The organism is Pseudomonas sp. Sample_23 (assembly GCF_004307595.1).
Lineage (GTDB): Bacteria > Pseudomonadota > Gammaproteobacteria > Pseudomonadales > Pseudomonadaceae > Aquipseudomonas > Aquipseudomonas atacamensis.
Genome location: NZ_RCNX01000062.1, coordinates 1 through 55,166, shown reverse-complemented (window position 1 = coordinate 55,166; position 55,166 = coordinate 1). Strand labels below are relative to the sequence as shown.

The 55,166-nt window shown below is 58.4% G+C and carries 59 protein-coding genes and 1 tRNA gene (1 of these 60 running past the window's edge); 31 read left to right on the top strand and 29 right to left on the bottom strand.

What is annotated here, in order from left to right; translation table 11 throughout:
• The 8 genes from D8U82_RS16565 to puuE all read right to left on the bottom strand — a co-directional run.
• Positions 1 to 747: the 5' portion of an outer membrane protein OmpK gene (locus tag D8U82_RS16565; protein WP_024012208.1), read on the bottom strand. 39 nt of this gene lie to the left of the window's left edge; 747 of the gene's 786 nt are visible here — the first part of the coding sequence; its start codon is at positions 745 to 747; its stop codon lies beyond the left edge, outside the window.
• 371 nt (positions 748 to 1,118) lie between these two features.
• Positions 1,119 to 1,904: an outer membrane protein OmpK gene (locus tag D8U82_RS16560; RefSeq protein ID WP_130902539.1), complete on the bottom strand. Its 786-nt coding sequence runs from the start codon at positions 1,902 to 1,904 to the stop codon at positions 1,119 to 1,121.
• Positions 1,905 to 2,066: 162 nt separating this feature from the next.
• Entirely contained in the window at positions 2,067 to 3,419 is a 1,353-nt protein-coding gene (locus D8U82_RS16555; RefSeq protein WP_095180786.1) for a nucleobase:cation symporter-2 family protein, read from the bottom strand.
• Positions 3,420 to 3,587: 168 nt separating this feature from the next.
• Entirely contained in the window at positions 3,588 to 4,901 is a 1,314-nt protein-coding gene (locus tag D8U82_RS16550) for a urate hydroxylase PuuD (protein WP_130902538.1), read from the bottom strand.
• Positions 4,902 to 4,952: 51 nt separating this feature from the next.
• Complete coding sequence (locus D8U82_RS16545; protein ID WP_093103207.1) at positions 4,953 to 5,456, bottom strand: ureidoglycolate lyase; 504 nt, start codon at positions 5,454 to 5,456, stop codon at positions 4,953 to 4,955.
• A 141-nt stretch (positions 5,457 to 5,597) separates the two neighbouring features.
• Positions 5,598 to 6,593, bottom strand: a complete 996-nt coding sequence (gene alc / locus D8U82_RS16535; protein ID WP_071171520.1) for an allantoicase — start codon at positions 6,591 to 6,593, stop codon at positions 5,598 to 5,600.
• Positions 6,594 to 6,680: 87 nt separating this feature from the next.
• Entirely contained in the window at positions 6,681 to 7,196 is a 516-nt protein-coding gene (uraD, locus tag D8U82_RS16530; protein WP_016773760.1) for a 2-oxo-4-hydroxy-4-carboxy-5-ureidoimidazoline decarboxylase, read from the bottom strand.
• Entirely contained in the window at positions 7,193 to 8,119 is a 927-nt protein-coding gene (puuE, locus tag D8U82_RS16525) for an allantoinase PuuE (RefSeq protein ID WP_024012213.1), read from the bottom strand. Before puuE ends, uraD begins: the two co-directional genes overlap by 4 nt.
• 420 nt (positions 8,120 to 8,539) lie before the next feature.
• On the opposite strand from puuE, the gene uraH reads away from it, so the two are divergent.
• A complete protein-coding gene (gene uraH, locus D8U82_RS16515) occupies positions 8,540 to 8,893 on the top strand; it encodes a hydroxyisourate hydrolase (RefSeq protein WP_024012214.1) in 354 nt (117 codons plus the stop codon).
• 127 nt (positions 8,894 to 9,020) lie between these two features.
• On the opposite strand, the gene D8U82_RS16510 is transcribed toward uraH, so the two are convergent.
• The 5 genes from D8U82_RS16510 to D8U82_RS16490 form a co-directional block, all read right to left on the bottom strand.
• Positions 9,021 to 10,874, bottom strand: coding sequence for a hypothetical protein (locus tag D8U82_RS16510; protein ID WP_130902536.1), 1,854 nt, complete (start codon positions 10,872 to 10,874; stop codon positions 9,021 to 9,023).
• A 95-nt stretch (positions 10,875 to 10,969) separates the two neighbouring features.
• On the bottom strand, positions 10,970 to 14,494 hold the full coding sequence (locus tag D8U82_RS16505) for a calcium-binding protein (RefSeq protein ID WP_130902535.1): 3,525 nt from the start codon (positions 14,492 to 14,494) through the stop codon (positions 10,970 to 10,972).
• A gap of 196 nt (positions 14,495 to 14,690) precedes the next feature.
• Positions 14,691 to 15,320 carry a LysE family translocator gene (locus D8U82_RS16500; protein ID WP_016773765.1) on the bottom strand — a complete coding sequence of 210 codons (630 nt, stop codon included), beginning with the start codon at positions 15,318 to 15,320 and terminating at the stop codon, positions 14,691 to 14,693.
• Positions 15,321 to 15,405: 85 nt separating this feature from the next.
• Positions 15,406 to 16,755, bottom strand: coding sequence for an NCS2 family permease (locus tag D8U82_RS16495; protein ID WP_024012217.1), 1,350 nt, complete (start codon positions 16,753 to 16,755; stop codon positions 15,406 to 15,408).
• Between the two features lie 289 nt (positions 16,756 to 17,044).
• Positions 17,045 to 17,491: a MarR family transcriptional regulator gene (locus tag D8U82_RS16490; protein ID WP_051600634.1), complete on the bottom strand. Its 447-nt coding sequence runs from the start codon at positions 17,489 to 17,491 to the stop codon at positions 17,045 to 17,047.
• An 81-nt stretch (positions 17,492 to 17,572) separates the two neighbouring features.
• Here D8U82_RS16490 and D8U82_RS16485 point away from each other — a divergent pair, with 81 nt between their 5' ends.
• Positions 17,573 to 18,739: a PLP-dependent aminotransferase family protein gene (locus D8U82_RS16485; RefSeq protein WP_130887555.1), complete on the top strand. Its 1,167-nt coding sequence runs from the start codon at positions 17,573 to 17,575 to the stop codon at positions 18,737 to 18,739.
• Positions 18,740 to 18,876: 137 nt separating this feature from the next.
• Here D8U82_RS16485 and D8U82_RS16480 read toward each other — a convergent pair whose 3' ends face one another.
• The 5 genes from D8U82_RS16480 to D8U82_RS16460 form a co-directional block, all read right to left on the bottom strand.
• Entirely contained in the window at positions 18,877 to 19,248 is a 372-nt protein-coding gene (locus D8U82_RS16480; RefSeq protein WP_016773768.1) for a glutathione S-transferase N-terminal domain-containing protein, read from the bottom strand.
• Positions 19,249 to 19,351: 103 nt separating this feature from the next.
• The gene (gene folE / locus D8U82_RS16475) at positions 19,352 to 19,897 is read right to left on the bottom strand and encodes a GTP cyclohydrolase I FolE (RefSeq protein ID WP_016773769.1); all 546 of its coding nucleotides are present in this window, start codon (positions 19,895 to 19,897) and stop codon (positions 19,352 to 19,354) included.
• Positions 19,898 to 19,974: 77 nt separating this feature from the next.
• A complete protein-coding gene (locus tag D8U82_RS16470; RefSeq protein ID WP_016773770.1) occupies positions 19,975 to 20,532 on the bottom strand; it encodes a Smr/MutS family protein in 558 nt (185 codons plus the stop codon).
• Positions 20,533 to 20,606: 74 nt separating this feature from the next.
• Positions 20,607 to 20,927 (bottom strand): hypothetical protein, encoded by a 321-nt coding sequence (locus D8U82_RS16465; protein ID WP_016773771.1) that lies wholly within the window; start codon positions 20,925 to 20,927, stop codon positions 20,607 to 20,609.
• A gap of 131 nt (positions 20,928 to 21,058) precedes the next feature.
• Positions 21,059 to 21,649 (bottom strand): cysteine hydrolase family protein, encoded by a 591-nt coding sequence (locus tag D8U82_RS16460; protein WP_016773772.1) that lies wholly within the window; start codon positions 21,647 to 21,649, stop codon positions 21,059 to 21,061.
• Positions 21,650 to 21,888: 239 nt separating this feature from the next.
• On the opposite strand from D8U82_RS16460, the gene prmB reads away from it, so the two are divergent.
• On the top strand, positions 21,889 to 22,797 hold the full coding sequence (gene prmB / locus D8U82_RS16455) for a 50S ribosomal protein L3 N(5)-glutamine methyltransferase (RefSeq protein WP_130887536.1): 909 nt from the start codon (positions 21,889 to 21,891) through the stop codon (positions 22,795 to 22,797).
• A gap of 58 nt (positions 22,798 to 22,855) precedes the next feature.
• Here prmB and D8U82_RS16450 read toward each other — a convergent pair whose 3' ends face one another.
• The gene (locus tag D8U82_RS16450; protein ID WP_130887535.1) at positions 22,856 to 23,647 is read right to left on the bottom strand and encodes a hypothetical protein; all 792 of its coding nucleotides are present in this window, start codon (positions 23,645 to 23,647) and stop codon (positions 22,856 to 22,858) included.
• A 99-nt stretch (positions 23,648 to 23,746) separates the two neighbouring features.
• Complete coding sequence (locus D8U82_RS16445; RefSeq protein ID WP_125927483.1) at positions 23,747 to 24,700, bottom strand: alpha/beta fold hydrolase; 954 nt, start codon at positions 24,698 to 24,700, stop codon at positions 23,747 to 23,749.
• A gap of 130 nt (positions 24,701 to 24,830) precedes the next feature.
• On the opposite strand from D8U82_RS16445, the gene aroC reads away from it, so the two are divergent.
• The 5 genes from aroC to mtnC all read left to right on the top strand — a co-directional run bounded on the left by aroC (position 24,831) and on the right by mtnC (position 29,051).
• Entirely contained in the window at positions 24,831 to 25,922 is a 1,092-nt protein-coding gene (aroC, locus tag D8U82_RS16440) for a chorismate synthase (RefSeq protein ID WP_024012223.1), read from the top strand.
• Positions 25,923 to 25,956: 34 nt separating this feature from the next.
• Positions 25,957 to 27,102 (top strand): MFS transporter, encoded by a 1,146-nt coding sequence (locus D8U82_RS16435; protein ID WP_073472596.1) that lies wholly within the window; start codon positions 25,957 to 25,959, stop codon positions 27,100 to 27,102.
• Positions 27,099 to 27,725 carry a methylthioribulose 1-phosphate dehydratase gene (locus tag D8U82_RS16430; protein WP_016773777.1) on the top strand — a complete coding sequence of 209 codons (627 nt, stop codon included), beginning with the start codon at positions 27,099 to 27,101 and terminating at the stop codon, positions 27,723 to 27,725. The genes D8U82_RS16435 and D8U82_RS16430 overlap by 4 nt, the downstream gene beginning before the upstream one ends.
• Before the next feature lie 92 nt (positions 27,726 to 27,817).
• Entirely contained in the window at positions 27,818 to 28,363 is a 546-nt protein-coding gene (locus tag D8U82_RS16425; protein WP_038861971.1) for an acireductone dioxygenase, read from the top strand.
• A gap of 4 nt (positions 28,364 to 28,367) precedes the next feature.
• Positions 28,368 to 29,051, top strand: a complete 684-nt coding sequence (gene mtnC / locus D8U82_RS16420; protein ID WP_130902534.1) for an acireductone synthase — start codon at positions 28,368 to 28,370, stop codon at positions 29,049 to 29,051.
• Between the two features lie 79 nt (positions 29,052 to 29,130).
• On the opposite strand, the gene D8U82_RS16415 is transcribed toward mtnC, so the two are convergent.
• The gene (locus D8U82_RS16415) at positions 29,131 to 29,409 is read right to left on the bottom strand and encodes a DUF3509 domain-containing protein (RefSeq protein ID WP_016773780.1); all 279 of its coding nucleotides are present in this window, start codon (positions 29,407 to 29,409) and stop codon (positions 29,131 to 29,133) included.
• Between the two features lie 385 nt (positions 29,410 to 29,794).
• On the opposite strand from D8U82_RS16415, the gene D8U82_RS16410 reads away from it, so the two are divergent.
• The 10 genes from D8U82_RS16410 (at position 29,795) to D8U82_RS16365 (ending at position 38,967) form a co-directional block, all read left to right on the top strand.
• Positions 29,795 to 31,633, top strand: a complete 1,839-nt coding sequence (locus tag D8U82_RS16410; RefSeq protein ID WP_130902533.1) for a long-chain-acyl-CoA synthetase — start codon at positions 29,795 to 29,797, stop codon at positions 31,631 to 31,633.
• Positions 31,634 to 31,728: 95 nt separating this feature from the next.
• Entirely contained in the window at positions 31,729 to 32,247 is a 519-nt protein-coding gene (locus D8U82_RS16405; protein ID WP_016773782.1) for an ankyrin repeat domain-containing protein, read from the top strand.
• An 80-nt stretch (positions 32,248 to 32,327) separates the two neighbouring features.
• Positions 32,328 to 32,858: a hypothetical protein gene (locus D8U82_RS16400; RefSeq protein ID WP_016773783.1), complete on the top strand. Its 531-nt coding sequence runs from the start codon at positions 32,328 to 32,330 to the stop codon at positions 32,856 to 32,858.
• A 71-nt stretch (positions 32,859 to 32,929) separates the two neighbouring features.
• Positions 32,930 to 33,121 (top strand): PLDc N-terminal domain-containing protein, encoded by a 192-nt coding sequence (locus D8U82_RS16395; RefSeq protein ID WP_016773784.1) that lies wholly within the window; start codon positions 32,930 to 32,932, stop codon positions 33,119 to 33,121.
• Positions 33,122 to 33,362: 241 nt separating this feature from the next.
• Positions 33,363 to 34,238 (top strand): polyamine aminopropyltransferase, encoded by an 876-nt coding sequence (gene speE / locus D8U82_RS16390; RefSeq protein WP_016773785.1) that lies wholly within the window; start codon positions 33,363 to 33,365, stop codon positions 34,236 to 34,238.
• A gap of 288 nt (positions 34,239 to 34,526) precedes the next feature.
• The gene (locus tag D8U82_RS16385; RefSeq protein WP_016773786.1) at positions 34,527 to 34,760 is read left to right on the top strand and encodes a hypothetical protein; all 234 of its coding nucleotides are present in this window, start codon (positions 34,527 to 34,529) and stop codon (positions 34,758 to 34,760) included.
• A gap of 209 nt (positions 34,761 to 34,969) precedes the next feature.
• Positions 34,970 to 35,317 (top strand): ribonuclease E inhibitor RraB, encoded by a 348-nt coding sequence (locus D8U82_RS16380; RefSeq protein WP_003223226.1) that lies wholly within the window; start codon positions 34,970 to 34,972, stop codon positions 35,315 to 35,317.
• A gap of 477 nt (positions 35,318 to 35,794) precedes the next feature.
• Positions 35,795 to 37,204, top strand: coding sequence for a circularly permuted type 2 ATP-grasp protein (locus tag D8U82_RS16375; protein ID WP_016773787.1), 1,410 nt, complete (start codon positions 35,795 to 35,797; stop codon positions 37,202 to 37,204).
• A gap of 12 nt (positions 37,205 to 37,216) precedes the next feature.
• A complete protein-coding gene (locus tag D8U82_RS16370; RefSeq protein WP_016773788.1) occupies positions 37,217 to 38,167 on the top strand; it encodes an alpha-E domain-containing protein in 951 nt (316 codons plus the stop codon).
• On the top strand, positions 38,164 to 38,967 hold the full coding sequence (locus D8U82_RS16365; protein WP_016773789.1) for a transglutaminase family protein: 804 nt from the start codon (positions 38,164 to 38,166) through the stop codon (positions 38,965 to 38,967). Before D8U82_RS16370 ends, D8U82_RS16365 begins: the two co-directional genes overlap by 4 nt.
• Positions 38,968 to 39,087: 120 nt before the next feature.
• Here the strand turns inward: D8U82_RS16365 and D8U82_RS16360 are convergent, their stop codons facing one another.
• Positions 39,088 to 39,909, bottom strand: a complete 822-nt coding sequence (locus tag D8U82_RS16360; protein WP_123443438.1) for a cytochrome c — start codon at positions 39,907 to 39,909, stop codon at positions 39,088 to 39,090.
• A 577-nt stretch (positions 39,910 to 40,486) separates the two neighbouring features.
• On the opposite strand from D8U82_RS16360, the gene D8U82_RS16355 reads away from it, so the two are divergent.
• The 3 genes from D8U82_RS16355 (at position 40,487) to D8U82_RS16345 (ending at position 44,682) form a co-directional block, all read left to right on the top strand.
• Entirely contained in the window at positions 40,487 to 41,692 is a 1,206-nt protein-coding gene (locus D8U82_RS16355; RefSeq protein WP_130902532.1) for an acetyl-CoA C-acetyltransferase, read from the top strand.
• A gap of 24 nt (positions 41,693 to 41,716) precedes the next feature.
• Positions 41,717 to 43,861: a 3-hydroxyacyl-CoA dehydrogenase NAD-binding domain-containing protein gene (locus D8U82_RS16350; RefSeq protein WP_130902531.1), complete on the top strand. Its 2,145-nt coding sequence runs from the start codon at positions 41,717 to 41,719 to the stop codon at positions 43,859 to 43,861.
• Positions 43,862 to 43,953: 92 nt separating this feature from the next.
• The gene (locus tag D8U82_RS16345; protein ID WP_123443416.1) at positions 43,954 to 44,682 is read left to right on the top strand and encodes an amidotransferase; all 729 of its coding nucleotides are present in this window, start codon (positions 43,954 to 43,956) and stop codon (positions 44,680 to 44,682) included.
• 69 nt (positions 44,683 to 44,751) lie between these two features.
• Here the strand turns inward: D8U82_RS16345 and D8U82_RS16340 are convergent, their stop codons facing one another.
• From D8U82_RS16340 to D8U82_RS16330, 3 genes are all read right to left on the bottom strand, one after another.
• The gene (locus tag D8U82_RS16340) at positions 44,752 to 45,723 is read right to left on the bottom strand and encodes a magnesium and cobalt transport protein CorA (protein ID WP_130902530.1); all 972 of its coding nucleotides are present in this window, start codon (positions 45,721 to 45,723) and stop codon (positions 44,752 to 44,754) included.
• A 132-nt stretch (positions 45,724 to 45,855) separates the two neighbouring features.
• Positions 45,856 to 46,578 (bottom strand): 1-acylglycerol-3-phosphate O-acyltransferase, encoded by a 723-nt coding sequence (locus tag D8U82_RS16335; protein ID WP_122747083.1) that lies wholly within the window; start codon positions 46,576 to 46,578, stop codon positions 45,856 to 45,858.
• Positions 46,579 to 46,799: 221 nt separating this feature from the next.
• Positions 46,800 to 47,489 (bottom strand): crotonase/enoyl-CoA hydratase family protein, encoded by a 690-nt coding sequence (locus tag D8U82_RS16330; protein ID WP_076566844.1) that lies wholly within the window; start codon positions 47,487 to 47,489, stop codon positions 46,800 to 46,802.
• 297 nt (positions 47,490 to 47,786) lie between these two features.
• Here D8U82_RS16330 and D8U82_RS16325 point away from each other — a divergent pair.
• The 6 genes from D8U82_RS16325 to D8U82_RS16300 all read left to right on the top strand — a co-directional run bounded on the left by D8U82_RS16325 (position 47,787) and on the right by D8U82_RS16300 (position 51,107).
• Positions 47,787 to 47,876, top strand: a tRNA-Ser gene (locus tag D8U82_RS16325).
• 422 nt (positions 47,877 to 48,298) lie between these two features.
• Complete coding sequence (locus tag D8U82_RS16320) at positions 48,299 to 48,553, top strand: type II toxin-antitoxin system HicA family toxin (protein ID WP_071171559.1); 255 nt, start codon at positions 48,299 to 48,301, stop codon at positions 48,551 to 48,553.
• Positions 48,550 to 48,882: a type II toxin-antitoxin system HicB family antitoxin gene (locus D8U82_RS16315; RefSeq protein WP_071171560.1), complete on the top strand. Its 333-nt coding sequence runs from the start codon at positions 48,550 to 48,552 to the stop codon at positions 48,880 to 48,882. The genes D8U82_RS16320 and D8U82_RS16315 overlap by 4 nt, the downstream gene beginning before the upstream one ends.
• Before the next feature lie 137 nt (positions 48,883 to 49,019).
• Entirely contained in the window at positions 49,020 to 49,451 is a 432-nt protein-coding gene (gene umuD, locus D8U82_RS16310; protein WP_130902529.1) for a translesion error-prone DNA polymerase V autoproteolytic subunit, read from the top strand.
• Complete coding sequence (locus D8U82_RS16305) at positions 49,438 to 50,718, top strand: Y-family DNA polymerase (RefSeq protein WP_130902528.1); 1,281 nt, start codon at positions 49,438 to 49,440, stop codon at positions 50,716 to 50,718. Before umuD ends, D8U82_RS16305 begins: the two co-directional genes overlap by 14 nt.
• Before the next feature lie 68 nt (positions 50,719 to 50,786).
• Positions 50,787 to 51,107, top strand: a complete 321-nt coding sequence (locus D8U82_RS16300) for a YbjQ family protein (protein WP_016773801.1) — start codon at positions 50,787 to 50,789, stop codon at positions 51,105 to 51,107.
• A gap of 57 nt (positions 51,108 to 51,164) precedes the next feature.
• Here the strand turns inward: D8U82_RS16300 and D8U82_RS16295 are convergent, their stop codons facing one another.
• The gene (locus D8U82_RS16295; protein ID WP_056784095.1) at positions 51,165 to 51,443 is read right to left on the bottom strand and encodes a hypothetical protein; all 279 of its coding nucleotides are present in this window, start codon (positions 51,441 to 51,443) and stop codon (positions 51,165 to 51,167) included.
• Between the two features lie 221 nt (positions 51,444 to 51,664).
• Here D8U82_RS16295 and D8U82_RS16290 point away from each other — a divergent pair, with 221 nt between their 5' ends.
• The 4 genes from D8U82_RS16290 to D8U82_RS28140 all read left to right on the top strand — a co-directional run bounded on the left by D8U82_RS16290 (position 51,665) and on the right by D8U82_RS28140 (position 53,366).
• The gene (locus tag D8U82_RS16290) at positions 51,665 to 51,853 is read left to right on the top strand and encodes a hypothetical protein (RefSeq protein WP_024012286.1); all 189 of its coding nucleotides are present in this window, start codon (positions 51,665 to 51,667) and stop codon (positions 51,851 to 51,853) included.
• A gap of 300 nt (positions 51,854 to 52,153) precedes the next feature.
• Positions 52,154 to 52,525 carry a hypothetical protein gene (locus D8U82_RS16285; RefSeq protein ID WP_016773803.1) on the top strand — a complete coding sequence of 124 codons (372 nt, stop codon included), beginning with the start codon at positions 52,154 to 52,156 and terminating at the stop codon, positions 52,523 to 52,525.
• Positions 52,526 to 52,660: 135 nt separating this feature from the next.
• The gene (locus tag D8U82_RS16280; protein ID WP_024012287.1) at positions 52,661 to 53,080 is read left to right on the top strand and encodes a YMGG-like glycine zipper-containing protein; all 420 of its coding nucleotides are present in this window, start codon (positions 52,661 to 52,663) and stop codon (positions 53,078 to 53,080) included.
• Positions 53,081 to 53,198: 118 nt separating this feature from the next.
• Complete coding sequence (locus D8U82_RS28140) at positions 53,199 to 53,366, top strand: hypothetical protein (RefSeq protein WP_016773805.1); 168 nt, start codon at positions 53,199 to 53,201, stop codon at positions 53,364 to 53,366.
• Positions 53,367 to 53,418: 52 nt separating this feature from the next.
• Here D8U82_RS28140 and D8U82_RS16275 read toward each other — a convergent pair whose 3' ends face one another.
• From D8U82_RS16275 to D8U82_RS28290, 3 genes are all read right to left on the bottom strand, one after another.
• Positions 53,419 to 53,811: a hypothetical protein gene (locus tag D8U82_RS16275; protein WP_130887520.1), complete on the bottom strand. Its 393-nt coding sequence runs from the start codon at positions 53,809 to 53,811 to the stop codon at positions 53,419 to 53,421.
• Positions 53,812 to 54,283: 472 nt separating this feature from the next.
• Positions 54,284 to 54,679 (bottom strand): Imm50 family immunity protein, encoded by a 396-nt coding sequence (locus tag D8U82_RS16270; protein WP_130887519.1) that lies wholly within the window; start codon positions 54,677 to 54,679, stop codon positions 54,284 to 54,286.
• Positions 54,676 to 54,924, bottom strand: coding sequence for an HNH/endonuclease VII fold putative polymorphic toxin (locus D8U82_RS28290; RefSeq protein WP_206663332.1), 249 nt, complete (start codon positions 54,922 to 54,924; stop codon positions 54,676 to 54,678). Before D8U82_RS28290 ends, D8U82_RS16270 begins: the two co-directional genes overlap by 4 nt.
• Positions 54,925 to 55,166 lie beyond the last annotated feature (242 nt).

The window sequence follows — 55,166 nt, the reverse complement described above, 5'->3', positions numbered from 1 at the left end:
ATCGGTCTTGAAGTACTGGCTGTCCTTGATCCCGTACTTGTCCGACCAATAGTCGTACTCAACACCGACATACAACTGCTTCTCGCCGAAATTCAGCGCCTTGCCCAAGTCGTATTTAACCTGCGGGTTGAAGTGCAGGTTGGCGTGGTAATCGCCTTTGGAGTTGGAGTCGTTGTCGACCACCCAGTCCATGAAGCCGTCGATGAGGATGTTCGATTTGCCCACCGGGATGGTGTAGGACCAGACCGGGGTGATCTGCCAGACATTTTCACCGGCGCGTGCGCCCTGGGTGTGACGCTGATAGAAGTTCAGCTGGAAGTAGTCGAAGCCCGGAATCGCCAGGTCGAAGCCCGGACCGATCAGGTACGACTCGGTATCGCCTTCACCGAACTCGTAGGTCATGGCCAGCAACACGTCAGTCACCGGGCCGAAGGCCAGTTTCTGATCGAAGATCTTGCCGAACGACAGGCGCGGGCTGAGCTCGCCGTAGTAGGTGTTGGAGCCGACGCCGCCATCATCCTTGCCGTTGTAGAAGATCTTGTCGATGAACAGGAAGTTGTCCCCATACTTCCAGGCATCGGCGTGCTCGAAGGTCACGGTCTGCTGAATGCGCGGGTTGACCTGGAAGTCCTTGCCATACAGGTAGGTCAGGCTGTTGTTCTGCCACTGCAGCAGGCCTTCGGCCATCGCCTGGCCGCCGGCGAACATCGATCCGGCCAGCATCAGGCTGGTGCACATACGTTTCATTCGGTTGCTCCCAAAGTAGGTGTTCCACGTTATTTTTTTAAGTTCGGCGCTCTGATGTGGCGCCTTTTTTCGTACCGCAAATTTCATCCGATCGGTCAGCTTTGAATGCTGGTAGCAAAAGCTGCGCCAAGGCTTTCGAAAAACCAAAAAACGCCCGTTCGGCTGCTGAAAAACAGTCGACGAGCGTGTTTTCGGGATGCCTCAGGACTGACTGCAGCCGGGATAAGTTGGCTTTTCGGTCAGAAATTGAATTCGGGCTTTTTTTTAGAGCGAATTCGGAAGGCCGCGGAGAATACTGACTCCTCGGCCAAGGCTCAAGTGCCCCGCAACAGAGCACCGACGACAGGCATGGCGCACGGTTGCGGGCCATCTCAGAAGTGCACCTTCAGCAGCAGGCTGGCAGTGTTCTGGTTGGTATCGAACGCGTGGCTGTTTTCGATGCCGTATTTGTTCTTCCAGTAGCTGTACTCGGTGCCGACGTATACCTGTTTCTGGCTCCAGCCCATGGCTTTGCCGAGGTCGTATTTGATCTGCGGATTGATGTGCAGGTTGGCGTGGTAGGTGCCGCGTGAGTTTTCGTCGTTGTCGACGACCCAGTCGAGGTAGCCGTCGATCAGCACATCGGAATTGCCCAGCGGGAAGCTGTAGGACCACGCGGGGGTGATCTGCCAGACACCATCGCCGGGCCGCGGGCCTTCGGTCTGGCGACGGAAAATGTTCAGGGTGACGTAGTTGAAGCCAGGTACTTTCAGGTCGAAGCCGGGACCGATCAGGTAGGCCTCGCTTTCGCCTTCGCCGTACTCGTAGGTCATTGCCAGCAGCACATCCTTGATCGGGCCGAACTCGATCTTGCGGTCGAGGATCTTGCCGAAGGAAAAGCGCGGGGTGAACTCGCCGTAGAAGGTGTGCGGACCTTTGTTCGGGTCCTCCTTGCCGTTGTAGAAGATCTTGTCGACGAACAGAAAGTTGTCGCCGTACTTCCACTTGTCGGCGTGCTCGAAGGTGACCGTCTGCTGATAGGACGGGTTGATCGCGAAATTCTTGCCGTACAGATAGCTGAGGCTGTTGGTCTGCCATAGCAGCAGATCGCCGGCCATGGCCTGACTCGCGGCCAGCAGGCCGCCACTCAACAGAACGTTGCTTTGCGTGCGGATCATCTGTTGCTCCCTGTTGTTTTTATTGTTTGAGGCACAAGCAGTTGCGTAGTCCCTGTGGGAGCGAGCCTGCTCGCGAAGCGGTTGTGTCAGTCGCCATCAATGTTGAATGACACAGCGCTTTCGCGAGCAGGCTCGCTCCCACAGGTGGTGTGGTGGTTTAAATCAGTGCGCATGGCAATCATTGATCGCCGCACGCTCCTTGCCGCCGAGGATGTTGAACAGCAGGTTCAGCGTCAGCGCGCTGAGCGTGGCCATGGCGATGCCGCTGTGGGTGATCGGGCTCATCCACATCGGCAGGTGGGCGAAGAATTCCGGACGCACCACCGGGATCAGGCCCATGCCGATGCTCACCGCGACCAGCAGCTGATTGCGGCGGTCACCGATGTCCGCCTCCTGGAGGATCTTGATGCCAGTCGCGGCGACCATGCCGAACATCGCAATCGCCGCACCGCCCAGCACTGCCGGCGGAATCGATGCCACCAGAAACGCCGCTTTGGGCAACAGGCTGAGGACGATCAGCAGACCACCGGCAACGATGGTCACCGAACGGCAGCGCACGCCGGTCATCTGCACCAGACCGATGTTCTGCGCGAACGAGGAGTGGGTGAAGGTGTTGAAGAAACCGGCGAAGAACGACGCGCCGGCATCGCACAACAAGCCACGACGGAGCATGCGCGGGCAGACTTCCTGGCCGGTGATCTTGCCCAGCGCGAGGAACATCCCGGTGGACTCGACGAAGATGATCACCACCACCAGACACATCGACAGAATCGGTGCCAGCTCGAATTTCGGCATGCCGAAATGCAGCGGGGTGACGAACTGAATCCACGGTGCGCTGGCCATGCCGCTGAGGTCGACCATGCCGATCGCGCCGCACAGTACGTAGCCCAGGCACATGCCGATCAGTACCGAAATATTGACCCAGAATCCGCGCATGAAGCGATGAACCAACAGAATGGTCGCCAGCACCAGCGCAGCGATGGCCAGATAAATCGGCGAACCGAATTGCGCGGCGTCGACACCGCCACCGGCCCAGTTCACGGCCACGGGGAACAGCGATAAACCGATCGAGGTGATGACGGTGCCGGTCACCAGCGGCGGGAAGAAACGCACGACCTTGGACATGAACGGCGCGATCAGCATGCCGAAGAAACCGGCAGCGATCGTTGCACCGAAGATCCCTTGCAGACCGATGCCGGGCATGCCGGCCATGGCCACCATGCTGCCGACCGCAGCGAAACTGGCGCCCATCATCACCGGCATGCGAATGCCCATCGGGCCGATGCCGAGCGACTGCACGATAGTGGCGATGCCGGCGACCAGCAGGTCGGCGTTGATCAGGAAGGCGATTTCTTCACGACTCAGGCCAGCGGCCTGTCCGATGATCAGCGGCACCGCGATGGCACCGCCGTACATCAGCAGAACATGTTGCAGACCGACCAGGATCAGTTGCAAAAGGGGCAAACGCTGAATGGCGGGTGCGTCGGGGATGCGCGCTTTGGACAGCTCGGACATGCAACACCTCGGATCTTTTTTATTCTTGTGATTAACAGCTGTCGGGTTGCTTGCAGCTGTTTCTTTGCATCAGGCAGACCGCGGAGCGGCCATTCGCGGGCAAGCCCGCTCCCACACAGGCTATGCAAAACCCTGTGGGAGCTGGCTTGCCAGCGATGCTTTTAACGATTAATTGGTCTGCGCTCCCTGGGCAATCCAGGCACCGATCAGGTCACGTTCCTGCTGGGTCATCTGGGTGATGTTGCCCAGTGGCATGATCTGCGTAGTGATGGCTTGCGCCTGAATGCGCGCGGCGTTCTGGCGGATCTGCTCGGGGGTGTCGAACATCACACCGGCCGGGGCTGCGCTGAACAACGGGCTGGTCGGCTTGGACGAATGGCACACCGTGCAACGCTCTTGAATCACGTTGTGCACTTTGTCGAAACCGGGGCCGGCATTCGAGGCTTGCGCGGATGCCGCCGCAGGGGCTGCGGGTGCCGCAGGTTGCGCCGCTTCGGCCGGTTTCGCGCCACCGCCCAGTGCCGTCTCCGGCAGCGGTTGGTACTCGATTTTCGCCGGTGCCTTGGCCACTTCAGGTGCAGTCGACATCGGCGTCGGGCCGGTGACGTAGGCCAGGCAGATCATGCCCACCGCTGCCACCGGCAGGGTCCAGGCAAACTTGTGGCTGTCGTGACGGGTGTTGAAGTAGTGACGCACCAATACCGCCAACACCGCGATCCCGGCCAGGATCAACCAGTTGTACTGGCTGCCGTAAGTGCTCGGGAAGTGGTTGCTGATCATGATGAACAGCACTGGCAGGGTGAAGTAGTTGTTGTGACGCGAACGCAGCAGACCCTTGGCCGGCAGGGCCGGATCCGGCGTGCGGTTCTCGGCGATCGCCGCGACCAGTGCCCGTTGCGCCGGCATGATGATGCGGAACACGTTGCCGACCATGATGGTGCCGATGATCGCGCCGACGTGCAGGTACGCACCACGACCGCTGAACACTTTGCTGAAGCCATAGGCGGCGGCAATGATCAGCACGAACAGGATGAAGCCGAGCAGGGCGGGTTTCTTGCCCAGGGCCGAATCGCAGAGGAAGTCGTAGACGAACCAGCCGACGATCAGCGAGCCGATACCGATGGCCACGCCTTCAGGACCGCTGAGGCCGCTGCCGGGTGCCACGAGGTAGAGCACCGGGTTGGAGTAGAACACCACGCACAGCAGCGCGATCCCCGACATCCAGGTGAAGTAGGCTTCCCACTTGAACCAGTGCAGGTTGTCCGGCATGGACGGTGGGGCCAGTTTGTATTTTTCCAGGTGGTAGATGCCGCCGCCGTGGATCGCCCACAGATCACCGGCCAGGCCGGTTTTCGGGTTGACGCGGTTGAGGTTGTTCTCCAGCCAGACGAAGTAGAACGACGCGCCGATCCAGGCCACGCCAGTGATCATGTGAACCCAGCGCACGCTCAGGTTCAGCCATTCCAACAGATGTGCTTCCACAGTCTTTACCTCTCGCCTGTCACTCTTGTTGTCGAGTGATCAGACCTTCTCTTATTGGTGGGGGGCGAGGATCAACCGCTCATCCTCTTTGAAAAAATGCTCATCGCAGTTATTGCCTGTGCCACTGCGATCAACCACCAGGAAGTCATCCCGCTTTTCGATCGTCAGCACCGGGTGGTGCCAGACGCCGCGATGGTAATTGATGCCCTGCCTGCCGTTGGTGACGAAGGCGCGGACCAAGCCTGATACAGGTGCATCGCCAACTGGCGCGACCACGATCAGAAAGGGGTTGCCGAGCAGCGGAATGAAAGCCTGGCTGCCCAGCGGATGGCGTTCCAGCATGCAAACGGTCAGCGGCATGTCCTGCGCGTCGGCGCGGAAAATACTGATGATCGCGTTGTCCTCAGGCTGAGCGGTTTCGACCGTCGCCAGTTTGTGGAAGCGCATGGTCGAACCGTTGTTGATCATGAAGTGATCGCTGCCGTCGGTTTCGATCACGTCACCGAAAGGGGCGAAGGCTTCTTTGGTCAGCGGTTCAATCGTCAGTGTGCGCATGCTGTTCTTCTTTTCGTTGAGTGATCGTTCCCACGCTCTGCGTGGGAGTGCAGCCCGTGACGCTCCGCGTCACATCCAAAGCGGACGCAGAGCGTCCATTGATGCATTCCCACGCAGAGCGTGGGAACGATCAGTGCGGTGTTATTTAGCAACCTTGCCCAATACACGCAGGCGGCTCACGCCACCATCCGGGAACACGTTCAGGCGGATGTGGGTGATCGGGCCGAGTGCCTTGATCTGCTCGACGAAGGTGTGTTCGGCGTGCATTTCCAGCTTCTGGCTTGGCAGCAGTTCGCGCCAGAACAGCGACTGGGTTTCGATCTGGCTGTCGGTGCCGCCTTTCACGAACGCGCCCTGGATCGAGCAAGTGTCCGGGTAGTTGCCCTTGAAGTGCAGGGTATCGACGACGATCTTCTCGATCTCGCCCGGATGACCCAGCGCGACGATCACCCAGTCATTGCCTGGTGTGCGACGACGCGCGGTTTCCCAGCCGTCGCCCATGTTGATGCCACGGCCCGGGTTGAGGATGTTGCTCATGCGGCCGAAGTGTTCGTCGGAGCAGGCGAGGGCGCGGCCACCATTGAGGGCTGCTGCCAAGTCCACTTGCTCGTTGTCGCCCACAGCGGACCAGTCGCGGAACGGAATGCCGTATACGCGCAGACGGGCAACACCACCGTCCGGGTAGATGTTGAAGCGCAGGTGGCTGAACGCTTTGTCGTTGCTGATTTCGTGGTAGTGGTGGCTGTTGCCCTGCAACTCGACGGCCGACAGCACTTCGGTCCACTGGGTGTTTTCATCCGGCTCGCCCGAGGCCAGGAAGCACGCTTCCAGCGAGGCCGACGGCGGATAGTTGCCGGTGAAGAATGAAGTGTCGATGTCCACGCCTTTGATCGAACCCGGCACGCCCAGACGGATCACCGCGCTGTCGTAACCTTCGAAGCGCTTGCGGCGCGACTCCCAGCCGTCCATCCACTTGCCGTTGTCATCGAACACGCCCTCCTTCCATACGGCCGGGGTCGGTTGGAACAGACGATTGGCGTCTGCGAACCAGTCATCGGTGACCGAAATGATCTTGGTGCCCAGACGGGCGTCGGCCAGGTTGACGTATTTTTCGAAAGGTACGGCGTAAGCTTTCATTCTTCTTGTCTGCCTTTGATAAGTTGGCTGGGGATGCTCGCAGGGCCCTGGGCGTTTGCGCGTTCATTCACGCTCGGGCCAGGCTTGCTAAAGAGTCAGTAAACGGAACAGGGCAATCTTGTTGATCTCCGCCAGCGCGCATTTGAACTCGGCTTCCACCGAATTGTTGATGCGCGTTTCGAACGCCGCGAGGATCTGATGCCGGTTGCTGCCTTTTACCGCCATGATGAAGGGAAACTTGAACTTGGCTTTGTAGGCGTCGTTCAGCTCGGTGAAGCGCTGGAACTCTTCGGCCGTGCATTGGTGAATACCGGCGCCAGCCTGTTCATTGGTGCTGGCTTCGGTCAGTTGGCCCTGGACGGCAGCTTTGCCGGCCAGGTCCGGGTGAGCGTTGATCAGGGCCAGCTGGCTGGCATGATCGGCGCTCAACAGGATATCGCTCATGCGCTGGTGCAGGGTTTCGATCTCGTCGATCGAAGCGTCCGCACCGAGGTCGTAGGCCTTTTCGGCCACCCATGGCGAATGTTCGTAGATGTCGGCGAAGGCTTTGACGAAAGCGTCGCGGCTCAGGGTCGACGGTTGCAGGGTTTGAAAGCGGCTCATTTTGCAGTCCCTTGGTACGGGTGGGTTTCTTGCCAGTGACGCGCGATGTCGACGCGACGGCTGAACCACACCTGTTCATGACTTTTGGCGTATTCGATAAAGCGCTTGAGCGAAGCGAGGCGACCAGGACGGCCAATCAGGCGGCAGTGCAGACCGATCGAAAGCATTTTCGGCGCCTCGGCACCTTCGGCGTAAAGCACGTCGAACGCGTCTTTGAGGTATTCGAAGAAATCGTCACCCTTGTTGAAACCCTGCACTTGCGTGAAGCGCATGTCGTTGGTGTCGAGGGTGTAGGGGATCACCAGATGCGGTTTGCCGGTCGGGTTGTTCGGCTCCCAGTAGGGCAGGTCGTCGTCGTAGGTGTCGCAGTCGTAGAGGAAACCGCCTTCTTCCATGACCAGGCGACGGGTGTTCGGCCCGGTGCGGCCGGTGTACCAGCCGAGCGGACGTTCGCCGGTCAGTTCGGTGAGGATGCGGATCGCTTCGAGCATGTGCTCACGTTCCTGCGCTTCATCCATGTACTGGTAGTCGATCCAGCGGTAGCCATGGCTGCAGATTTCGTGACCGGCCTCGACCATCGCACGTATCACGTCCGGGTGACGCTGGGCGGCCATGGCCACGGCGAAGATGGTCAACGGAATGTCGAATTCCTTGAACAGCTTCAGAATCCGCCAGACGCCGGCGCGGCTGCCATACTCGTAAAGCGATTCCATGCTCATGTTGCGCGCGCCTTGCAGCGGCTGAGCGGCGACCATTTCGGAGAGGAAGGCTTCGGATTCCTTGTCGCCGTGCAGAATGTTGCGCTCGCCACCTTCTTCGTAATTGAGTACGAAGGACAGGGCGATCCGGGCATTACCCGGCCAGTGTGGGTGAGGAGGGTTACTGCCGTAACCGATCAGGTCGCGTGGGTAGTCAGCGCTCACTGCAGTCTTCCTTCTTGTACGTTGACAGATTGGTGTGGCGGCCTGGCAGGCTGGCGTCACAGCGATGGGCTGATTGTATACAACTTTATTTATATTTTGTAAGCCCGAATTTTCGCATTTTTCACCGGCTGTCATCTTTTGCTGTTAATGGTTCCAGCCTGCAAGAAACCTGCCTGACCAGTCAGCTAATGAATAGAAGGTTCAATGATCAGGCGCTTTGCCTGCGAATTGGTGATAAAGACCCGCATGGCGGGGGTGAAGCGAAAAATGTCGTTTTTATTGTGTACAATTTTTTTGAAAAGTGTCTTAATCAGTCGCTCGCCGCAGCGTTTCATGCTCCGAAACGGTGCGGTCTCCTTTTCAACTGACTTCGGGAGGCGCGAAGTCTGACCGCTTGTTGCGGCCAGGCGCGCAGAATCAATGGGACGTTTGACAACACACGTTTTGGACGCTGCACACGGTTGCCCGGGCAGCTCGATCAAGGTCGAGCTGTACCGCGTTGAAGGATCGCAGCTGGAATTGGTCGCCAGTGCGACAACCAACAGTGATGGCCGGGTCGATGCGCCGTTGCTGCAAGGCGACGATTATCGCACCGGGGTTTATCAGGTGCAGTTCCATGCCGGCGATTACTACCGCGCCCGTGGCGTACAACTGCCCGAGCCGGCGTTTCTCGATGTCGTCGTACTGCGTTTCGGCATTTCCGCCGAGCAGGAGCACTATCACGTGCCCCTGCTGATTTCGCCTTACAGCTATTCCACGTATCGGGGCAGCTGACCCCCAAGCAGCTGCCCCCACCGGGAAGCGACTGCGCATATAGCTTCTTTGGTCTTTCGCCCGCTCACACTGCGGGCTTTTTTTATGCGTTTTTACGGCGCAACTGCCGGCGCAGTCGAGTCTCGGGTCAACGCTCGCGAATAATGAACACCGAGTCTGGCGTGGACGCGACCTTCAATACGCCTCCTATCAGCCATACCACCTTGTTCCGCGTCGCTGCATCGGTCAGTGCGGTGAAAGCGTCCTGACCGATTCTGGCGGGCAAGCTCGGTTCTGTCAGTTCGTTGCCAGGAACGTGAGTCAGGCCGGCTTGACTGATTGCCCCCAGTTTCAAAAAGAAGATTTGATCGTGACCGGCTCGTTTGAATACCAGCGTCGGCATTCTGTGTTCATAGGTCAGTGGAAACAGCTCGTAACCACAGCCGACCAGCAACGCGCCGAGCAATCGCCGCAGATTCAGATCCGATGGATAGGTCTTGTAATGATTCCAGGCGGAGGAGAAGTGCTGTGGATCAAAGGTCAGGCGTTGCAATTCGCTGTCGGTCTGGGAAGGCATCGGGATAAGCCGCTTGCCCCCCAGGTCGATGTCTGGCGCTATGGCGAGCATATTCAGCGGGTCGGCAAAATCAGGTGCTGTGGAAAATGGCAATTGCTTCCATTGATGCAAGACGGCCTGAACGTTGATCAGACCGGTGCCGGTAATCGTCGGGGAATGATCGGCGAGTTCGAATAACCTGCGGGCAACGGCTGTCGTTGTCGCTTGCGAAAAATCAGGGAACGCGCGAGCGACGGACGTTGCTATCGGCTCTTCGAAAAAGCGTTTGCCCGGATGGACTTCACCTGGATCGCTGCCGATTCGAAACGTCGCCACCGGCTGTTGCTCGGGGGCGTTTTTCAGCATGTTCTCGAAAGCGTCGAAACCGCTCGGGAAAAACTCGGGATGACATACGAAATACACGGTGGGCGCCGTATTCGAGCCAACCGGAACGATTGGATAATGCAGCCAGCCAAGCTGTACCGATTCGGTGTGCGCAGGTTTGTTCAGATGCCCCCAGGGAAGCCAGAAATACGGCGTCTGGTCGTTGTCAGAGGACGGATTGGCTGTCGCCGCGGTTAGCGTTTCTACGGCTTCGGCAAGTCGGGGACGCTTGCTCGGGCCAGGTGTTGCCTGATCGGTCTGTTCGCCTGGCTGGCTGGATTGGGCTGGCGTTTGCGATGGCTTCGCCCCTGGCGGTTTTTGTCGCCAGAAAACAGTGCCGGGGATTTGCTCGAAGAAAACGTCGGGTGCATTGCTCGTCGAGGCAAACGCTTGTTGGTATTCGCCATCCTTGTTTTTGCGCACCATGACCGTGCCGTCCACCGTCGTTACGAAGGTCTGCCTGAGTCTGTTGTATCGAAGGCCCTCCGTTGCCAGCTCAGGCTTGCTCAGCGTCATGGCGTCGGCAGGCGAGATGTATGAGGGCAGGTTGGGGGTGGCGGATGCAGGCCGGTTGGATAGCCTCTCGGGCCGCCGGATCTGCCAAGTCGTCTGACCCTCGAGGCGCGTCAGGGGCAGGCCGGGCACACCGGGTGCGAAGGTCAGAGGCACATGATAATTGCCTTGCCCGTCCTGCTCGACGACGAACTGGCCTTCATTAGCGATCTGAGCGTACGTGCGCTGATCCGGTCCGGTGAACAAACCTTCGTTCTGCGCCACTGGCACCAGTTCGTGGAAACGCTCTTGCGGCCAGGCGATTGCGTTACGAGTGGCGCTGAAGTTTTCCGTTGCATCCGGCAGGGCGTGAACAGTAACCGTGGGCGGTGTGCTGGCTGCGGCAGATGTGCTTGCCGCTTGACTGACGGCCGGTGAATCGATGCCCAGAAGCAGGGCGTCAGGCATGTCCAGGCCCATACGGCTGACGAGAGGCGGTGAGCCGGAATGTCCAGCATCGGGGGCATTGGGTGGTTTTACTGCAGGGACTTTTTTGGGTGACTTGGCCATGGGGAATGCTCGGTAAAAGAGCGCGCAGACGCGTGCAAATGCCGCGTAGACAGCAACGCTCGAAAAAATGGGTTTATTGACGAACGACCGGCGAACTACGCGGGAGGCACTTTCATCACAGAAACGGGGCCGAAAATGTTGGTTTGGTGGTTGCAGCGATTCACCACCCTTAAAGCAGACTTTTCGATGCGGGATTTGTCGGCACGCAATACCCAGCCATGCGCGGCAAAGTTGTAGCCCACGCGCGCGGTCTGGTCGTTAAGGCAGATAATGTTCCAGGCTTTGACTTCGTCATTGGCCAATGCGGCAAGAGCTTGCGGGAGTGCTTTTGAGGCGTCGGGCTCTTCGAAAAAACGTGCATCGAGACCATCCAGATAGACACGGTCAAAGACCAGATCGACCGTATGTACAACTCCACCGGTGGTAATAACGCGGATATGGTCTATCAAGTCCTCGCTTTCATAGACAGGCAGATAAAAAGTGGTAGTGCCGATGGAGAGCCGGTTTTCTTCCAGTTTTATATCGACTTCGCCGAGCTGCGTTGCATCAAGTTCCCAAGTGGATGAGTAGGGAAGCCGCTCTTTGGCATTGGCGAGCGCGCCAGGAGTCGAGAGTCTGATAGTCATGTCAGGCAGTACGTGGATGAGATAACTCGCACCCACTCCTTCATAGGCGTCCATGCTGGTTTGCACGGCCAGTGGTATCGGCATTGCGCAACTCCTCAAAGTGCCAAGCGAGTAACCCGCTTTCTCAGGCAGCGCATAAAAGCACTGTCGAGAACGACCCGTGAGTGGCACTTTCATCTGGGTTACCCAATGCCTCGAGACCGAGAAGTCAGTAAAGGCTGGCGGGATGTCGGTTTCCGTTGTAAGACCAGCGTTTGCAACGACACCGTCCCTGAAAATCAACACATAACGGCCGAACGGTCGAACGGCCATGGTTCGCAGGATCTTGGTGATATTGTCGTGATCGTCCTCGTTACGCGCAGCCGAGTAATAATTCAGCTTGATGGTCTTCGCGCCGAAGTGATAGACGAGATGGCAACCGACAGTCAGTCGGTATGACTTGGGTTTCTCGGAGAAAAAATGCGCCTCGGCTTTTGTCAGCTCATCACTGGTGAAGTCCAGATATATCCGGGTTATGACATCCGGACGTAAAACCGCGTAGAAAGTGTTGGCCTTGCCGGTTCTCGGTACGTAATAGCTCGCTTCCTTGCGATGTCGGATCCAGCATTCCGGCGCATAAATAATGATCGGTGTTACCGGTTTGCCACGTTTGACGAAAATTTCCGGTATATCAGCGGTGTGGCCATCCGGGATTGTTTCAGGCAGGTCAAGCCTGAAATGGCAATCATCACTGGTTATGAAAATCAGATTTTTGTTGCTCAGCTTTCTCGTGCCTTCGTATTTCTTGTAAACGTCATGAATGGTCAATACGTTTTTGGGATTGTCTTGGATTTCGAAGCCTGAGCGGATGACCAGGTCATTGCCCTCGATAGCCCAGGACTCAATCAGGTCCTTGCGCCAATTCATCACGATATAACTGGTCTGTTCACCATCATCGATGATGGAAAAACGACCAGCCACATGCGCAATGTAATATTGATCCGCACCGGCGCCTCCCGACGCTTTTGCTTTTTCGTGGGAGAGGAATATCTGATCGTCTCCGGCGCCAGCTTCAATGATGTCGCTGCCCCGTGATTTGATGACGTTGTTTTGCGCAGTGCCGGTTACTACGCTTGCTGCGCGATGGACTGTTTCAATATTTTCGATACTGTCCAGCAAACTGTGCAGGATGGATATCTTGTTATTCTCGGCATCGACATCGCTGGTGATGATCTGCAATGTTCCGGCCAGCAAATCTATGTCATAGCCAGTTCTGTTCGTATCACGAGAGGAGTAATTGCCGCCAAGTACCAGTGTGTCATTTCCTGCGCCGCCGCTGAGCGTTGAATATTCTGCGACATGACTGTCCTTTTCGAGGAAAGCGGCTGCGTTCTCAAACAGGAACTGGTCATTGCCTTCACCGCCCGACAGTTGTTTTTTTCCTGACTTGTAATAGAACGTGTTGGGTTTTTTTTCTACACCTTTGATCGAGTCGTTACCCTCGCTGAGAAACCACAGGTTGTTTTTGCCCTCTGCCGCAACTCCCAGTTCCGCACCGGGTGTATCTTTTGTAACCCCTGCGCTTGCATCAATGATGTCATCGGTGCCTACCACTTCAGGGACATTGACCGACTCCCACGCATCCTGTTTGGTCCACCAGTTTCGTTTCCAGACCCGCGTCGGTTTCAGGCGTACATCAAACTTGCCATTGACGATGGCTTCGGTGCTCTCTTTCAAGGGGCCATCGAGTAGCGTTCTCGCGGTCTTTTTTAACTGCAATGAGTGTTGAAGTAGTGTTTTGGCCTTGATATAGCGGTTTTGAACGCTTTCGTCGACGTCCATCATGCAGAACGAAAACCATCCGCTACGCCACCGCTCATCAACGGTTAATTCGATGTAGTCATCTATGTCGTCAACGATCCGTACCGCACCGTAGACCTGCGAGCCAATGGCGAGAATCGCGCCGGCTGCAAGCCCGACGGGGCCGGCAAACGAGAAACCGGCCATCGCGGCAGTGCCGAGAATGACAGTCATGGCTGCACTGGTAATGCTCAGGCCAGCGCTGACGTAATGATCCATAGCCTCTTTGCCGGTGGCATTCTCAGCGGCATTCATGGACCTGACGGCGGTAAAGATGTCGAAGGGCAGCGTCAGCATGCCGCCGACCAGACCGCCCGATCGACCCAGTCTGAGTGCGAAGCGTGTTCGGGCGAAGTCCCGGTAAGCATTCTGTCCGGCTGTGAGCATCTGCGTGGCTATTTTACTGACCGTGACATCGGCCGCGATGGAGGCCAGTTCCGATGCAATGCCCGCGCTGTTTATCGCTACTTCAGCACGGTTATCGGCTTTGATCGCATCGATTACGCCACGAATCCCGATGAAAATGCCGAAGCCCTGGATGCCCACGCTGGAGCCCAGCGTCGCGTAACTTTTGGTCAATGCGGCCCAGCGGGGATGATGTTTGGGGACGTGCACGTGTTGTAGATCAAGCGACTGCGCTGCGCTCAGAAGTTTTACCAGTTTGTCGCGGTAATTGCCGGCGACCTTTTCATTGGCATTGTTTTCCCTCAATAGCTGAGGGGCGCCAAGCGGGCGCTGGCTGGCCATTTCAAACAGGAGTGTGGGTAACAAGTAGCTATCGCTGCCCGTTGAAGTTTTCAGAAAGTGTTCAACTTTATTGGCGTCGAACTGCAGGCTATTGATAAAAGAAAGTTTGGGTCGGCGAAAGAAGCTGTTCTTGCCATTCAATGGCTGGCCGTCAATGGTCGCGCCTAGTCCGTCGAGTGCGGTACGGGTAATCGAAATATCGCCAATTTCCAAAGGGCCGAACACTTCGTCCACCATTTGCAATTGACTCGATTTTCCATTGGTTTGGCCATGGTCGATGGTTGAAGGCTTGTATTCGTTGGATTCATAGCCCAAATCCATAATTATGACGGTATCGGAAACAGGTTGCGTGTCCGCATGTATTGCAGGGTCGGTTTGTGCTGTTGCTTCGCGTATAAGTGTGGCCATTAGAACTTCCTTGTTCCGGCAATTGTTGTTAAGGCCAAGGATATTACGTTGGCCTTTCGAGGCCTGTATATCGAAGGGTTGTTGCTATCTATTGCATATCAGGGATTGGATGTTGCTCGCACTTAATGGATTTATGAACAACATGATCCTGCCCGAGATCCATTCCGGCAGGATAATCAATAGTGGCGCTTTTCAGTCAGTGGCTGCCAAGCAACGACGCCGCGCCAGCACCACCAAACAGTCCGGCACTCACCCGATTGAACCAACTCTGGCCTTTGCCGCTGCGCAAATAACGTGCGGCACCATTGGCACCCAGACCGTAAGCCAGTTTGCAGCACAGATCGAGCACTACCCAGGTCGCAATCATGATCAGTAATTGCGGCAGAAACGGTTGGTCTGCGCGGAGGAACTGTGGCAGAAACGCGGCGAAAAACAGGATGTCTTTAGGGTTGCTCGCACCCAGGACAAAAGCGCGTCCGAACAATGTGCGAAAACGCGGCACCGGTGCGGCTTCGGGTACTTCGGCGCCCGTCGATGGCTGACGCGACTGCTGCCAGCTCTGCCAGGCGAGATAAAAAAGGTACAGCGCACCGATGATTTTCAGCGCGCTGAACAACTGTTCCGAGGCCAGCAACAGAGCGCCAAGCCCCAGTGCCGAAGCGCTGAGCAGGCAGATCGAGGCGATCACGCCACCCAGGAACGCGGGGTACGACCGGCGCAAACCGTAATTCAGACTGTTGCTGATCATCAGCAATGACAGTGGCCCCGGGATCAGGATCACCACCAGTGCAGCGCCACTGAACAGCAGCCAGGTTTCCAGACTCATCGTTTTGCTCCTTTGTTGTTATCGGGATGTGCAAAAGCCCCACCGGTGAGGGTGAGGCTGGTTTGAAGCCTGAACCGCGCAGCGCTTACAGGAAGATGAACTTGGCGATGAAGATCGCGCAGAGCACCCACAGGCTGACGGAAATTTCCTTGTACTTGCCGGTGCCGGCCTTCAACGCGACGTAGGTAATAAAGCCCAGCGCGATGCCGTCGGCGACGGAGAAGGTCAGCGGCATCATGATCGCCGTGACAATCGCCGGAATGGCGTCGGTCGCCTCGTCCCATTCGATGTGGGCCATGCCGCCCATCATCAGCATCGCCACGTAAATCAGGGCGCCTGCCGTGGCATAAGCGGGAATCATGCCAGCCAGCGGTGCGAAAAACATGGCCGCTATAAATAGCACACCCACGGTGACGGCGGTAAGACCAGTCCGACCACCAGCGGCTACGCCGGCGGCACTTTCCACGTAACTTGTCACTGGGGGCACGCCAACCACCGCGCCGAATACGCTGGATGCGCTGTCGGCCTTCATGGCTCGGGAAAGGTTCTCGATGCGACCGTCAGCGGCGACAAGGTTGGCGCGCTGGGCCACGCCCATCAGCGTGCCGGCGGTGTCGAACATGTGCACGAAGAGGAAGGCGAGCACCACGCTGATCATACTGACGTTGAACACGCCGGCGACGTTCATTGCCATCCAGGTCGGCGCCAGGCTCGGCGGCGCGGACATGATGCCCTCGTAATGGACCAAACCCAGGCCCCAACCGGCGAGGGTAACGGTGATGATGCTGATCAGAATCGCACCGAACACGCGGTGGTAACTGAGGATCGCGATCATGAGGAAGCAGATCGCAGCGAGCAGTGGGCCGGGTTCGCGCAGCGAGCCAAGTTTGATCAGTGTGGCCGGGCTGTCGACGACGATACCGGCAGTCTTCAGCCCGATCAGGCCCAGAAACAGACCGACACCGGCGCCCATGGCAAACCGCAGGCTGACCGGGATGCTGTTGAGCAGCCACTCGCGAATCCGCGAAAAGGTCAGGAACATGAACAGCACGCCGGAGACGAACACCGCGCCGAGGGCGGTTTCCCAGTTGTAGCCCATGGTGCCGACCACGGTGTAAGTGAAGAAAGCATTGAGGCCCATGCCCGGCGCCAGGCCGACCGGCCAGTTGGCGTAGAGCCCCATCAACAGGCAGCCCAATGCGGCAGCGATACAGGTGGCGACGAAGGCTGCACCGTGATCGATGCCGGCATCGGCCATGATGTTCGGGTTGACGAAGATGATGTAAGCCATGGTGATGAAGGTTGTCAGACCGGCAATCAGCTCGGTCTTCACCGTGGTGCCATGCAAGCTGAGTTTGAACAGACGCTCCAGCAAGCCATTGCGTAATGGCGGCGTGAGCTCGAGCGGCGGTGCTTCGGATTTGCGGCTTTCCACAGCGAGTACTCCTCAAGAGTTTTATTGTTATTTCCAGGGCCGGACCCATGAGGGGTGGCAGCGGCCCTTTGAGGCATACGCGAATTTGTTGACCGTGTAGTCAGGAACTCGCACGCAGTGGATTATGCTTTTGTGTACAAATAAAGCAAATATTGTTTTGGTTTTTGTCGCCGATTTTTTTGCTGATAGGGATATATGGCCCCAGGATGGCTTCGCGAGCAGGCTCGCTCCCACCTTTGTAAAGCGTTCCCCTGTGGGAGCGAGCCTGCTCGCGAAGAGGGCGGTCCTGTCAATCGAGATGCGTCTGACTGCCCCCAAGCGCCAGATTCACCGCCAACCACCCATTCACCGCCGCTTCCCCAGCCTCGGCAAACACCCGCTCAAGCAATTTCACCTGCTCACGGCGCAACGCCTGCTCGAACTTCGCGCCTTCCGCCGTCAGCTCAAGCAGGCGCTTACGCTTGTCCGTCTGTGAAGCGACGCTGTCGACCAGATGCATTTCCTGCAACTGGCGCAGGGGCATGTTCAACGCTTGTTTGCTCACGCCCAGCAGGGCCAGCAACTCTTTCACACTCAGGTTCGGATAGCGCGCGATGAAAAACACGATGCGCTGATGTACCCGCGAGAGTCCGCGGCGCTCGAGCATTTCATCCGCCTTGGCCGTGAACGCCTGATAGCCGAAGAAGAACGCTTCCATGGCCTGTTGCTGACTTGCGGGGTTTTTAAGGTCAAGCATGTTGACGTACTCGCTCAAGATGTCGTAGTTTCAGTCAACCAGTTTGACTCATTTTTTACCTGCCTCGCTACGGTGACCACCATGGCTTTTTCCGAACGTGTCTCGCGCCTGAAAAGTTCTTTGATCCGAGAAATCCTCGCCGCCGCCCAGCGTCCAGAGGTGATGTCGTTTGCCGGCGGTTTGCCCGCTGAGACGATGTTGCCGAAGGTGGAGTGGGACGAGATGCCGCTGTCGCTGGGGCAGTACGGCATGAGCGAAGGCGAGCCGGCCTTGCGCGAGGCGCTGGCGGCAGAGGCGAGGGCGCTGGGCCTTGAATGCGAGGCGAGTCAGGTGCTGGTGGTCAGCGGCTCGCAGCAAACCCTGGATCTCGCGGCCAAGCTGTACATCGACAAGGGCACGGAAATTCTGTTGGAGGCGCCGACTTATCTGGCCGCGCTGCAAATCTTCCAGCTGTTCGGCGCCGACTGCCTGACTGTGGCGCAGGAAGCCGACGGCCCAAATCTGGCGCAATTGCGTAATCGTTTAGAGCAGCATCGCCCGGCGTTTATCTACCTGATCCCGACTTTCCAAAATCCTTCCGCCGTGCGCTACAGCGAGGCCAAGCGCGCCGCAGTCGCGGCATTGCTCGATGAATTTGGCGTCACGCTGATTGAAGATGAGCCATACCGCGAACTGACTTTCGATGGTGGCAGCGCGAAGCCGATTGCCGCGCGTCTGAGAAAAGCCAGCTGGATCTACACCGGCACCGTGTCGAAAACCTTGCTCCCGGGTTTGCGTGTCGGTTACTTGATCGCCAGTCCGGATCTGTTCCCGCACCTGCTCAGACTCAAGCAATCGGCGGACCTGCACACCAATCGCATCGGCCAGTGGCAGGCGCTGCAATGGATCGGCTCGCAGAAGTATCAACAGCATTTGAGCGAGTTGCGGGATTTCTATCGGCAGCGGCGCGATGCGTTTCAGTTGGCGCTGGAGGAGCATTTTGCCGATCTGGCTGAGTGGAACATGCCCCAGGGCGGGCTGTTTTTTTGGCTGACGTTGAAGCAACCGCTGGACACCCGGTCATTGCTCAATGAGGCGTTGGCCAATGATGTGGCATTCATGCCCGGTGAGCCGTTCTTTCCTGAGCCGGACAAGCATCATGGGCATTTGCGCTTGAACTTCAGCCACATTGATCCGGCGCGGCTGGATGAGGGGTTGAAGCGGTTGGCGGCGGTGGTGCGGCGGGCGCAGATGGAGAGGGCGGCCTAGCAAAAACGCCGGCTCAAGGGCCGGCGTTGTCAGTGCGGGCCTCTTCGCGAGCAGGCTCGCTCCCACAGGACGGGATGCGTTTCAAGGGTGGGAGCGAGCCTGCTCGCGAAAGCGGCTAGCGCTCCAACCCATTAACATCAGACCGCCGCAAACCGCTTATCCAGGTAATCGATAATCACCTTGGATTCATACATCCAGGTGGTTTGCCCATTCTCGTCGATACGCAGGCAAGGCACTTTGATTCGGCCACCCTGTTCCAGCAGAGTCTGGCGATCCTGCTCGTTGTTCTTCGCGTCTTTCAGTGCCACCGGCACATTCAGACGATGCAGGGCGCGGCGGGTTTTCACGCAGAAGGGGCAGGCGTGAAACTGATACAGCGTCAGATCTTTCGCGGCAGCGTCGACTTGCGCCTGAGCAGCAGCGGGGCGTTTTTTCTTGCCCGGGCGGGTGATGAAATCGATGAAGATAACCAGTTGGCCGAGGCCGACACGAAGCGCTTTGACGAACACGTTGAAAGCCTCACGGTGCAAATGAAGAAAGGCGCGCAGCTTACCCGATTTTTCACAGGCGAAAAAAAACCGGCGATCAACGCCGGTTCTTTTCTGTTGCGAATTACTTGATGAGGCTGAGGAATTCGCTACGGGTCGCCGCGTTTTCACGGAATTCACCGAGCATCACCGAAGTGATCATCGACGAATTCTGCTTTTCGACGCCGCGCATCATCATGCACATGTGCTTGGCTTCGATCACCACGGCCACGCCCAGCGCGCCGGTCACTTGCATCACGGCATCGGCGATCTGGCGGCTGAGGTTTTCCTGAATCTGCAGGCGGCGCGCGTACATATCGACGATCCGCGCAACCTTCGACAGGCCCAGCACTTTGCCGCTCGGGATATAGGCGACATGCGCCTTGCCGATGAACGGCAGCAGGTGGTGTTCGCACAACGAATACAGCTCGATGTCCTTGACCAGCACCATTTCGCTGTTGTCGGAGCTGAACAGGGCACCATTGGTGACCTCTTCGAGCGTCTGTGCATAACCACGGCAGAGGTACTGCATGGCTTTGGCGGCACGCTTTGGCGTGTCGAGCAGGCCCTCGCGGGACACGTCCTCGCCCAATTGGCCGAGAATCGCGGTGTAATTCTGTTCCAGGGACATGAAACTACCTGTGGGGATTTTCGCAAAGGGCAAGGGTACGGTGGCGGACACAACCCTGCAAGTTCGGTGTGACGGCTTTATTCGTCGCGGCCTTCCATCATCGTCCGTTTCAGCATCACATAAACCGCGCCGGCGCCGCCGTGGCGGGCCTGGCAGGAGCAGAAACCGAGCACTTGCGCATGCTGGCGCAGCCAGGTGTTGACGTGGCTTTTGATCATCGGCCGCTTGCCATCCAGGCGCACAGCCTTGCCGTGAGTCACGCGCACGCAGCGGATTTCGAATTTGGTTGCTTCGGCGAGAAAGGCCCAAAGCGTCTCCCGGGCCTTTTCCACGCTCATGCCGTGCAGGTCGAGACTGCCTTCGAACGGGATCTGCCCGACCTTGAGCTTGCGCATCTGGCTTTCCTGCACGCCGTCGCGGGACCACATCAGCTCGTCTTCCGGGCCGACGTCGATCACGAACTGGTCGGACAAGCCGTCAATGATGGTGGTGTCGCTGCGCACGGTGGCGGACTGACGCAGCTTGGCGATCTGCGCGCGGTCAGCCTTGGGTTTGCCGGTGTCGGCGCGGTCGTGCTTGATCGGCTTGACGCCCTGGATGGCACTTTTGAACAGAGAAAAATCGTCGTCTTGCATGTCAGCCTCCGCGAAGGGCGGCCAGTTTACCCAAGTCGACAGAAAACGGCCCGGCAAAAAGCCAGGCCGTTGGGTCAGTCGTGTTTTTTCATCAGATGCGGGGACATGTTCAGTTCCCGCGATTGCCGTGCGCGACGGCGGCAGCGGCGCCACAGAGCAACGCCGAAGTACAGAAACAGCAAGCCGACGGCAAGCATGATTGCCGAGCCCAGCGGTGATGCGTTCAGGTCACCCAGCGCCGGCGGGCGGCCGAGCAGGCTGGCGGCGCCGGCCATCGCCAGCAGCACGCCGAACGTCGCCAGAATGGCCGAGATCGCCGCGCCAAATCGAAAACGCCAGTTGCTTTGGCCTTTGGGCCGCAAACGGCGTGCGTCAAATCCATCGGATAACTTCATTCCGACCTTCCTCAATGGTATCGGCCCTTCGACCGGGAGTTGACCGGGTTGTTCCTGAGGCTATGGCATTTGCGGCAAATCAGCGGATATAGCGGATGAGCGGCGCCAACGCACCGCTCACAAGGGCAGGATCAGATCAGGTCCTGAGTCTTGGCCAGCGTGGCGAAGTTGTCGGCCATGATCGCCATTTCCGCTTCCTGCACGCGTTCGGCGCTGAGCACGCCGCCCTTGAACGGCAGATCGCGGGTCGCGCAGGCGTCTTCGACCAGGGTGCAGCGGAAACCGAGGTTCTTCGCCGCGCGCACGGTGGTGCTGACGCTGGAGTGACTCATGAAACCGCAAACGATCAGATCCAAAGAGCCGAGGTTCTGCAGGCGCTCGAGCAGTTCGGTGCCATGGAACGCGCTCGGCAGCAGTTTGCCGATAATGGTTTCATCGCCTTGCGGTTCGAGACCGGGGATGAATTCGCCGCGTTCGCCCTGCGGGTCGAACAGGCCACCAACGGTGCCGAGATGACGCACGTGCACGATCGGCCGACCGGCGGCACGGGCTGCGGCAACCACTTGTTTGATGTTCGCGACGGCCGCGTCCATGCCGCTCAGGGCCAGCGGGCCACTGAGGTATTCCTTCTGGGCATCGATGATGACCACGGTGGCATGGCTCAGGGTGGCCGCTGCGTAACCGCGACCGCTGAGTTGAAACATCGTTTTTGGAACGGACATTCTGGGGCTCCTCGGGGTGGGGCTTTTGCGACATTGTCCTCTGGCTGAGCGGTTCTGTGAATCGCTACCATCGTAGGCGCCGTCGTTCTTGGCCTGCAGCCTTGTCAAGTTACACGTTCCGTTCAATGCCTGATGCAAAAAAAAGAAAACTCCTACCGGAACCGCGTGGTTTTTCCTGCGTCGTCGTCGCGCGTTTTGGCTGCTAGAATCGCCAGTCGTTTTTTCTGGAGTTCTACGCCGTGATCACTTCCCGACTTCGTACCCTGCGCGACCATATCCGTTGGGCCGTCAGCCGCTTCCATGGGGAGGATCTGTTTTTCGGTCATGGCACCGACAACGCCTGGGACGAGGCGCGCCAGTTGGTACTGGGCGCTTTGCACCTGCCTTGGGAAATCGCCGACAGCTATCTTGATTGCGCGCTGGAAGATGACGAACTGGTCAATCTGCAGCGCTTGCTCAAGCGCCGCATCGAAGATCGCGTTCCCACCGCCTATCTGCTCGGCGAGGCGTGGTTCTGCGGCATGTCGTTCATCGTCGACCCGCGCGTGCTGATCCCGCGTTCGCCGATTGGTGAACTGATCGAAAACCGCTTTGCACCGTGGATCGGCAACGAACCGGCGCGGATTCTCGACCTGTGCACGGGTTCCGGCTGCATCGGCATTGCCTGCGCTTTCGAATTCCAGAATGCCGAAGTGGTGCTCGCGGACCTGTCGTTCGAAGCGCTGGAAGTGGCCAACCAGAACATCGAGCGCCATGGCGTCGATGAGCGCGTCTACACCGTGCAGGGTGATGGTTTCGATGGCTTGCCGGGTCAGCGTTTCGACCTGATCGTGTCGAACCCGCCCTACGTCGACGCCGAAGATTTCGCCGACATGCCGGACGAATATCAGCACGAGCCGGAACTGGGCCTGGCCTGCGGTGATGATGGTCTGAATCTGGTCCGGCGCATGCTCGCCGAAGCGGCGGATCACCTGACCGAGAAAGGTTTGTTGATTGTCGAGGTAGGCAACAGCCAGGTGCACGTCGAGGCGTTGTACCCGGAAGTCGATTTCGCCTGGCTGGAGTTCCAGCGCGGCGGGCATGGCGTGTTCATGCTGACCGCCGAGCAGTGCCGCGCGCATCAGGCCCTGTTCGCGTCCCGCGTCTAAGGTTGTGACAGATCGTTCCCACGCTCCGCATGGGAACGATCAGTACGCGCTCAAGCCCTCAGCGGTGTGTAGCAATCCAGATCAACAACCCCGCCTGAAACACCGCAAACGCCACCAGACACGTAATGGTGAAACGCAACCCGGCATCTTCGCGCTTGAACTTGCTGACTTTTTCTTCCTGCTTCTTCAGCTTCACTTCCTGCTCGGCGAGATTCTGTTCGGCCTGCTGCAGCATCTGCGCGGCTTCAAGAATTTCGACGATCTGCAGCTTTTCGCTGTTCCAGTCACCGAGCAGATCACCGACCTGCACCGCCTTGATGCTGCCTTTCAAATGCTGGGCATCGGCGTAAGCCACATCGAAACCGTGCACGCGCAGGAAATGGTCGCGACGCAAGCGAGTGTCTTCGTTGAGCGCGTCCTTGTTGTTCAGGTCCATGCCTTCAACGGTGTAGCCGGGCCAGCGCTTTTTCGCCCAATTGATGCCTTGCGCAGCCATGAAGCGGCCGATACCGCGATTCAGCGGTTCGATCTGCAAGCCACTGTCGGGACCGAAACTCACTCGTTTGCTCGCGTGGTCGACCCACACATCGAGATGATTCTGCTCTTTGCGCACGCGCTGGTTGGGCAGCTTGATCGCCATGCGCATCAGGCTGCGCTCTTTGCTGTTGCGCTCGGCGTAACCGAATTCGACAAAGCGCAACGGCCGGCCGCCGGTGTTGCGGTCGGTCTGCAGCGGCGCCAGGCGGAGCATCTTGTGGTGCTCGGCCTGAACGTCCGCCCACGGCAGTTCGACCGCTGGCGATGCGTCTTTTTCAGCGCTGGTGTCGGGTGAAGTCTGGGTTTCAGTCATAACGGCGAGATCCTGTCCAAGCCCTGCTTGCCGCCAGACGTTGCGCTGGCGACAAAGGCTTATCGGCCGTTTTCTGTGAGGCTGGAGGGTAAAACGCAGTTAACTTGCACGAATTCCGTCAATAAATTCGATGACGGCGGCGCCCAGTTCGGCGGCCAGGGGCAAATTCGGGTCCTTGTAGGAGGCCAATTGCCGCTTCATGTCGTTGTGGACGATGCGCAGCACATGATTCATGCCTTCGATCACCGTCAGTTGCGCGTCCGGTTTCGCCGCCTTGAGCAGCTTCGCGTCCTCGGTGCCGACCTGAATGTCGTTGCTGCCTTGAACGATCAGTGCCGGCATTTTCAGCTGGGCAAAGGCTTGCGCCGGGTCCTGACGGAACAGCGAAATCAGGTACGGCTGCACGCTCGGGCGAAAGATCACCTGCAACGGTTGCGGCACGTTGTCATCGGTGTGGCCGGCCTTGAGGCTGTCGAGCAGTTCGTTGCTGCGCAGCATCAATGGTGGCGGCAGGCTTCGCGCCAACTGTTCGCGGATGACCTGATCGACCGGGCGCGCGCTGCCGGACAGCGAGATCACCGCCGCTGCGTCCAGCTTCGGCGCGGCGAGACTGGCAATCAGCGCGCCTTCGCTGTGGCCGAGCAGAATCAGTTTGCCGAAACGCGGATCGGCCTTGAGCTTCTGCCCCCACGCCACCGCGTCCGCCGCATAGCTTTCTACTGACAGATCACGTTCATCGGGAGCGGCCGCCAGGCTCGCCGCAACGCCACGCTTGTCGTAGCGCACGCTGGCGATGTTGTGTTTGGCCAGCACCCAGGCCAAGCGCTTGAGGCTGTCATTGCGCCCGCCGTCGGGGTTGTTTCCGTCGCGATCTGTAGGACCCGAGCCAGAAATCATCAGAACAATCGGCACCGGGCTGTCGGACTTGGGCAGCAACAGCGAACCGAAAAGTTCGCCGCTGCCGGTGTCCAGAGTGACCGGGCGCTGTAGGACTGTCGCTTGGGCAAAGCCGGTAAAGAGGGTAAGACTCAAGATCAGAACTCGCAGCATCATCACGCCATCATTGGTCAAGGTGCCGGTTGGACTCGCCAGCACCACTAAGGTTCGAGGATGAACTACTCGGTTAGCCTGCGTATACTGGCGCGCATCAAGAATTCGGGTTTGATTTCACGGAGCGTCCTGCATGTCCGGCAATACCTACGGCAAGTTGTTCACTGTCACCACCGCTGGCGAAAGCCATGGTCCGGCGTTGGTCGCCATTGTCGACGGCTGCCCGCCGGGCCTGGAGATTTCCCTGGAAGATCTGCAGCGCGACCTCGATCGCCGCAAGCCTGGCACCAGCCGCCACACCACCCAGCGCCAGGAAGCCGATGAAGTCGAAATCCTCTCCGGCGTGTTCGAGGGCCGCACCACGGGTTGCTCGATCGGCCTGCTGATTCGCAATACCGACCAGAAGTCCAAGGACTACTCGGCGATCAAGGACCTGTTCCGCCCGGCACACGCCGATTACACCTATCACCACAAATACGGCGAGCGCGATTATCGCGGCGGTGGCCGCAGTTCGGCGCGGGAAACCGCCATGCGCGTAGCGGCCGGTGCGATCGCCAAGAAGTATCTGGCCAGTCAGGGCATCGTCATCCGCGGCTACATGAGCCAGCTCGGCCCGATCGAAATACCGTTCAAGACCTGGGATTCGGTCGAAGAAAACGCTTTCTTCAGCCCTGACCCGGACAAGGTCCCGGAGCTGGAAGCCTACATGGACCAGTTGCGCCGCGATCAGGACTCGGTCGGGGCGAAGATCACCGTGGTCGCCGAAGGCGTGATGCCGGGCCTTGGCGAGCCGATTTTCGATCGCCTCGACGCCGAACTGGCCCACGCGCTGATGAGCATCAACGCAGTCAAAGGCGTGGAGATCGGCGCCGGTTTCGCCTGTGTCGCCCAGCGCGGCACCGAACACCGCGATGAACTGACGCCGGAGGGTTTTCTCAGCAACAACGCCGGCGGCATCCTCGGTGGCATCTCGTCCGGCCAGCCAATCGTTGCGCATCTGGCATTGAAACCGACCTCGAGCATCACCACCCCGGGCCGCTCGATCGACGTGAATGGCAACCCGGTCGACGTGATCACCAAGGGTCGTCACGACCCTTGCGTCGGTATCCGCGCGACGCCGATCGCCGAAGCGATGATGGCCATCGTGCTGATGGATCACCTGCTGCGCCACCGTGGGCAGAACGCCGATGTGCGCGTGAGCACGCCGGTGCTGGGCCAGCTCTGATGGCTGCGCTCAAAGCCGCTGCGGTATAACCGGCGTGGCGGCGCTTCCTTACTGGCGGCTGTCCAGTTTCTATCTGTTCTATTTCGCCTTGCTCGGTTCGACAGCGCCGTTTCTGGCGCTGTACTTCGATCACCTCGGCTTCAGCGCCGCGCGCATCGGCGAGCTGGTGGCGATTCCGATGCTGATGCGCTGTGTGGCGCCGAACATCTGGGGCTGGCTCGGCGATTACACCGGCAGGCGTCTGGCCATCGTGCGCTTTGGCGCGGTCTGTACGTTGCTGACCTTTTCGCTGATTTTCGTCAGCCAGACCTACGCCTGGCTGGCGATGGTCATGGCCCTGCATGCGTTCTTCTGGCACGCGGTGCTGCCGCAGTTCGAAGTCATCACCCTCGCGCATCTGCAGGGGCAAACATCGCGCTACAGCCAGATTCGCCTGTGGGGCTCGATCGGTTTCATCATCACTGTGGTAGTGCTGGGTCGGCTGTTCGAATGGCTGAGTCTGGACATCTACCCGGCGGCACTGGTGCTGATCATGGCCGGTATCGTTCTCAGCAGCCTGTGGGTGCCGAATGCGCAGCCGGCGCAAGGCAATCGGCCGGCGGGCGAGGGCTTTCTCAAGCAATTGCGCCATCCCGGCGTGTTGGCGTTTTATGCCTGCGTCGCGCTGATGCAGGTCAGCCACGGGCCGTATTACACCTTTCTGACTCTGCACCTTGAACGCCTCGGTTACAGCCGTGGCGTCATCGGCATGCTTTGGGCCGTGGGTGTGGTGGCGGAAGTGCTGATGTTCATGGCCATGAGCCGCATTCTGGCGCGCTTTTCCCTGCGCCGGGTGCTGCTGGCGAGTTTCCTGCTGGCGGCGTTGCGTTGGGTGCTGCTCGGTTCGTTTGCGGAGTTTCTCTGGGTGCTGTTGTTCGCCCAAGTGCTGCACGCAGCGACTTTCGGCAGCTTTCATGCGGCTGCCATCGCTTTCGTGCAACGTAGTTTCGGCGCCCGCCAGCAAGGCCAGGGCCAGGCGCTGTATGCGGCACTGGCCGGCACCGGCGGGGCGCTCGGCGCGCTGTATTCCGGCTACAGCTGGAACGCCCTCGGCGCGACATTGACCTTTAGTATTGCCAGTCTCGCAGCGCTTGCCGCTGCCGTTATCATTGCCACATGTATGCAAGAGGACAGGCCATGAGCCTTAGCCGTGAACAGCTCGCCCAGCAGATCGTTGACGCCGGACGTTTTCTATATGGCCGTGGCTGGTCACCAGCCACCAGCAGCAACTATTCGACGCGCCTGTCGCCGAGCGAAGCGCTGTTGACCGTATCGGGCAAGCACAAGGGCCAGTTGGGTGTGGATGACGTACTCGCTACCGATCTGTCCGGCAATAGCCTGGAACCAGGCAAGAAACCCTCCGCCGAAACCTTGCTGCACACCCAGCTCTATAGCTGGCGCGCGGAGATCGGTGCGGTGCTGCACACCCATTCGGTGAATGCCACGGTGCTGTCGCGTCTGACTCCGCAAGACTTCATCGAGTTCGAAGACTACGAATTGCAGAAAGCCTTCAGCGGCATCTCGACTCATGAATCGCGGGTGCGTGTGCCGATTTTTGACAACGATCAGGACATTGCGCGCCTCGCCGCCAAGGTGCAGCCTTGGCTCGACGCCCATCCCGATTGCGTCGGTTATCTGATTCGCGGCCATGGCCTCTACACCTGGGGCGCGCAGATGAGCGACGCGCTGCGGCAGATCGAGGCTTTTGAATTCCTGTTTGAATGCGAGTTGAAAACCCGCAGCGTCATGAACCGCCAAGGCTGAGTTCATCTGAAACAGCCCGTTTGCCTGATGCCATGCGGCGCCCGACCGGTCTGCAAGAGCCGGACGGCGCCGCCGCTACCGAGGAATTGCCCATGAGCAGCCTGTCCGTTTATCACGTTTCCAGCCCTGAGATTCCCAACAAGGTGCTGACCCATTTCGAAGACATCGCCTCGACGCTGGCCGAGCAGGGCGTGCGTTTCGACCGCTGGCAAGCTGCCGCGAAAATTCAGCCCGGCGCCAGTCAGGAAGAAGTCATCAGTGCCTATAAAGAGCAGATCGACAAATTGATGACCGAGCGCGGCTACATCACCGTCGATGTGATCAGCCTCAACAGCGATCACCCGCAAAAAGCCGAGCTGCGCGCCAAGTTCCTCGAAGAGCACCGTCACGGCGAAGACGAAGTGCGATTTTTCGTCGCCGGTCGTGGCTTGTTTACCCTGCACATCGACGATTACGTCTATGCCGTGCTCTGTGAAAAGAACGACCTGATCTCGGTTCCGGCCGGCACCAAGCACTGGTTCGACATGGGCGAACATCCGCACTTCGTGGCGATCCGTCTGTTCAACAACCCGGAAGGCTGGGTTGCCAATTTCACCGGCGAAGACATCGCCGGCCGCTTCCCTCGTCTGGAGGACTGAAACCGTGTCGATCAAAGCCATCCTCACCGACATCGAAGGCACCACCAGCGCGGTGAGTTTCGTCTTCGACGTGCTGTTTCCCTACGCCGCCAAACATTTGCCCGACTTTGCGCGGCAGAACGCTTCGCGTGCTGATGTCGCCGAACAGCTCGACGCCGTGCGCCGAGACAGCAATGAGCCGCAGGCCGATGTTGAACGGGTTGTTGAAATTCTTTTGAGCTGGATCGCCGAAGACCGCAAGGCCACGCCGTTGAAGGAGTTGCAAGGCATGGTCTGGGCGCAGGGCTATCAGGCCGGGCAGTTGAAGGGGCATGTCTATCCGGATGCCGTTGAAGCGCTGCAACGTTGGCATGCGGCCGGTTATCAACTGTTTGTTTACTCGTCCGGCTCGATCCAGGCGCAGAAACTGATTTTCGGTTGCTCGGAGGCGGGGGATCTGACACCGCTGTTCAGCGGCTATTTCGACACCACATCGGGGCCGAAGCGTGAGGCGCAGTCCTACCGCAACATTCAGCAGGCGGTGGGTGTTGAAGCCGATGAAATCCTGTTCCTGTCGGATATCGTCGAAGAGCTCGACGCTGCCCAGTCGGCCGGCATGAAGACTTGTGGCCTGGCGCGTGAGGGCGGGGAGTTGGCAGGGCACTTGACGGTTGACAGCTTTACTGGAATCGAACCGGAAGCGTTCTGACCCACAGTAAATATGTGGCAGACATAAACAAACAGGCCGTGAAGCGCATGCTCCACGGCCTGTTTTTGTTTAAAGCAAATTACAGCGAGTGATACGTCGGCAGAGCAAAACGCTGCTGGCTCTGCAGCATTGCAATTTGCGGCAGCTCGCTGGCTTGTTCGGCCAGGTCGCGGCGGATCGCGCTGATCGCCCACGACAGTTGGTCACCGGCATGCAGTTGCTGATACGAGAGGGCGCGTTTGAAGACTTTGCCGTCGCTGCTACGCAGAGTGAGCAGGATGCCACCGTCAGGACGTGGGGCAGTGCTGACTTCGTAGTTGGAGAACAGCGATGTAAATTTTTCTTGAATCAGGCTCATGTCATCAGCTCCGTATGTACTTGAATGGCAAGCATGCGGAGGTAGTTGCAGCGTTTGTGCCAGTATTGATGCGAATAAAATCCCTTTAAAATCAATAAGTTGAAGGCATTGCATTTTGCAGGCGTCGTGCAATCTGCATGAATGGCCATCGTGCATCCTGCATTTTGCGTGATTTTTCTCCGTACAACGGAACCAAACGTCCGTACCAGAATCCGCTCTTCCCCGAAGGCGCGACGGGATACAAATCATTGCAAAAACCGCGTGTACAGCCCCGCGAGCACTGACGTACTTTCCTTCTCGACCCACGGCGTAAACGCGTCGGTCGCAGTCATTACCCGATAACAAGAACAGCGGTCTGCACGTCAAGATCGAACGGGGAGCTTTCATGCGTCACGCACCAAGCGACACGATTACCTGGGGCATGATGCTCCGCAAACTGCCGATGATCGCCAAGGCCATCCCCCGGGTGGTCAAAGGCATGAAGGTGGCCAACGTCACGGATCCGACCCAAACGTGCGGCCTGGGCTGGACGTTCGAGCAGGCGACGCTGCGCAATCCCGATGGTGTGGCGTTGTTGCAGGGCGACGTGGCGTTGACCTACACGCAGGTCAATCAGTGGGCCAATCGCATTGCGCATTACCTGAGCGAGCAAGGCATCGGCAAGGGCGATGTGGTCGCGGTGTTCATCGAGAACCGTGCGGAATTGCTGGTGACGATTCTGGCGCTGGCCAAGCTCGGCGCGGTGAGTGCGCTGCTCAATACCTCGTTGATGCGCGACACGCTTGTTCACAGCATCAATCTGGTTGCGCCGGTGGCTATTGTGGTTGGCGAAGAACTGACCGCTGCCTATGCCGGCGTGCGTGATCAGGTTGCGATCGCAGCGCCGCGCACCTGGTTCGTCGCCGATCAGGACACCTACAGCCATCCGAGCATCGCGCCCGAGGGTTACGTCAATCTGATCAGCGCCAGTGCTGACGCCAGTAGCGATAACCCGCCGAGCAGCGCACAGATTTTCTTCGACGATCCGTGTTTCTACATCTACACCTCCGGCACCACCGGCCTGCCCAAGGCCGGGGTCTTCAAGCATGGACGCTGGATGCGCAGTTCGGCGAGCTTCGGCATGATCGCCCTCGATATGCGCCCGGATGATGTCGTTTACTGCACCTTGCCGCTGTATCACGCCACGGGCCTGTGCGTGTGCTGGGGATCGGCGATCAATGGCGCCTCGGGTTTTGCCATCCGCCGCAAGTTCAGCGCCAGCCAGTTCTGGGGTGACGTGCGCCGCTATCGCGCAACCACCATCGGCTATGTCGGTGAGCTGTGTCGCTACCTGGTCGAGCAACCGGTCAGCGCCGATGACAGCCGCCACGACGTGCGCAAGATGATCGGCAATGGTTTGCGTCCTGGTGCCTGGGCCGAGTTCAAGACGCGTTTTGCCGTCGAGCACATTTGTGAGCTGTACGCGGCGAGCGACGGCAACATCGGTTTCACCAACATCCTCAATTTCGACAACACCGTCGGGTTTTCGCTGATGGCGTGGGAACTGGTCGCTTACGACCATGACAGTGGCGAGCCATTGCGCGGCGATGATGGTTTCATGCGCAAGGTCGGCAAGGGCGAGCAGGGCCTGCTGCTGGCGCGGATCGACGACAAGGCACCGCTGGACGGTTACACCGACCCGCAGAAAACCGCCCGCGTCGTCCTCCACGATGTGTTCAACAAGGGCGATCGCTTTTTCAACACCGGCGACCTGCTGCGCAATATCGGTTTCGGCCATGCGCAATTTGTTGATCGCCTCGGCGATACCTATCGCTGGAAGGGTGAAAACGTGTCGACCACCGAAGTCGAGAATTTGTTGCTGCAACATCCGCTGATCGCTGAAGCCGTGGCCTACGGTGTGGAGATCCCCAACACCAACGGGCGTGCGGGGATGGCTGCAATTACTCCCGCCGAATCCTTGGCCACGCTGGATTTCGCTGAACTGCTGAGTTTCGTCCGGCAACGCATGCCGGCTTATGCCGTGCCGTTGTTCTTGCGGGTGAAAGTGAAAATGGAAACCACCGGGACCTTCAAATACCAGAAGACTCGCCTGAAAACGGAAGGTTTTGACCCCGGGCTCACCGGCGATGACCCGATCTTCGCCTGGCTGCCGGGCAGCGAAACCTATGTGCATGTCAGTGAGCAAATCCTCGCTGAAATTCAACAGGGCAAACATCGATATTGAGTGTGGCTATCGGGACGCTCGGAAAAAACCGAGTGACAGCCACCGTCGCGCTCGGGAAACTGTCGGCTTTCCGATAGACCGAAATGGAGTGCCCCATGTCCGACCAAAGCCGCCAGATGACCCCTGAAGAAGCTGCCGAATTCACCGAGCAGGTTTTCAACAAGGCGCGCGACGGTGATGCCGAGATGCTTGATCGCCTGGTCAGCGCCGGGCTGCCGGTGAACCTGAAAAACAGCAAGGGCGACACCTTGTTGATGCTCGCCAGCTACTACGGCCATGTCGATGCGGTGAAGGTCCTGCTTAAACACAAGGCCGATCCGGAAATGCGCAATGGCAACGGCCAGAGCCCGATTGCCGGCGCCGCGTTCAAGGGCGATCTGGCGGTGGTCAAGGCGCTGGTCGAGGCGGGCGCCGAGATTGAAGGTTCTTCCTTCGACGGCCGTACCGCGTTGATGATGGCGGCAATGTTCAACCGCGTTGAAATCGTCGACTACCTGATCGGCCAGGGTGCTGACCCGAAAGCCAAGGACGCCAACGGCGTGACCGCGCTGGATGCGGCGCGGACCATGGGCGCGGTCGACACCACCGCGCAGCTGGAAAAGTTGCTGGCGTAAAGTCCACGGACTGTGGCGAAGGGCAGAATGCGCTATCCTTCGCGCCCTGAAAATTCACCTCCGCCACAGGATCCGCCCTCATGAAAGCCGCACTCGTCGAACTCATCAGCAAAATCAGCTCCGGCTGCATGGGCGAGGACGAGATCCTGAAGGTGGCCGACGAAGCCGCTCAGGCCTACGCCGATGCCGTGGCTTTTCTGGCCGCCAATCCGGACATCAACTACGACGACACTTTCCCGATCCCGCTGGGTGAGTGGGTAGTGGTCGGTAGCCTGCCGGAAACCGTGCTGTTTCAGGCCGATACCTACGTCGATCTGTTCGCACAAATCGTTGCCTCGTTTGGTCCGGGCGTGGATTTCAATCTCAAGCCCAAGCAACTGGCCAAGACCGAAGCGCTGACCGCCCTCAACCGCATCCAGGTGCAGATGAGCAGCCTGAACAAGGAGAACGGCGGTTACACGTTGATGAACTTCAGCCAGTTGCTCGACGATGAGCTACAAATGGTCCTGGTCTACGGCAACGATGTGCCCCGCGTGCTCGAGTTATGCGCCGAGATTGGCATCGCCGCTGCGCCAGCGCTGGAAGCCTTGAAGGTCGCCGTTCACGTCTGAACGCAATAAAAGGGAACCCTGCGCGCGACCGTCTATCCTAAAAGTGCATGCCACTATTCTGGAGCGACACCATGGGTTCCACGTTCAACGGTCTGATTGGCCTGATCATCCTTGCCCTCGACATCTGGGCCATCATCAACGTGCTGAAAAGCGGCGCCTCCACCGGAATGAAAATCGTCTGGGTGTTGCTGATCATCCTCCTGCCGGTGCTGGGCCTGATCATCTGGGCGATTGCCGGGCCACGGGGCAACGTCCGGATCTGAGCTGATTTTCGATCACACTGTTATCCCTGTGGGAGCGAGCCTGCTCGCGAAGACGTTGTGTCAGTCGCCATCACGGGCAATTGATGCTGCGCTTTCGCGAGCAGGCTTGCTCCCACATTGGTTTGCGCTGGTAAAAAATATGTTGAGGTTCGACCTGTCATCTTCGGCAACGTAGAATGCGCGCCTTTCCCGGGCAATCGTCCCCACGATGGCGCCCGCGCATTTATCGGAGCACTTGACCATGACCGTCACCAAGACCAGCGAGTATCTGGAAACCCTCTACGAAGGCTACGGCCAGCGTTTTCGCATGGAAAAACTGCTGCACGAAGTGCGCACCGAACACCAGCATCTGGTGATCTTCCAGAACCCGCGCATGGGCCGGGTGATGGCGCTGGACGGCGTGATCCAGACCACCGAAGCCGACGAATTCATCTACCACGAGATGCTCACCCACGTGCCGATCCTTGCCCACGGCACTGCCAAGCGCGTGCTGATCATCGGCGGTGGTGACGGCGGCATGCTGCGCGAAGTGACCAAGCACGCCGGCGTCGAGCACATCACCATGGTTGAAATCGACGGCACCGTGGTCGACATGTGCAAGGAATTCCTGCCGAACCATTCCGCTGGTGCCTACGACGATCCGCGCCTGAATCTGGTGATCGACGACGGCATGCGTTTCGTCGCCACCACCACTGAAAAATTCGATGTGATCATCTCCGACTCCACCGACCCGATCGGCCCGGGCGAAGTGCTGTTCTCGGAGAACTTCTACCAGGCATGCCACCGCTGCCTGAACGAAGGCGGCATTCTCGTCACTCAGAACGGCACACCGTTCATGCAGATCGACGAAGTCAAAACCACCGCCGGTCGCCTGCGCAGCCTGTTCCCGGACTGGCATTTCTATCAGGCCGCCGTGCCGACCTACATCGGCGGCTCGATGACCTTCGCCTGGGGCTCGACCAACCCGGCCTACCGCAAGCTCAGCCGTGAAACCCTGCAACAGCGCTTCATCGGCAGCGGCATCGTCACCCGTTACTACAACCCGGAAATCCACATCGGCGCGTTCGCCTTGCCGCAATACGTGCTGCAGGCGGTCAACAAGCCGAGCAACGACTGATCACCCTGACGTCGCTCTACAAGGGAGCTCTTGTGGCGAGGGGATTTATCCCCGTTGGGATGCGCAGCATCCCTGAACCGGCCTGCGCGGTGTCTCCGTCAAACCGCAATGGACGGTCTTACGACTGCTGCGCAGCCGGACGGGGATAACTCCCCTCGCCACAGAGCCCGCACTATCGATCGGATGGTTATTTTCACCGTTGTCGGCTGTAATCCTTTTGAACCAACTATCGCGGAAAAAAGTCGAGATAGAGGTAAGCCCATTTACGGGTTGATCGAGGAGGCACTGATGCAAAAGTGGAAAGTCACTTTCGTGGATGATCACGGTGAAATTGTCGATGAAGTCTTCGAACGTGAGGAATGCCCGTCCGATGATGAAGCCGCACGGCTCGTCAAAGAGCGGCTTCTTCCGGTCGCCGCCCAGCTGGATCTCAACGATCTGGAAGGGCGCACCGCCGATGCCGGGGTGAAAAACCTCAAGACCCAGAACGGCATCGAAATCCGCAGCATCACCCCTGTCTGAACATTTCCTGTCATCTCGTAAACCAGGCCTTGGCAGCGGCGCTCTCTTGGGGCTACTCTGCAAGCGAGATCAGCGAATGGATCGCTAAGGTCTGGTCTTGTCAGCTACATGCTTGTTTCCCGCGCGCAACCACGTTGCCGTAGTACTTAGGCCAAAAGGCCCGGGGCGGGAATACGGAAAGTCTATCCATCAATCGAGGGGGACGATTCATGAGCACAGCCTATCAAGAAGACATCAGCAGCAACGTTCTGCGCCGCATGAAAGAAGGCGGTTTCGATTTTTCCCGGTTCCATCCCATCGAGTTCTACGCGATTTTCCCGGACGAGGAGCGGGCGCGCAGGGCAGCAGGCAAATTTCGCGGTGAATCCATCAATGCCCAGGTCAGTGCGCGCGACGACGGCGCCTGGTCGCTGGAATTGAGCAAAGTGATGTACGCAACCTATGACGACATCGGCGATTTCGAGCAAGGCTTTTCAGCCGTGGTCGAACCGCTGGGCGGCATTATCGAGGGTTGGGGCGTGAAGCAGGAGGTGCGCAATCGTTACCGGTTGAATTGATATTGCGCATTGTCTGTCGGGCAACGGCTGACCTTCGGGTCGGCCGTTGTCGTTTCTGGCTTCTGCATATCGCAGTGGCAAAACCCTGAAACAAGAATCCAGGGCAAAAAAAAGCCACCGGAGAGGGTGGCTAAAAGGGAAGACGGGTATGCAATAAAGTCCTGTCGGGACGGGGCTGCCAAGGCAGTTCAGATCAGTTGAGCTGTCTACTTCGCGGCGGCGTGCCGGGGAAGTTTTGCAGCGAATGCGCGGATTATCCGCAGTCGTGGCCGGGCAGTGAAATCAACTCTGACTATGCTGGTGATAGGCGATGCAGTGCGTCGCAATGAAGCGGGGGCAATCGGGCCGGGGCATTTGCCGCACAGGAATGGTGCGCAGCCTCCGGCGTGGATCCACAACCGATTGAAATCAAAGCGTTTATGCCGATGGCACGGGCCTTGCGAAGGCCTGTATGTCCGGAGTGACAAGGAGTACGGCATGATCCGCACCTATTTTGATGAGATGTACGATGCCGGCGGCCTGGTCCGCCCGCATTACCGGGAATTTGCCCGCTGGCTGGCCGAGACGCCCGATGAGCTGCTCGCGCAGCGCCGCCGCGAGGCCGATCTGCTGTTCCACCGTGCCGGGATCACCTTCACGCTCTATGGCGACGAGCAGGGCACCGAGCGCCTGATTCCGTTCGATACCATTCCCCGCAGCATCCCCGCCAGTGAATGGCGGATTGTCGAGCGCGGCTGCATCCAGCGGGTCAAGGCGTTGAACATGTTTCTCGCCGACCTCTACCACGAGCAGCGCATCATCAAGGCCGGGATCATTCCCGCCGAGCAGGTGCTGGCCAACGAGCAATACCAATTGGCGATGCAAGGGCTGGATCTGCACCGCGATATCTATTCGCACATCTCCGGCGTCGATCTGGTGCGCGATGGCGATGGCACTTATTACGTTCTCGAAGACAACCTGCGCACACCCAGCGGCGTCAGCTACATGCTCGAGGACCGCAAGATGATGATGCGCCTGTTCCCCGAACTGTTCTCCGCCCAGCGCATCGCCCCGATCGATCACTATCCCAATCTGCTGCTCGACACCCTGAAAAGCTCAAGCCCGATCGACAACCCGAGCGTGGTGGTGTTGACGCCGGGACGCTTCAATAGCGCGTTCTTCGAACATGCGTTTCTGGCGCGGGAGATGGGCGTGGAACTGGTCGAAGGTGCGGATCTGTTCGTGCGTGACGACAAAGTCTTCATGCGCACCACTGACGGCCCGAAAGCGGTCGACGTGATCTACCGCCGCCTCGACGACGCCTTCCTCGACCCGCTGGCATTCAACCCGGACTCAATGCTCGGCGTGCCGGGGCTGCTGTCCTCCTACCGTTCCGGCAACGTGGTGCTGGCGAATGCCATCGGCACCGGAGTGGCGGACGATAAATCGGTGTATCCGTTTGTCACCGATATGATCCGCTTCTACCTTGACGAAGAACCGATTCTGAAAAACGTGCCGACCTGGCAGTGCCGCAACCCGTCCGAGCTGTCCCACGTGCTGGCCAATCTTCCGGAACTGGTGGTCAAGGAAACCCAAGGCTCCGGCGGTTACGGGATGCTGGTCGGGCCGGCCGCGACGACGGCGGAAATCGATGCCTTTCGTGAGCGCATCAAAGCCAAACCCCATGCCTACATCGCGCAGCCGACGCTATCGCTGTCGACCTGTCCGACCTTTGTCGAAAACGGCATTGCACCGCGCCATATCGATTTGCGTCCGTTTGTGTTGTCCGGTCGCGAAACCCGTGTGGTGCCTGGCGGTTTGACCCGTGTCGCGTTGCGTGAAGGCTCCCTGGTGGTGAATTCCTCCCAGGGCGGCGGCACCAAGGACACCTGGGTAGTCGAGGATTGAAGGAAGCTTGCCATGTTAAGTAGAACTGCCTCGGATCTGTACTGGATGTCGCGTTACCTGGAGCGTGCGGAGAATCTCGCGCGCATGCTCGACATCAGTTATTCGCTGTCGCTGATGCCGCAGGATGGGCGCGGCGACGGTCTGCACGAACTCGCCATGCCGTTGCTGATCACCGGCACCCTGGACGATTACCTTGAACGCCACGGCGACCTCCACGCAGAGCGCCTGCTGCATTTCTTCGCACTGGATGCGGCTAACCCGGCCAGTATCTACAGCTGCCTTGGTGCAGCGCGGGCCAGTGCTCATGCGGTACGCGGGCGAATCACTGCGGACATGTGGGAAAACATCAACGCGACCTGGCTGGAAATTCGCGGCATCGCCGAACAGGGACTGAGTCGTTATGGCATGAGCCGGTTTTGCGAATGGATCAAGGAACGTTCGCACCTGTTTCGTGGCGCCTCATACGGCACGATCATGCGCAACGACGCGTTTCGCTTTATTCGTCTGGGTACGTTTATCGAGCGCGCGGACAACACGCTGCGCCTGCTCGATGCCCGTTACGAAATGGCCGGCGATCAGGCCGAAGCAGTCAGCGACGGCACGGCGCACGCCTATTACCAATGGAGTGCGCTGCTGCGCGCCTTGTCCTCATTCGAGGCCTACACCGAAATCTACCGCGACGCGCCCGGCGCCCGGCATGTCGCCGAACTGCTGCTGTTACGCGCCGATGTGCCGCGTTCGCTGCGTGCCTGTACCGAAGAGATCGACCAGATCCTCGCGCAACTGCCAGGCGCCAACGGCCGACCGGCACAACGCCTGGCGGCGGAAATGGACGCACGCCTGCGCTACACCGGCATCAACGAAATCCTCGAAGAAGGCCTGCACGCCTGGCTGACCGAATTCATCCCGCTGGTGCGCCAGTTGGGCAACGCCATTCACAGTTCCTACCTGGAGGCTGCATGAGACTTTCCATAAGCCACGAGACCACCTATCACTACGAAGATCAGGTGCGCGCGAGCATCCAGTACCTGCGCCTGACGCCCCACGATAGCGAGCGCCAGCATGTCCTCAGTTGGCAACTCGACCTGCCGCGTCCGGTGCGTGCGCAGCTCGATCCGTTCGGCAACATCCTGCATGTGCTGACCATGGACGAGCCGCACGAAGCGATCATCATCGGCGCCCGTGGTCAGGTCGATATCGATGAATTGCGCGAGGCCGAACATGAGAGCCAGTCGGCGCTTCCGTTCCTGCGCTTCACGCGCCTGACCGAAGCCGATGAAGCCTTGCGCGAATTTGCCGCGAAGAACTGCAAGCAACGGCGAGATCGCACCGCGCTGATCGACTTGATGCACGGTCTGAATCAGCACATGACCTACACGCCGGGCTCGACTGAAGTCGACACCAGCGCCGCCGAAGCTTTCGCCGGTCGCGCCGGGGTTTGTCAGGATCATACCCATGCGTTTCTCGCCTGCGCCCGCAGCCTCGGCGTGCCGTCGCGTTACGTGTCGGGTTATCTGTACAGCGAAGATTGCGAGCATCTGGCCAGTCATGCCTGGGCAGAAGCGTGGCTGGATGACGCGTGGTACAGCTTCGACGTGACCAACCAACTGGCGCGCCCGGAGCGACACCTGAAGCTGGCGGTGGGCCTGGATTATCTCGATGCCTGCCCGGTCCGCGGCATGCGCCGGGGCGGCGGCTGCGAGCAGATGCACGCCAAGGTATTCGTCTCGCCGACGCCGGTTATATCCGTCCAGCAACAATAGCTCGACGCACGCAAAGCCCTGTGGGAGCGAGCCTGCTCGCGAAAGCGGTCCATCAGCCAGCCAACCAGCGACTGACACTCCGCCTTCGCGAGCAGGCTCGCTCCCACAAGGGAGACTGCATCAAGGCTTGGCTTTGCGGCCGGCCATGTGTTTGAGATAGCCCACCAGCATTTCCAGGTCTCCATCCGGCAACACCTGCGCGGAAAACCCCGGCATCTTCGCCTGCGGCCACTGACGCAAACTCTGCGGATCGCGGATGTAGCGCTTCAAGAAATCCGCCCCAAAATACTCGGTCGGGCTATACGGAATATTCAGATCCGGACCGAACTGCGCGTCTCCGGCACCATTCAGCCGGTGGCAGGCCAGGCAGTTTTTCTGAAACAGGGCAAAACCCTTGTTCACCGGATCATCGGCCTTCAAGGCAGGATCGGGCAGCAGGGCAGGAAAGCGTTGGGCCACCGGCGCCATCAGCTTGATGCTGGCGACTTCGAACGGCCACTGTTCGGGGCTGATATTACCGGCCTGTGGATCGGTCCAGACCAGATAGAACGGCCCGGCGCTGTGCTTGCCGGCAGACAGCGGTGGCCACGGCCGCGCCGGGTCCTCGATTGCCAGCCATGCTCGTGCGCCGTCCTTGTTCAGCAAGGGCGCGGCGGCCAACTCTGCGGCAAAGCCATCCAGCGCCACCGCCTGCAAGTGATCCTCCGGCTTGACCCCCGTCAGCAATGCGGCCAGCGGCACGGCCTGATAGGTCATGTCCTTCTTGTAGGAAACATCATTGTTGATCGTGAGAGTTTGCAGCTGAGGATGCTTGAGCAGCTCTTCGGTCTGCCAGGTGCGGCTGTTTGCGCCCAACTGCAGATCCAGTTGTGCGGCGGACAAGGGCAAGCTCAGCAGCAAGGCACCGAGCGCAATGAGCGTTTTCAAATGATCGCCGTCCATGTCGTGGGAGTGCGCAAAGGTTGGCACAACCACGCTGGCCCGGGTAGCGGGCCAGTCACATTTTCAGTGGCGATATACAGCACGCGACGTTTGAATCAGCCGATGACCTTGGTCAGATTCGGCAAGATCAACAACAGCGTCGTGGCGAAAAGAATGAGTCCTGCTTGACGTACTTTCGGTTGTTTGAACATGGCTTGACCGCCTTTATTGTTATTTCCTGATGCATGCCTGACTGCATATCCCTGACGGCACGCGTTGCACTTCCTGTTAAAGGACGCCCGTCTCGGCAAAACCCGACGACGATGGCGTACATCTTCACCTTAGAGCCCGCGTCTGCCTTCGCTTAGATCCATTTCATATGGAGTTCTTTGCAAAAGCTCTTAAAACGGCATGAGGCGTATTGCCAGCTTCTTTGCCGCCCGCTGGCTAGACAACTCGACGACCTGAACCGGTTCACCTCATGCCGGATGACCGTCCGTCTGAGCGTGTGCGTCAAGCGCTTTGAGCAATGTGGTCATTGCTTGCCAGTCGGCGCAGGGCGAAAGTGAAGTGACAATAAATCAGGTTCGAGGACGTCATGACTGAAGCTTTGATTTTCGATGCGTTGCGCACCCCGCGTGGCAAAGGCAAGGCCGATGGCGCGCTGCACAGCGTGAAGCCGGTCAACCTGGTGGCCGGTTTGCTGAGCGCCTTGCAGGCGCGCACCGCGCTGGACACCAGTCAGGTCGATGATGTCGTCCTCGGCTGCGTCACGCCGATCGGCGATCAAGGCTCGGACATCGCCAAGACGGCGGTGCAAGTCGCCGACTGGGACGTCTGCGTCGCCGGTGTGCAGATCAACCGTTTCTGCGCTTCCGGTCTGGAAGCCGTCAATCTTGGCGCGATGAAAGTGCGCTCGGGCTTCGAGGATCTGGTGGTGGTTGGCGGCGTCGAGTCGATGTCGCGGGTGCCAATGGGCAGCGATGGCGGCGCCTGGGCGCTGGACCCGCAGACCAACCTGCACAGCCATTTCACCCCGCAAGGTGTTGGCGCCGATCTCATCGCTACCCTCGAAGGCTTCAGCCGGCAGGACGTCGATGCCTACGCGCTGCACTCGCAGCAAAAAGCCGCACGAGCGCGGGCCGACGGCTCCTTCAACAAGTCGCTGGTGCCAGTGCAGGATCAGAACGGCATCATCCTGCTTGATCACGATGAGTTCATCCGCGCCGAATCGACCCTCGAAGGCCTGGGCAAGCTCAAGCCAAGTTTCGAAATGATCGGGCAGATGGGCTTTGACGCCACGGCGCTGCGGGTCTACAGCCATGTCGAGCGGATCAACCATGTGCACACGCCGGGCAACAGTTCCGGAATTGTCGACGGTGCGGCGCTGATGCTCATCGGCTCCGAAGCCAAGGGCCGCGCGCTGGGGCTGCAGCCACGCGCGCGTATCGTTGCCACGGCCGTCACCAGTACCGACCCGACCATCATGCTCACCGGCCCGGCGCCGGCGACCCGCAAAGCGCTGGCCAAGGCCGGACTGCGGGTGGAGGACATCGATCTGTTCGAGGTCAACGAAGCGTTTGCTTCGGTGGTGTTGAAATTCATCAAGGACATGGCCGTCGATCCCGGCAAGGTCAACGTCAACGGCGGCTCGATCGCCATGGGCCACCCGCTGGGCGCCACCGGTTGCGCGATCCTCGGCACCCTGCTTGATGAACTGGAGGCGCGCAACCTGCGCTACGGCCTGGCGACGCTGTGTGTCGGCGGCGGCATGGGCATTGCCACCATCATCGAACGCCTCTGAGCCCCGACTTCAAGGAACCCTGTTATGAGCGAAGCCATTCGTTACGAAAAAGGCCAGGACGGTATCGTCGTGCTGACCATGGATATGCCGGGCCAGAGCGCCAACACCATGAACGCCGTGTACCGCGAGGCCATGGCCGCTTGCGTTGCCCGCTTGCTGGGAGAGAAAGACAGCATTGCCGGAGTGATCATCACCTCCGCGAAGAAGACCTTTTTCGCCGGCGGCGACCTCAATGAATTGATCAAGGTCGGCAAGCCTGAAGCCAATGCCTTCTACGACATGGTGCTGACCCTCAAGGCGCAATTGCGCAGCCTGGAAACCCTCGGCAAACCGGTGGTCGCGGCGATCAACGGTGCTGCGCTGGGCGGCGGCTGGGAGATCTGTCTGGCCTGTCACCACCGCATTGCTGTTGATGACGCCTCGGTGCAACTCGGTCTACCGGAAGTGACCTTGGGTCTTTTGCCGGGCGGCGGCGGGGTGGTGCGCATGGTGCGCATGCTCGGCATCGAAAAAGCCCTGCCGTACTTGCTTGAAGGCAAAAAAGTGCGCCCGCAACAGGCGTTGCAGGCCGGGCTGATTGATGAATTGGCAGCGGATCGCGATGAGCTGCTGGCCAAGGCGCGCGCCTGGATTCTCGCCAATCCGGCGGCAGTGCAGCGCTGGGACGTCAAGGGTTACCAGATTCCCGGCGGTACGCCATCGAACCCGAAAGTGGCGCAGATGCTGGCGATTGCGCCGTCGATCCTGCGCGCGAAAACCCAAGGCACTCTGCCGGCGCCGGAGAAGATTCTGTGCGCGGCGGTGGAGGGCGCTCAGGTCGATTTCGACACCGCGCACCTGATCGAAACCCGCTACTTCACCGAGCTGACGACCGGGCAAATCTCGAAAAACCTGATCGGTACGTTCTGGTTCCAGTTGACCGAGATCAACGCCGGCGGTTCAAGACCGCAAGGTTTTGCGCCCTATAAAACCCGCAAAGTCGGTGTGCTCGGCGCCGGAATGATGGGCGCAGGCATCGCGTTCGTCAGCGCCTCGGCCGGTATCGACGTCGTCCTCAAGGACATCAACCTTGCCGCTGCCGAGAAGGGCAAAGCGCATTCCGCAGCGCTACTGGACAAGAAAGTTGCCCGTGGCCAAATGACTGCCGAACAGCGTGAAGCGGTGCTGGCGCGAATCGTTGCGAGCGAAAGTGATGCCGATCTGGCCGGTTGCGATCTGATCATCGAAGCGGTGTTCGAGGATCGCCAACTCAAAGCCAGGGTGTCCGCCGCCGCGCAACAGGTGGTGGGCGGCGAAGCGGTGATTGCTTCCAATACGTCGACGCTGCCGATCACCGGTCTGGCGACGGCAGTGCCCGATCAAAGCAAATTCATCGGCCTGCATTTCTTCAGTCCGGTAGAAAAAATGCCGCTGGTGGAAATCATCAAAGGTGCGCAGACCAGCGCCGAAACTCTCGCTCGCGGTTTCGATTTCGTTCTGCAAATCAAGAAAACTCCGATCGTGGTCAACGACAGTCGCGGCTTCTTTACCTCGCGGGTGTTCGGCACGTTCACCAACGAAGGCATTGCCATGCTCGGCGAGGGCGTCAGTGCGCCGATGATCGAGACCGAAGCGCGCAAGGCCGGGATGCCGGTCGGGCCTCTGGCAATCTCCGACGAAGTTTCCCTCAGCCTGATGAGCCATATCCGTCAACAGACGGCCAAGGACCTACAGGCTGAAGGGAAACCGCTGATTGAGCACCCGGCCTTTGCCGTGATTGACTTTATGCTCAATGAATTCAAGCGACCGGGTAAAGCTGCCGGAGGCGGTTTTTATGAGTATCCAGCCGGTGCCCAGAAGCATTTATGGCCGGAGCTGAAAACGCGCTTCGAGAAGGCAGACGGACAGATCTCTGCGAAGGATGTGCGTGATCGGCTGTTGTTTGTGCAGGCCATCGAAACCGTGCGCTGTGTGGAGGAGGGCGTGCTGACCTCGACGGCGGATGCCAACGTCGGCTCGATCTTCGGCATCGGTTTCGCCGCGTGGACCGGCGGGGCGCTGCAGTTCATCAACCAGTATGGCCTGAAGGACTTCATCGCCCGCGCGCAGTATCTGGCCGAGCAGTACGGCGAGCGCTTTACTCCGCCAGCGCTGCTGCTGGACAAAGCGGCGAAAGGTGAAATGTTCTAAGGCCAGCGAGCATTTCGGGGCTTGCCTTGGCCACGTGTTTCAAGGCAGGCTCTGGGGTGTTCATTATTCCCATCACGTGTCAGGTATTTTTTATGTCGCTGCGCATCTGCATTCTCGAAACCGACATCCTGCGGCCCGAACTGATTGACCAATATCAGGGCTATGGGCAGATGTTCCAGCGCCTGTTCTCGCAGCAACCGATTGCCGCTGAGTTCACTGTCTATAACGTGGTGAAAGGGGATTACCCAAGTGACGATGAGACTTTCGACGCGTACCTGGTCACTGGCAGCAAGGCCGATTCGTTCGGCACTGACCCGTGGATCCAGACCCTCAAGACCTATCTTCTGAATCGCTACGAACGCGGCGACAAATTGCTCGGCGTGTGCTTCGGCCATCAATTGCTGGCGCTACTGCTTGGTGGCAAGAGTGAGCGGGCCTCCCAAGGCTGGGGGGTCGGCACTCACAGCTATCAGCTGGCAGCCAAGGCGCCGTGGATGAGCCCGGTGCGCGAAGAGCTGACACTGCTGATCAGCCACCAGGACCAGGTCACCGAACTACCGGAAAACGCCACGGTCATCGCCTCCAGCGATTTCTGCCCGTTCGCGGCTTATCACATCAACGATCAAGTGCTGTGCTTCCAGGGCCACCCGGAATTCATTCACGATTACTCGCGCGCGCTGCTCGATCTGCGCCAGGAAGCGCTGGGTTCGCAGATCTACAGCAAGGGTGTGGCAAGTCTTGAGCAGGAGCACCACGGCGCTACGGTTGCGGAGTGGATGATGCGCTTCGTGGCGCACAAACCGGAAGCGGCTCAACGCTAAAAGGGTCTGCTTCCACAATCCCTGTGGGAGCGAGCCTGCTCGCGAATATCCGGGGCAACGCGGTCCCGGCTACAGCCACCCGGACCGCTTGAAACTCGCCCACAAACTCACACACCCCACCGCAATAAACCCCAGCACCGCAAAATAACCGTAGTGCCAGGTCAACTCGGGCATGTTCTGGAAATTCATCCCGTAGATCCCCGCTACCGCAGTCGGGAACGCCAGAATCGCCGCCCACGCTGCAAACTTGCGCTGCACCACGCTCTGCCGTGATGCCTCAAGCAACACGCCAATCTCGATGGTCTGGCTGGCAATGTCCGCCAGCGTGGTCAGGTCTTCCATCTGCCGCGTTACATGAATCTGCACATCGCGAAAGTATGGGCGCATGTTCTTGTCGATGAACGGGAAACTGAGCTTTTGCAGCTCCTCGCCGATCTCCACCATCGGTGCCGCGTACCGACGCAAGCGCACCACATCGCGGCGCAGACCGTGCAGCTTCTGGATGTCGCGCTCGTTGAGGGCGCTGCACAGCACATTGCGCTCCAGCTCATCGATCTCGGCGTGGATCGCTTCGCCCACCGGCTGATAGTTCTCGATGACGAAATCGAGCAGCGCATACAGGACGAAATCCTCTCCGTGCTCGAGCAACAGCGGACGCGCTTCACAGCGTTGACGCACATAGGCGTACGACGCGGAATGGCCGTTGCGTGCGGTAATGATGTAACCCCTGCCGGCGAAGATATGCGTTTCGATGAACTGCAAAACGCCGTTTTCGCGAACCGGTGAGTAGGTGACGATAAACAGAGCGTCACCAAAGGTTTCCAGTTTTGGTCGGCTGTGTTTTTCCAGCGCGTCTTCGATGGCCAGTTCATGCAGGTTGAACTGTCGTTGCAGGTTGGATAATTCCTGTGCGTCCGGTTCTTCCAGGCCGATCCAGACGAAGTGGCCGGGTTTGGCCGCCCAGGCAGCACCTTCGTCCAGCGAAATATTGGTGACTTTCTTACCCTCGCTGTACACCGCAGCAGCAACAACTCGACCCATGGTGGTGATTCACTTCTTCTTGGCAGATGGCAGGGGAACAAGGCTTCAGCTTAGCCGTGTCGCTGCTTGAGAGTCAGTGAAACTTCTACAGTTCAGCCGGCAAAAGAAAACCCGCACGGGGCGGGTTTGGTTTCACGCGGCTTGCAGTTGTCGATCCATCGATTCGATGCACTCGCGCATCTGCTCGCGGCATCGCTCGATCAGCATAGGCATGTCGTCCATGGTCAATCCGACTGTAGGAATCGCCGGCAAGGAACGTATGAGAACGTTGCCGCTGCGCCAGCGATTCAGGCGCATGTGTTTTATATAGCTGCTCACGCACACCGGAACGATCGGCACGCCGGCGGCAATTGCCATCTGGAACGCGCCTTTCTTGAACGGCAACAAATCTTCACCGAGGTTGCGGGTGCCTTCCGGAAACACCCAGATCGAGGTGTCTTCATTCTGCAAGGTATGGGTGGTCGTCAGCATCGACTGCCGCGCCTTGTGCGCATTGCCACGGTCGATCAACACATTGCCGGCCAGCCAGAACAACTGGCCGAACAACGGCACCCACTTCAGGCTTTTCTTGCCGATACACACGGTACGGCGGGGGACGACATTGCCGAACACGAACAGATCGTAGTTTGACTGATGGTTGGCGATGATCACGCAACTGTCGGGCTTGTTCATCAAGCCGTTGACCTCGGACCTGACCCGCAAACGCAAGATACACATCGCCGGCAAAGCGTAGAGGCGGGCGCAGAGTCGGCTGTTGTCCGGGTTGAACGGGCGGCACAGTCCAAGGATCACGCCGAGCACGCCGGCTAGAATAAAGTGCAGGCCCATCAACAACATACGAAACGCAAACAGCATTTTTGCAGGCCCACCGGGACAAAAGGTGGCGCAGTGTACGGATGTGCACTGTTTTCGGCAATTGCCGCTATAGAGTCCGGAGATGGCCGATGTTTAAGCGCATGTTTCAGTCTTGCCTGTCAGGCGCGTCCTAGAGCTTTCCGCGAATCTTCGACGTGTGACGTAAGAAAAAGCCCGACACGAGGGTCGGGCTATTCACTTACCGGCAGATCCTGGACGAGTCAGCCCAGATGTTGCTGATCCTGCAGGATGGCGTCGTCAAGAGTTTCCAGCAGTTGCTTGCGCACTTTCAGCTTGGTGTTCTTGTGCGCGAGCATGTTGATCTTCTTCAACTGCCGCGCGGCAGCCAGGGCGGCGCCTTGCAATTCTTCGGCAGTGACGACTTTGTCGAGGAAGCCTGCATCAACGGCACTTTGCGGATCGAACATCTCGCCATTGATCACCGAGCGATGGAAAGCCGAACGCCGCAAGCGATCACGCGCCAGCTCGATACCGGCGTGGTGCATGGTCATGCCGATCTGCACTTCGTTCAGGCCGATGCTGAACGGGCCGTCGACACCGATGCGGTAATCGGCGGACAACAGCAGGAAAGCACCCTTGGCCACAGCGTGTCCCGGGCAAGCAACGATCACCGGGAACGGGTGAGAGAGCAGGCGGCGGGCCAGGGTCGAACCGGCCGTCACCAGCGCAACGGCTTCTTTCGGGCCGGCGGTCATTACCTTCAGGTCATACCCGCCCGAGAGGATCCCCGGCTGCCCGGTGATGATCACCACGGCGCGATCCGCCACCGCCTGATCCAGCGCCGCGTTAAACGCCGCAATCACATCCGGAGAAATCGCGTTGACCTTGCCATTGTTCAGGGTCAGGGTCGCGATACCGTCTTCGAGGTGGTAGGCAATCAACTCGCTCATGACGCTATTCCTTATTAGAAAGATGGGCAGACGTTACCCACCGCCGCAAGCCAGGTAAAGCGCCGTGACTGACCTGTCAGTCACCGTTTTGCGCTTCGGCCAGCGTCGCGCGCGTGTTGCCTGCTATAAAAGGAAGCGCACGGCTTACCCGAGATTGGCGGGTTTGCCATCGCCCGCTCTGGCTGAACGCAACGGCCTCTCTTAAGCGCATGAAAATTCTGAAAAAAAGTTTGCCATCGGAAAAGCTTTCGACTACATTAGCGCGCCTCGACAGACAGAACATGTCTGCAGAGATACGGTGAAGTGTCCGAGTGGCTTAAGGAGCACGCCTGGAAAGTGTGTATACAGGAAACTGTATCGAGAGTTCGAATCTCTCCTTCACCGCCAAATTTGAAACGACAAAACCCCTGAAAACGTTAAAGTTTTCAGGGGTTTTGCGTTTCTGGAAGCCAAAAAACGACTAATAAAACGGACCCGACTCAGTGTCGGTTTTTTTGTGCCTTGGATGGTGCGCCAAGAGCACAGCTCCCTCACCTTTTTTCTCGCCAAGAATATCTGTGCTATATCGCGGTTCCCGAATTCTGGTACTCGGAAAAGAACTGTGCCTGTCGGAAACGGAAAAGTCGCTCTTCCTCACACAACTCCGAGAATTTGCCTACAACCGCGCATTGAGTCTCTCGTTATCCTGATGCCGTACCAGTCTGCAGCGACTTCATCAGGAAATACGTTTCCCGCAGAAAGCAGGCTTTCTCCTCGTAATTGCGGTTTGCCCCAGTTGCCCTACCATCGCGGTATCATGATCTAATACCATGAACAACAAACAGCGCGGCACGCTCAAAGCTATTTTTTCAAGGCCGGTCCCGAATAACTTGGAGTGGGTGCGTATGGAATCGCTCTTCGGCGCAGTGGGCGCCCAGACCATTGAAGGCAATGGTTCAAGAGTGCGCTTTGAATTGAACGGTGTGGTGGTGACTTTTCACCGGCCCCACCCAGACAAAGAAGCAAAGCCCTATCAGGTGCGCGACGCTCGGGCTTTTCTTGAGCAAGCAGGAGTCATCCCGTGAACGTAATGAACTACAACGGCTATGCCGCCCGTATTGAATACAGTGACGAAGACGGCCTCTTCGTCGGCCATATCGCCGGTATCAAGGACGTCGTCGGATTCCATGGTGAGTCCGTCGCAGAGCTGCGGAACGCGTTCCAGGAGGCCGTGACTGATTATCTCGATACCTGCGCCAGGCTCGGTCGCGCACCGCAGAAACCCTATTCGGGGAATCTCAGCCTGCGCTTGGCGCCAGCGCTGCATGCGACGGTCGCTGTGAAGGCGCAGCTAGCCCATAAGAGCATCAATCAATGGGTTGCAGACGTGCTCGATCGTGAGGTCCACGCGTAGTGGCGAAATCTGACTCTCAGTAGAAGTTGTACAAAACCCTGTCACCCGTCGAAATCTCCTACACGCCTCATTGACCCTCCGAACCGTCCCGAGTTTACTGTATGAGCATACAGTAAATTCACTATCAGGTTCGTATCATGAGCGTCACCATCCTCGGCCCTTTGTCAGGTGCGGGCGAAAAGCTTGCGCTGTATTCGTTTCGGATTCCCGCCGGTTTTCCTTCGCCGGCGGGTGATCACATTGAAAAGCACATCTCTCTGGACGAGGTGTTTGATATTCGTGCACCGCACGTTTATCTGGCGAAGATCGAAGGCGAGAGCATGCAGGACGCGGGGATCTTTTGCGGTGATCTGGTGATCGTCGACCGCAGCCTGAATGCCGAGCACGGCGATATCGTCATCGCCGGTCTCAACTCCGAACCCATCTGCAAGCGCCTGCACATGCGCGACAACACCATCATCCTTCTTTCGGCCAACAGCAAATATCCGCCTCGCTACGTGATGGAAGGGGATGAGCTGGTGATCTGGGGTGTGGTGACTTACAGCGTGCGCGACCATGGCAAACCGTGAGCAGGTCTTCGCGCTGATCGATTGCAACAGCTTCTATGCCAGCTGTGAGCGAGTGTTCCGGCCCGATCTGGCGAAGACGCCGATTGTCGTGCTGAGCAATAACGATGGCTGCGTGATTGCCCGGAGTTATGACGCCAAGCCCTTTGTGAAAATGGGCGCGCCGTATTTCCAGATTCGCGATGATTTGCGCCGCCATGGCATTCAGGTGTTCAGCAGTAATTACGCCTTGTACGGCGACATGAGCGAACGGGTGATGACGATCATCGAATCCATGGTGCCGGCGGTCGAGGTGTACAGCATTGATGAGGCGTTCGCCGATCTCAGCGGCATCCCTGGGGACCTGACCGCGTTTGGCCGAACCATCCGCTCTGCTGTTTATAAGCGCACGGGCATCCCTGTGGGCGTCGGCATCGCCCCGACGAAAACGCTGGCCAAGCTCGCCAACCACACTGCCAAACGCTTGCAAGCGCATACCGGCGGCGTGGTCGACATCTGCGATCCGTCCAAACGCGACTGGGTGCTGCGCAATACCGATGTCGGTGAAGTGTGGGGCGTCGGGCGGCGGATGAAAGCTCATCTGGAAAGCATGCAGATCAGAAGCGCAATGGACCTGGCGAAGGCCGATCCGTGGACGCTGCGGCGCAAGTTCAGCGTGGTGATCGAGAAGACCGCGCGCGAACTGGGTGGCACATCCTGTCTGGAACTGTCGGAAACAGAACCGCCGAAGCAGGAAATTTGCAGCAGCCGCATGTTTGGCAATCGTTTGACTACCATCGAACCGATCAAGGAAGCCGTGGCGACTTATGTGCACCGAGCGGCGGAAAAGCTGCGTGCGCAGAATTCGCTGTGCAAGAAGATCCGCGTGAGTATCCGCACCGGCATGTTTAATCCCGAGGAGGCGAAGTACGCCAATGGCGCGCTGATCGAGTTGCCTTATCCGACCAATGATGTGCGATTGCTGAGCAAGGTCGCGAGCGAGGCGGTTGATCGATTGTTCCGGCCGGGCTTCAAGTACAGCAAGGCTGAAGTGTTATTGATGGATCTTCGGCAGCCCGGAGAGTTTACCGACGACTTGTTTGCCCAGTCGCAACCGCAGACGGCGGAGAAGGTGATGGGGGTGCTCGACCAGATCAATCAGCGCTGGGGGCATGGAACGTTGCGAGCGGGAAGTGTGCCGGCGGATCCGGCCTGGGGCATGCGGCGGGAGATGATGAGTTCGAGTTTTACGACGAAGCTGGATCAATTGTGGGTCGTTAAATCCAATTGAGGCACGGGCCAGATCTGGTGCCGCGTTACAATCGCTGCCTTCACTTATGCAGTAAAGGGACGACTTTCATGATCATTTCCACCACTCATTCCGTCGAGGGGCGGCAGATCACGGCCTATCTGGACATTGTCAGCGCCGAGTCTGTGCAAGGGGTCAACGTGATCCGCGATATGTTCGCCGGCATGCGCGACTTCTTTGGCGGGCGCTCGCAGACGTTGGAGCGGGCTCTTAAAGAAGCACGCATTCAGGCAACCGACGAACTGAAGGATCGGGCGCGGGCATTGCAGGCTGACGCGGTGGTCGGCGTGGACTTCGAGATCAGTATGCCGGCAGGCAAGGGTGGCATGGTTGTCGTGTTTGTGACCGGAACGGCGGTGAAGCTGCGCTGATCATTGCGTTCAAGGCAAAGCCCACTCGCACAACGAATGGGCTTTTTTCCGCGTCAATCAGCCCTGAGGCTTGAGCAACACAGCGCCTCTTGAGTCATAGGTCAGCGGTGTATCGATGGCAACGAGGGGCGGTGTCCCGTCAGGCTGCGCCGATGGTGCGGGCTCGCTGGGATGGTAGACGACGCCCGGCTGCAGAAGCGGTTTGTCCGGGTATTTGATGGTGATTTCACCCGAGGCGATCTTTTCCTTGAGTTTTTCCGCACCGGCCTTGCCGGCAGCGATCTGCTCGTCCGTGAGTTTTACGACTGGCATGTTCGGGAATCCATTGATTTGCATGACCTCTCCTTGAGATTCATTTGTAGGAGTAAGGGCAGCGGCCGTTCGATGGAAATCTTTAGCGAATGATCGCTCGCGACACTTTTTTCCATTCGTCGGTGATCAGCCTTTCTGAACAGCAAGTCCAGTAGTGACCAGCTAGTCTAAAAAGCGCTGAGGGACGATATTTTCCAGGCAAAACTGTTTTGCCGGTGTCGGCCCGGTTGCGTAGGGGAGAGTCTATGTCAGGTCCATTTATCGAAGATGATGGCGCTGAGTTTTCATTCAACAACTGTGTGCGCTGCGGTCAGTCGGAGTATCAGTCGGGGTTTGGCGAGGATCCGGTCAGCATCGGCAAAATCAAATCCACGGCCCCAAAAGGGCCGAAAGCAAAATTCCTGCCCAAGGTCACGGCAAGGACCAGAAAGTGATTTCATCCCGCACCCCGTCACTGAACGGGGTTTTTTATGTGCGCAAGAATGAGGGGGCGGGCATTGACATTAATGTCGGTTTTTTTTCACAAACTTTTCACGTTGGCGAACGTAGTGTGAAGCCATCCGTTAGAAAGCAAGTCTCCAGCCCGTCTCCCCAGCGGGCTTTTTTTTGCCCGGCATAAAACCTTTTCCCTGATCGCGGTCCAATCGACGCTGTCGCCTGCGTCTGGACTTTCCTGCGCCGAGCGCATTAAATCCCGCTCCTTTTCGTCATCCCGTTTATTTGAGGTTTTCGTCATGCGTTTAACACTGCCTGCTCTGGTTCTTGGCCTTCTGGTTGCTCAAGGTGCGATGGCTGCCGGTGATGGCACCGCGGCGCTGGGCGGTGGCCTGGGTGGCGCGCTGGGTAACGTGGTCGGTCAGAAAATGGGCGGCAGCACCGGTGCCGCCATTGGTGCTGGCGTCGCGGGCGCAGCAGGCAGTGCCGTCGCGGCACGCAAGGGCAGCCGTACCAAAGCGGCGATCGGCGGCGGTGTCGGTGCAGCCGGTGGTTCGGTGATCGGCAACAGCCTGGGCGGCCGCAACGGCGCCACCATCGGTGCAGGTCTGGGCGGCGCGGCCGGCGGTGCCGTCGGCAGCAACCTGGGCAAAGGTCACAAGCGCCACTGAGACTGATGGCCTGTCAGAAAAAGCCCGACTCGATGTCGGGCTTTTTCATGGCTGAACGTTTCGTGCGAAATCATCTCCAATCTGCATACGCCCCGCTTGGGCGGACTGTCCCGATTCGGGAACTGCGAGGTTCATATGCGATTGTCATTATCTGCACTGTTTTTTGGCTTGGTCGTGGCGCAGGGCGCGATGGCGGCCGGAGACGGCACCGCTGCCGTAGGCGGTGGTCTCGGCGGTGCGCTGGGTAATGTGGTTGGCGGACAACTTGGCGGCAGCACGGGCGCAGCGGTCGGCGCAGGTGTTGGCGGCGCGGCGGGCAGTGCCGTCGGCGCGAACAAACGCAACCGCACCGAAGCCGCGATCGGCGGCGGTCTTGGCGCAGCAGGCGGCTCGGTCGTCGGCAACAGCCTCGGCGGCTCCACCGGCTCCGCCATTGGCGCAGGCCTTGGCGGCGCAGCAGGCGGCGCGGTAGGTAACAATCTTGGCGACGACGACGGCGGATCTCATTCAGGCGGCCACAAGCACAAGAACAAACACAAAAATAAACATCGCTGATTTATCAACGAAAACCCGGCCTGGCGCCGGGTTTTTCGTGTGTGGCCGTCAGGCAGAGGAACGATTGGCGGCAGGGCTTTTCGAACGTCATACATCCCACACGCTCAAGAGGTGCACCATGACCCCTGAAACTGAAGGCAAAGAAGAGAAAGGCCCGAGTGGATTGCCATTTATCAATGATCCGGGGAATGAAGATCCCGGGTCGCTGATGGACGATGCGACGGTGCCGTTGAATGATGCGGATGAGGCGGATATGGAGTATGAGGAGGATGGGGATGAGCAGTGAATGGGGTGTTGAAAATTTGAGTTATCGCTTAAGGGCCTGACTCAGCAGGCCCCTACAGAGGCCCAGTTCCTCGGAACGAAACGTCGATTCTGTGTGCTGTAATTTTCACAAACTGCCCGTTGAGATGCGGAAAATCGAAGTGAATATCTTGATCCGCAAATTCGACGAATGACTTAAAGGTATCGCCTTCTAAGCGCCCATGAATCTCACATGAGAAACCATCGTCAAGCATCTCGACACGTGTTTCGATGCTTTCACATATTGAGATGTCTATTTCGTCCGGCAGTACCATTTCGAACTCGGCTGAGTAGTTCTCACCTACTTCAATGACTGAGGGGCAGTGGCCTGCGAAACATCTCACAGTCACACCGTTGACGCTGAGCAGTAGCATTTCCTCAATGATTGGGTCGATCTCGACAATACGCGCGGAATATTTGTTAGTCATCTGCGAGCCATGCTCTCGTTTTCAGAGGTTTGCGGCGGGTCGATTAGTTCATAGAGGTCATCGGAGGGCGATATTTTTTTGATTCTGCCTGAGCCTAGATAAGTCTTGAACTCGCTCTCAAGAAAACTGATGTCAGTGTATTTTTGTACTCTTCAGACCTGTCGGCGGCGTACATATAAAGACGCCACACGTCAAAGCCGTCGATCCTGTTGTTTGGTCCGTAACCGAAATCTACTAACTCTGTGGGAAAATGGATAGCACATCCTACACCATGTAACCCATACTCCAGTCCATCAATAATTTCTCCGCAACGCTCTATCTGGAAACTTTGTCAGAGCCTAAGAATGTTTCGTGTACCAAATTTTTTTCTGCAGCAGCGTTGTTCCTTCTTCGACTTTACTGAGGAAACCTTTGATTAAGTCCTCAAGAGACAAAATGTCACCTGCAAAAGAGCGCTTGATTATTGAATGGTCTAGAAAGGTGTTTCTGTTAAGTACACACTTGGCTCTCTCAATCTTAATGATGATGTAGTGAATTTTAACTCTGACGACATGGATGTGGCGGAAACAGAGTACCTATCCCCAATGAGTTGGATGGATAGGTTTAATGTTTCTTGCGTTGGAATGTTTGATGTTGTCAAGCCTCGAACTTCACTGCACGTTATTCCGATACGGCAAGCATTGTATCCTATTAGATCCCATTTCTTTGGAGGAGTGTCTGGTGTTTCCCTGATGTCAAATGCCAAGGTCAGTGTTGAAAGGTTATTGTCTATGTTCAGGGCGAATAGCTTAATCTCTGAGATAGGTATATGTCTGCTGAATACCATATTGAAAAGTTTGCTGCCCTCTATTTCGTTCCAGTTTTTCATGGTGATCTCCTGAATGGGTAATGATCGCTTGTGTTTTTTACCTTGCCATTCCGCCTGTCATCCGCAGGTCGCACATTTATGTGAGGGCCTTGATCTCCCCGGTTATTTATATCTCCGTATTTATGGCCTGCGGAATGATCTTGGAGGATCAATATAAAGCCATCCTCTCTGGTGTATTTATATTCCCGAGTTATGATTGGCATTCCACTACTGTCCAAGATGTTATTGCCCTTCCTATCTGTCATGTTGGCATAAGTGAATTGCTTCTGCTTGCCGCTAACCTCATCGACTTGAATGTCGGGCTGTTGCCCTTTTGGTATTCCCGAGTCAAGTTTTGCCTTTCTGAACGCGCCTCGCCGAGAAACCAGTGGGGGCTCGATTTCATTAGGTTTTGGACAGCCGGTCGTTTTTCGGCCTTTTGGCGGGCAGTTCGACGTCAACCCCAACGGATCCACCCACCCCGTCGGATTCGGCACGTACTGGTACT

Excerpts from the sequence above, each read along its gene's own strand:
- D8U82_RS16560 (WP_130902539.1), bottom strand. The coding sequence starts at position 1,904 with ATGATCCGCACGCAAAGCAACGTTCTGTTGAGTGGCGGCCTGCTGGCC.
- D8U82_RS16555 (WP_095180786.1), bottom strand. The coding sequence starts at position 3,419 with ATGTCCGAGCTGTCCAAAGCGCGCATCCCCGACGCACCCGCCATTCAG.
- D8U82_RS16545 (WP_093103207.1), bottom strand. The coding sequence starts at position 5,456 with ATGCGCACACTGACGATTGAACCGCTGACCAAAGAAGCCTTCGCCCCT.
- alc (WP_071171520.1), bottom strand. The coding sequence starts at position 6,593 with ATGAAAGCTTACGCCGTACCTTTCGAAAAATACGTCAACCTGGCCGAC.
- uraD (WP_016773760.1), bottom strand. The coding sequence starts at position 7,196 with ATGAGCCGCTTTCAAACCCTGCAACCGTCGACCCTGAGCCGCGACGCT.
- uraH (WP_024012214.1), top strand. The coding sequence starts at position 8,540 with ATGGGACGTTTGACAACACACGTTTTGGACGCTGCACACGGTTGCCCG.
- D8U82_RS16510 (WP_130902536.1), bottom strand. The coding sequence starts at position 10,874 with ATGGCCAAGTCACCCAAAAAAGTCCCTGCAGTAAAACCACCCAATGCC.
- D8U82_RS16505 (WP_130902535.1), bottom strand. The coding sequence starts at position 14,494 with ATGGCCACACTTATACGCGAAGCAACAGCACAAACCGACCCTGCAATA.
- D8U82_RS16500 (WP_016773765.1), bottom strand. The coding sequence starts at position 15,320 with ATGAGTCTGGAAACCTGGCTGCTGTTCAGTGGCGCTGCACTGGTGGTG.
- D8U82_RS16490 (WP_051600634.1), bottom strand. The coding sequence starts at position 17,491 with ATGCTTGACCTTAAAAACCCCGCAAGTCAGCAACAGGCCATGGAAGCG.
- D8U82_RS16485 (WP_130887555.1), top strand. The coding sequence starts at position 17,573 with ATGGCTTTTTCCGAACGTGTCTCGCGCCTGAAAAGTTCTTTGATCCGA.
- folE (WP_016773769.1), bottom strand. The coding sequence starts at position 19,897 with ATGTCCCTGGAACAGAATTACACCGCGATTCTCGGCCAATTGGGCGAG.
- D8U82_RS16470 (WP_016773770.1), bottom strand. The coding sequence starts at position 20,532 with ATGCAAGACGACGATTTTTCTCTGTTCAAAAGTGCCATCCAGGGCGTC.
- D8U82_RS16465 (WP_016773771.1), bottom strand. The coding sequence starts at position 20,927 with ATGAAGTTATCCGATGGATTTGACGCACGCCGTTTGCGGCCCAAAGGC.
- D8U82_RS16460 (WP_016773772.1), bottom strand. The coding sequence starts at position 21,649 with ATGTCCGTTCCAAAAACGATGTTTCAACTCAGCGGTCGCGGTTACGCA.
- D8U82_RS16450 (WP_130887535.1), bottom strand. The coding sequence starts at position 23,647 with ATGACTGAAACCCAGACTTCACCCGACACCAGCGCTGAAAAAGACGCA.
- D8U82_RS16445 (WP_125927483.1), bottom strand. The coding sequence starts at position 24,700 with ATGATGCTGCGAGTTCTGATCTTGAGTCTTACCCTCTTTACCGGCTTT.
- aroC (WP_024012223.1), top strand. The coding sequence starts at position 24,831 with ATGTCCGGCAATACCTACGGCAAGTTGTTCACTGTCACCACCGCTGGC.
- D8U82_RS16430 (WP_016773777.1), top strand. The coding sequence starts at position 27,099 with ATGAGCCTTAGCCGTGAACAGCTCGCCCAGCAGATCGTTGACGCCGGA.
- D8U82_RS16425 (WP_038861971.1), top strand. The coding sequence starts at position 27,818 with ATGAGCAGCCTGTCCGTTTATCACGTTTCCAGCCCTGAGATTCCCAAC.
- D8U82_RS16415 (WP_016773780.1), bottom strand. The coding sequence starts at position 29,409 with ATGAGCCTGATTCAAGAAAAATTTACATCGCTGTTCTCCAACTACGAA.
- D8U82_RS16410 (WP_130902533.1), top strand. The coding sequence starts at position 29,795 with ATGCGTCACGCACCAAGCGACACGATTACCTGGGGCATGATGCTCCGC.
- D8U82_RS16405 (WP_016773782.1), top strand. The coding sequence starts at position 31,729 with ATGTCCGACCAAAGCCGCCAGATGACCCCTGAAGAAGCTGCCGAATTC.
- D8U82_RS16400 (WP_016773783.1), top strand. The coding sequence starts at position 32,328 with ATGAAAGCCGCACTCGTCGAACTCATCAGCAAAATCAGCTCCGGCTGC.
- D8U82_RS16395 (WP_016773784.1), top strand. The coding sequence starts at position 32,930 with ATGGGTTCCACGTTCAACGGTCTGATTGGCCTGATCATCCTTGCCCTC.
- speE (WP_016773785.1), top strand. The coding sequence starts at position 33,363 with ATGACCGTCACCAAGACCAGCGAGTATCTGGAAACCCTCTACGAAGGC.
- D8U82_RS16385 (WP_016773786.1), top strand. The coding sequence starts at position 34,527 with ATGCAAAAGTGGAAAGTCACTTTCGTGGATGATCACGGTGAAATTGTC.
- D8U82_RS16380 (WP_003223226.1), top strand. The coding sequence starts at position 34,970 with ATGAGCACAGCCTATCAAGAAGACATCAGCAGCAACGTTCTGCGCCGC.
- D8U82_RS16375 (WP_016773787.1), top strand. The coding sequence starts at position 35,795 with ATGATCCGCACCTATTTTGATGAGATGTACGATGCCGGCGGCCTGGTC.
- D8U82_RS16370 (WP_016773788.1), top strand. The coding sequence starts at position 37,217 with ATGTTAAGTAGAACTGCCTCGGATCTGTACTGGATGTCGCGTTACCTG.
- D8U82_RS16365 (WP_016773789.1), top strand. The coding sequence starts at position 38,164 with ATGAGACTTTCCATAAGCCACGAGACCACCTATCACTACGAAGATCAG.
- D8U82_RS16360 (WP_123443438.1), bottom strand. The coding sequence starts at position 39,909 with ATGGACGGCGATCATTTGAAAACGCTCATTGCGCTCGGTGCCTTGCTG.
- D8U82_RS16355 (WP_130902532.1), top strand. The coding sequence starts at position 40,487 with ATGACTGAAGCTTTGATTTTCGATGCGTTGCGCACCCCGCGTGGCAAA.
- D8U82_RS16350 (WP_130902531.1), top strand. The coding sequence starts at position 41,717 with ATGAGCGAAGCCATTCGTTACGAAAAAGGCCAGGACGGTATCGTCGTG.
- D8U82_RS16345 (WP_123443416.1), top strand. The coding sequence starts at position 43,954 with ATGTCGCTGCGCATCTGCATTCTCGAAACCGACATCCTGCGGCCCGAA.
- D8U82_RS16340 (WP_130902530.1), bottom strand. The coding sequence starts at position 45,723 with ATGGGTCGAGTTGTTGCTGCTGCGGTGTACAGCGAGGGTAAGAAAGTC.
- D8U82_RS16335 (WP_122747083.1), bottom strand. The coding sequence starts at position 46,578 with ATGCTGTTTGCGTTTCGTATGTTGTTGATGGGCCTGCACTTTATTCTA.
- D8U82_RS16330 (WP_076566844.1), bottom strand. The coding sequence starts at position 47,489 with ATGAGCGAGTTGATTGCCTACCACCTCGAAGACGGTATCGCGACCCTG.
- D8U82_RS16320 (WP_071171559.1), top strand. The coding sequence starts at position 48,299 with ATGAACAACAAACAGCGCGGCACGCTCAAAGCTATTTTTTCAAGGCCG.
- umuD (WP_130902529.1), top strand. The coding sequence starts at position 49,020 with ATGAGCGTCACCATCCTCGGCCCTTTGTCAGGTGCGGGCGAAAAGCTT.
- D8U82_RS16305 (WP_130902528.1), top strand. The coding sequence starts at position 49,438 with ATGGCAAACCGTGAGCAGGTCTTCGCGCTGATCGATTGCAACAGCTTC.
- D8U82_RS16300 (WP_016773801.1), top strand. The coding sequence starts at position 50,787 with ATGATCATTTCCACCACTCATTCCGTCGAGGGGCGGCAGATCACGGCC.
- D8U82_RS16295 (WP_056784095.1), bottom strand. The coding sequence starts at position 51,443 with ATGCAAATCAATGGATTCCCGAACATGCCAGTCGTAAAACTCACGGAC.
- D8U82_RS16290 (WP_024012286.1), top strand. The coding sequence starts at position 51,665 with ATGTCAGGTCCATTTATCGAAGATGATGGCGCTGAGTTTTCATTCAAC.
- D8U82_RS16285 (WP_016773803.1), top strand. The coding sequence starts at position 52,154 with ATGCGTTTAACACTGCCTGCTCTGGTTCTTGGCCTTCTGGTTGCTCAA.
- D8U82_RS16280 (WP_024012287.1), top strand. The coding sequence starts at position 52,661 with ATGCGATTGTCATTATCTGCACTGTTTTTTGGCTTGGTCGTGGCGCAG.
- D8U82_RS28140 (WP_016773805.1), top strand. The coding sequence starts at position 53,199 with ATGACCCCTGAAACTGAAGGCAAAGAAGAGAAAGGCCCGAGTGGATTG.
- D8U82_RS16275 (WP_130887520.1), bottom strand. The coding sequence starts at position 53,811 with ATGACTAACAAATATTCCGCGCGTATTGTCGAGATCGACCCAATCATT.
- D8U82_RS16270 (WP_130887519.1), bottom strand. The coding sequence starts at position 54,679 with ATGAAAAACTGGAACGAAATAGAGGGCAGCAAACTTTTCAATATGGTA.
- D8U82_RS28290 (WP_206663332.1), bottom strand. The coding sequence starts at position 54,924 with ATGACAGATAGGAAGGGCAATAACATCTTGGACAGTAGTGGAATGCCA.